51 protein-coding genes and 1 pseudogene are annotated in these 55,722 nt (G+C 35.3%); 40 read left to right on the top strand and 12 right to left on the bottom strand.

Annotated elements, in window-relative coordinates; all coding sequences use genetic code 11:
- The first annotated feature begins 39 nt into the window (after window positions 1-39).
- From ACZ2M0_RS08285 to ACZ2M0_RS08260, 6 genes are all read left to right on the top strand, one after another.
- Complete coding sequence (locus ACZ2M0_RS08285) at window positions 40-129, top strand: putative holin-like toxin (protein WP_084619607.1); 90 nt, start codon at window positions 40-42, stop codon at window positions 127-129.
- 212 nt (window positions 130-341) lie between these two features.
- Window positions 342-431, top strand: a complete 90-nt coding sequence (locus ACZ2M0_RS08280) for a putative holin-like toxin (RefSeq protein WP_081945396.1) — start codon at window positions 342-344, stop codon at window positions 429-431.
- A 443-nt stretch (window positions 432-874) separates the two neighbouring features.
- A complete protein-coding gene (locus ACZ2M0_RS08275) occupies window positions 875-1,381 on the top strand; it encodes a hypothetical protein (RefSeq protein WP_122052998.1) in 507 nt (168 codons plus the stop codon).
- A gap of 932 nt (window positions 1,382-2,313) precedes the next feature.
- The gene (locus ACZ2M0_RS08270; protein WP_490059128.1) at window positions 2,314-3,552 is read left to right on the top strand and encodes an FtsX-like permease family protein; all 1,239 of its coding nucleotides are present in this window, start codon (window positions 2,314-2,316) and stop codon (window positions 3,550-3,552) included.
- On the top strand, window positions 3,549-4,223 hold the full coding sequence (locus ACZ2M0_RS08265; protein WP_122052995.1) for an ABC transporter ATP-binding protein: 675 nt from the start codon (window positions 3,549-3,551) through the stop codon (window positions 4,221-4,223). Before ACZ2M0_RS08270 ends, ACZ2M0_RS08265 begins: the two co-directional genes overlap by 4 nt.
- A 391-nt stretch (window positions 4,224-4,614) precedes the next feature.
- A complete protein-coding gene (locus tag ACZ2M0_RS08260; RefSeq protein WP_490059127.1) occupies window positions 4,615-6,201 on the top strand; it encodes an ATP-binding cassette domain-containing protein in 1,587 nt (528 codons plus the stop codon).
- A 374-nt stretch (window positions 6,202-6,575) separates the two neighbouring features.
- Here ACZ2M0_RS08260 and ACZ2M0_RS08255 read toward each other — a convergent pair whose 3' ends face one another.
- The gene (locus ACZ2M0_RS08255; RefSeq protein ID WP_490059126.1) at window positions 6,576-7,928 is read right to left on the bottom strand and encodes an FAD-dependent oxidoreductase; all 1,353 of its coding nucleotides are present in this window, start codon (window positions 7,926-7,928) and stop codon (window positions 6,576-6,578) included.
- Window positions 7,929-8,659: 731 nt separating this feature from the next.
- On the opposite strand from ACZ2M0_RS08255, the gene ACZ2M0_RS08250 reads away from it, so the two are divergent.
- The 5 genes from ACZ2M0_RS08250 (at window position 8,660) to ACZ2M0_RS08230 (ending at window position 13,635) form a co-directional block, all read left to right on the top strand.
- A complete protein-coding gene (locus ACZ2M0_RS08250) occupies window positions 8,660-9,364 on the top strand; it encodes a lantibiotic protection ABC transporter ATP-binding subunit (protein WP_198179699.1) in 705 nt (234 codons plus the stop codon).
- Window positions 9,357-10,085 carry a lantibiotic immunity ABC transporter MutE/EpiE family permease subunit gene (locus ACZ2M0_RS08245; protein ID WP_490059125.1) on the top strand — a complete coding sequence of 243 codons (729 nt, stop codon included), beginning with the start codon at window positions 9,357-9,359 and terminating at the stop codon, window positions 10,083-10,085. Before ACZ2M0_RS08250 ends, ACZ2M0_RS08245 begins: the two co-directional genes overlap by 8 nt.
- Entirely contained in the window at window positions 10,078-10,809 is a 732-nt protein-coding gene (locus ACZ2M0_RS08240; RefSeq protein WP_490059124.1) for an ABC transporter permease, read from the top strand. Before ACZ2M0_RS08245 ends, ACZ2M0_RS08240 begins: the two co-directional genes overlap by 8 nt.
- Window positions 10,810-11,212: 403 nt before the next feature.
- Window positions 11,213-12,298, top strand: coding sequence for an SLAP domain-containing protein (locus ACZ2M0_RS08235; RefSeq protein WP_490059123.1), 1,086 nt, complete (start codon window positions 11,213-11,215; stop codon window positions 12,296-12,298).
- A gap of 227 nt (window positions 12,299-12,525) precedes the next feature.
- Window positions 12,526-13,635 carry an SLAP domain-containing protein gene (locus ACZ2M0_RS08230; protein ID WP_490059122.1) on the top strand — a complete coding sequence of 370 codons (1,110 nt, stop codon included), beginning with the start codon at window positions 12,526-12,528 and terminating at the stop codon, window positions 13,633-13,635.
- Between the two features lie 364 nt (window positions 13,636-13,999).
- Here ACZ2M0_RS08230 and ACZ2M0_RS08225 read toward each other — a convergent pair.
- Window positions 14,000-14,311: pseudogene (locus tag ACZ2M0_RS08225) on the bottom strand (MazG nucleotide pyrophosphohydrolase domain-containing protein).
- 127 nt (window positions 14,312-14,438) lie between these two features.
- Complete coding sequence (locus ACZ2M0_RS08220; RefSeq protein ID WP_109586801.1) at window positions 14,439-15,266, bottom strand: helix-turn-helix domain-containing protein; 828 nt, start codon at window positions 15,264-15,266, stop codon at window positions 14,439-14,441.
- Window positions 15,267-15,468: 202 nt separating this feature from the next.
- On the opposite strand from ACZ2M0_RS08220, the gene ACZ2M0_RS08215 reads away from it, so the two are divergent.
- The 4 genes from ACZ2M0_RS08215 to ACZ2M0_RS08200 all read left to right on the top strand — a co-directional run bounded on the left by ACZ2M0_RS08215 (window position 15,469) and on the right by ACZ2M0_RS08200 (window position 17,763).
- Complete coding sequence (locus tag ACZ2M0_RS08215) at window positions 15,469-15,732, top strand: hypothetical protein (protein ID WP_490059121.1); 264 nt, start codon at window positions 15,469-15,471, stop codon at window positions 15,730-15,732.
- A gap of 27 nt (window positions 15,733-15,759) precedes the next feature.
- Window positions 15,760-16,014 (top strand): hypothetical protein, encoded by a 255-nt coding sequence (locus ACZ2M0_RS08210; RefSeq protein ID WP_109586799.1) that lies wholly within the window; start codon window positions 15,760-15,762, stop codon window positions 16,012-16,014.
- Window positions 16,015-16,238: 224 nt separating this feature from the next.
- A complete protein-coding gene (locus tag ACZ2M0_RS08205) occupies window positions 16,239-17,228 on the top strand; it encodes an HNH endonuclease (protein WP_490059120.1) in 990 nt (329 codons plus the stop codon).
- Window positions 17,229-17,400: 172 nt separating this feature from the next.
- Window positions 17,401-17,763 carry a hypothetical protein gene (locus ACZ2M0_RS08200; RefSeq protein ID WP_462985313.1) on the top strand — a complete coding sequence of 121 codons (363 nt, stop codon included), beginning with the start codon at window positions 17,401-17,403 and terminating at the stop codon, window positions 17,761-17,763.
- A 59-nt stretch (window positions 17,764-17,822) separates the two neighbouring features.
- On the opposite strand, the gene ACZ2M0_RS08195 is transcribed toward ACZ2M0_RS08200, so the two are convergent.
- Window positions 17,823-18,101: a hypothetical protein gene (locus ACZ2M0_RS08195; protein ID WP_462985314.1), complete on the bottom strand. Its 279-nt coding sequence runs from the start codon at window positions 18,099-18,101 to the stop codon at window positions 17,823-17,825.
- A 215-nt stretch (window positions 18,102-18,316) separates the two neighbouring features.
- Here ACZ2M0_RS08195 and ACZ2M0_RS08190 point away from each other — a divergent pair, with 215 nt between their 5' ends.
- Window positions 18,317-19,699, top strand: coding sequence for an MFS transporter (locus ACZ2M0_RS08190; RefSeq protein ID WP_490059119.1), 1,383 nt, complete (start codon window positions 18,317-18,319; stop codon window positions 19,697-19,699).
- Window positions 19,700-19,831: 132 nt separating this feature from the next.
- Here the strand turns inward: ACZ2M0_RS08190 and ACZ2M0_RS08185 are convergent, their stop codons facing one another.
- Window positions 19,832-20,170: a hypothetical protein gene (locus ACZ2M0_RS08185; RefSeq protein ID WP_490059118.1), complete on the bottom strand. Its 339-nt coding sequence runs from the start codon at window positions 20,168-20,170 to the stop codon at window positions 19,832-19,834.
- A gap of 173 nt (window positions 20,171-20,343) precedes the next feature.
- Between ACZ2M0_RS08185 and ACZ2M0_RS08180 the strand changes: the two genes are divergently transcribed.
- Complete coding sequence (locus ACZ2M0_RS08180; protein ID WP_490059117.1) at window positions 20,344-21,009, top strand: type 1 glutamine amidotransferase; 666 nt, start codon at window positions 20,344-20,346, stop codon at window positions 21,007-21,009.
- A gap of 410 nt (window positions 21,010-21,419) precedes the next feature.
- The gene (locus ACZ2M0_RS08175; protein WP_081945322.1) at window positions 21,420-21,512 is read left to right on the top strand and encodes a putative holin-like toxin; all 93 of its coding nucleotides are present in this window, start codon (window positions 21,420-21,422) and stop codon (window positions 21,510-21,512) included.
- A gap of 375 nt (window positions 21,513-21,887) precedes the next feature.
- On the opposite strand, the gene ACZ2M0_RS08170 is transcribed toward ACZ2M0_RS08175, so the two are convergent.
- Together ACZ2M0_RS08170 and ACZ2M0_RS08165 are read right to left on the bottom strand one after the other, a co-directional pair.
- A complete protein-coding gene (locus ACZ2M0_RS08170) occupies window positions 21,888-22,364 on the bottom strand; it encodes a nucleoside 2-deoxyribosyltransferase (RefSeq protein ID WP_045928676.1) in 477 nt (158 codons plus the stop codon).
- A gap of 23 nt (window positions 22,365-22,387) precedes the next feature.
- Window positions 22,388-23,188, bottom strand: a complete 801-nt coding sequence (locus ACZ2M0_RS08165; protein ID WP_490059116.1) for a tyrosine-protein phosphatase — start codon at window positions 23,186-23,188, stop codon at window positions 22,388-22,390.
- Window positions 23,189-23,329: 141 nt separating this feature from the next.
- On the opposite strand from ACZ2M0_RS08165, the gene ACZ2M0_RS08160 reads away from it, so the two are divergent.
- From ACZ2M0_RS08160 to phnE (ACZ2M0_RS08135), 6 genes are all read left to right on the top strand, one after another.
- Window positions 23,330-23,821, top strand: a complete 492-nt coding sequence (locus ACZ2M0_RS08160; RefSeq protein ID WP_034978255.1) for a universal stress protein — start codon at window positions 23,330-23,332, stop codon at window positions 23,819-23,821.
- Window positions 23,822-24,337: 516 nt separating this feature from the next.
- Window positions 24,338-25,270: a phosphate/phosphite/phosphonate ABC transporter substrate-binding protein gene (locus tag ACZ2M0_RS08155; RefSeq protein WP_187154030.1), complete on the top strand. Its 933-nt coding sequence runs from the start codon at window positions 24,338-24,340 to the stop codon at window positions 25,268-25,270.
- Between the two features lie 325 nt (window positions 25,271-25,595).
- Window positions 25,596-26,522 (top strand): phosphate/phosphite/phosphonate ABC transporter substrate-binding protein, encoded by a 927-nt coding sequence (locus tag ACZ2M0_RS08150; RefSeq protein WP_490059115.1) that lies wholly within the window; start codon window positions 25,596-25,598, stop codon window positions 26,520-26,522.
- A 21-nt stretch (window positions 26,523-26,543) separates the two neighbouring features.
- A complete protein-coding gene (gene phnC / locus ACZ2M0_RS08145) occupies window positions 26,544-27,317 on the top strand; it encodes a phosphonate ABC transporter ATP-binding protein (RefSeq protein WP_462985320.1) in 774 nt (257 codons plus the stop codon).
- Window positions 27,310-28,113, top strand: coding sequence for a phosphonate ABC transporter, permease protein PhnE (gene phnE / locus ACZ2M0_RS08140; protein WP_109586790.1), 804 nt, complete (start codon window positions 27,310-27,312; stop codon window positions 28,111-28,113). Before phnC ends, phnE (ACZ2M0_RS08140) begins: the two co-directional genes overlap by 8 nt.
- The gene (phnE, locus tag ACZ2M0_RS08135) at window positions 28,113-28,925 is read left to right on the top strand and encodes a phosphonate ABC transporter, permease protein PhnE (protein ID WP_490059114.1); all 813 of its coding nucleotides are present in this window, start codon (window positions 28,113-28,115) and stop codon (window positions 28,923-28,925) included. Before phnE (ACZ2M0_RS08140) ends, phnE (ACZ2M0_RS08135) begins: the two co-directional genes overlap by 1 nt.
- Before the next feature lie 59 nt (window positions 28,926-28,984).
- On the opposite strand, the gene ACZ2M0_RS08130 is transcribed toward phnE (ACZ2M0_RS08135), so the two are convergent.
- Window positions 28,985-29,551: a DNA-3-methyladenine glycosylase I gene (locus tag ACZ2M0_RS08130; RefSeq protein WP_490059113.1), complete on the bottom strand. Its 567-nt coding sequence runs from the start codon at window positions 29,549-29,551 to the stop codon at window positions 28,985-28,987.
- A 201-nt stretch (window positions 29,552-29,752) separates the two neighbouring features.
- Here ACZ2M0_RS08130 and ACZ2M0_RS08125 point away from each other — a divergent pair, with 201 nt between their 5' ends.
- The 7 genes from ACZ2M0_RS08125 to ACZ2M0_RS08095 all read left to right on the top strand — a co-directional run bounded on the left by ACZ2M0_RS08125 (window position 29,753) and on the right by ACZ2M0_RS08095 (window position 39,866).
- Complete coding sequence (locus ACZ2M0_RS08125) at window positions 29,753-30,238, top strand: hypothetical protein (RefSeq protein WP_490059112.1); 486 nt, start codon at window positions 29,753-29,755, stop codon at window positions 30,236-30,238.
- A 52-nt stretch (window positions 30,239-30,290) separates the two neighbouring features.
- On the top strand, window positions 30,291-31,688 hold the full coding sequence (locus tag ACZ2M0_RS08120; RefSeq protein ID WP_490059111.1) for a metallophosphoesterase: 1,398 nt from the start codon (window positions 30,291-30,293) through the stop codon (window positions 31,686-31,688).
- Between the two features lie 107 nt (window positions 31,689-31,795).
- Complete coding sequence (asnB, locus tag ACZ2M0_RS08115) at window positions 31,796-33,745, top strand: asparagine synthase (glutamine-hydrolyzing) (RefSeq protein WP_490059110.1); 1,950 nt, start codon at window positions 31,796-31,798, stop codon at window positions 33,743-33,745.
- 19 nt (window positions 33,746-33,764) lie between these two features.
- Entirely contained in the window at window positions 33,765-35,021 is a 1,257-nt protein-coding gene (locus tag ACZ2M0_RS08110; RefSeq protein WP_223902969.1) for a carboxylate--amine ligase, read from the top strand.
- A gap of 188 nt (window positions 35,022-35,209) precedes the next feature.
- Window positions 35,210-36,430, top strand: a complete 1,221-nt coding sequence (locus tag ACZ2M0_RS08105) for an MDR family MFS transporter (protein ID WP_490059109.1) — start codon at window positions 35,210-35,212, stop codon at window positions 36,428-36,430.
- 94 nt (window positions 36,431-36,524) lie between these two features.
- Window positions 36,525-38,474 carry a M13 family metallopeptidase gene (locus tag ACZ2M0_RS08100; RefSeq protein WP_490059108.1) on the top strand — a complete coding sequence of 650 codons (1,950 nt, stop codon included), beginning with the start codon at window positions 36,525-36,527 and terminating at the stop codon, window positions 38,472-38,474.
- 144 nt (window positions 38,475-38,618) lie between these two features.
- Window positions 38,619-39,866, top strand: a complete 1,248-nt coding sequence (locus tag ACZ2M0_RS08095; RefSeq protein ID WP_490059107.1) for a CPBP family intramembrane glutamic endopeptidase — start codon at window positions 38,619-38,621, stop codon at window positions 39,864-39,866.
- A gap of 274 nt (window positions 39,867-40,140) precedes the next feature.
- On the opposite strand, the gene ACZ2M0_RS08090 is transcribed toward ACZ2M0_RS08095, so the two are convergent.
- The 4 genes from ACZ2M0_RS08090 to ACZ2M0_RS08075 form a co-directional block, all read right to left on the bottom strand.
- On the bottom strand, window positions 40,141-40,341 hold the full coding sequence (locus ACZ2M0_RS08090; RefSeq protein ID WP_223902808.1) for a hypothetical protein: 201 nt from the start codon (window positions 40,339-40,341) through the stop codon (window positions 40,141-40,143).
- Window positions 40,342-40,498: 157 nt separating this feature from the next.
- Window positions 40,499-42,529 carry a KUP/HAK/KT family potassium transporter gene (locus tag ACZ2M0_RS08085; RefSeq protein ID WP_223902809.1) on the bottom strand — a complete coding sequence of 677 codons (2,031 nt, stop codon included), beginning with the start codon at window positions 42,527-42,529 and terminating at the stop codon, window positions 40,499-40,501.
- 121 nt (window positions 42,530-42,650) lie between these two features.
- Entirely contained in the window at window positions 42,651-43,097 is a 447-nt protein-coding gene (locus ACZ2M0_RS08080) for a hypothetical protein (RefSeq protein WP_490059106.1), read from the bottom strand.
- A gap of 240 nt (window positions 43,098-43,337) precedes the next feature.
- Window positions 43,338-44,201 carry a hypothetical protein gene (locus ACZ2M0_RS08075; RefSeq protein WP_223902811.1) on the bottom strand — a complete coding sequence of 288 codons (864 nt, stop codon included), beginning with the start codon at window positions 44,199-44,201 and terminating at the stop codon, window positions 43,338-43,340.
- A 204-nt stretch (window positions 44,202-44,405) separates the two neighbouring features.
- Between ACZ2M0_RS08075 and ACZ2M0_RS08070 the strand changes: the two genes are divergently transcribed.
- From ACZ2M0_RS08070 to ACZ2M0_RS08030, 9 genes are all read left to right on the top strand, one after another.
- Window positions 44,406-44,624 carry a DUF1659 domain-containing protein gene (locus ACZ2M0_RS08070; RefSeq protein WP_223902812.1) on the top strand — a complete coding sequence of 73 codons (219 nt, stop codon included), beginning with the start codon at window positions 44,406-44,408 and terminating at the stop codon, window positions 44,622-44,624.
- 43 nt (window positions 44,625-44,667) lie between these two features.
- Window positions 44,668-44,916, top strand: coding sequence for a DUF2922 domain-containing protein (locus tag ACZ2M0_RS08065; protein ID WP_462985329.1), 249 nt, complete (start codon window positions 44,668-44,670; stop codon window positions 44,914-44,916).
- Window positions 44,917-45,434: 518 nt separating this feature from the next.
- On the top strand, window positions 45,435-47,222 hold the full coding sequence (locus tag ACZ2M0_RS08060) for an SLAP domain-containing protein (RefSeq protein WP_490059105.1): 1,788 nt from the start codon (window positions 45,435-45,437) through the stop codon (window positions 47,220-47,222).
- A 151-nt stretch (window positions 47,223-47,373) separates the two neighbouring features.
- Window positions 47,374-48,216: a hypothetical protein gene (locus ACZ2M0_RS08055; protein WP_490059104.1), complete on the top strand. Its 843-nt coding sequence runs from the start codon at window positions 47,374-47,376 to the stop codon at window positions 48,214-48,216.
- Between the two features lie 231 nt (window positions 48,217-48,447).
- Entirely contained in the window at window positions 48,448-48,939 is a 492-nt protein-coding gene (locus ACZ2M0_RS08050) for a sigma-70 RNA polymerase sigma factor region 4 domain-containing protein (protein WP_490059103.1), read from the top strand.
- A gap of 122 nt (window positions 48,940-49,061) precedes the next feature.
- Complete coding sequence (locus tag ACZ2M0_RS08045) at window positions 49,062-50,279, top strand: SLAP domain-containing protein (protein ID WP_490059102.1); 1,218 nt, start codon at window positions 49,062-49,064, stop codon at window positions 50,277-50,279.
- Between the two features lie 45 nt (window positions 50,280-50,324).
- Window positions 50,325-51,509: an SLAP domain-containing protein gene (locus ACZ2M0_RS08040; protein WP_490059101.1), complete on the top strand. Its 1,185-nt coding sequence runs from the start codon at window positions 50,325-50,327 to the stop codon at window positions 51,507-51,509.
- 163 nt (window positions 51,510-51,672) lie between these two features.
- Window positions 51,673-53,502 carry a cation:proton antiporter domain-containing protein gene (locus tag ACZ2M0_RS08035; RefSeq protein WP_490059100.1) on the top strand — a complete coding sequence of 610 codons (1,830 nt, stop codon included), beginning with the start codon at window positions 51,673-51,675 and terminating at the stop codon, window positions 53,500-53,502.
- An 844-nt stretch (window positions 53,503-54,346) separates the two neighbouring features.
- A partial coding sequence (locus tag ACZ2M0_RS08030) for an SLAP domain-containing protein (protein WP_490059099.1) occupies window positions 54,347-55,722 on the top strand: 1,376 nt, incomplete at its 3' end.

Below are 55,722 nucleotides of genomic sequence, written 5' to 3'. Positions count from 1 at the left end.
TAATGATTGGGCTAACATAGCTAGCAAGAGAAGCAGTCAATGAGCGTTTACCAGGCATTACAAATAATGTTGGCATTCGCAACGTTTATTATTGTGTTATTGAATTATATCAACAATCACAAGAAATAAAAAAGACCGTCCCAATCATACTTTAGCCAGTTAGGGATAGTCTTCTATTACCTAGACAGCTAACCGCCTTTAGAGCGGCTGCTTGTTTTCAAAGAGGTCTTGTTAGCGCAAGGCCTCTTTTCTTTACAATTACATTATATCATGACTGAGTTAATTTTGCACAACGGGCTGAATAATGATTGGGCTAACATAGCTAGCAAGAGAAGCAGTCAATGAGCGTTTACCAGGCATTACAAATAATGTTGGCATTCGCCACGTTTATTATTGTGTTGTTGGATTATATCAACAATCACAAGAAATAAAAAAGACCGTCCCAATAATACTTTAGCCAGTTAGGGATGGTCTTTATCTCTTACTCAGCTAACCGCCTTTAGAGCGGCTGCTTGTTTTCAAAGAGGTCTTGTTAACGCAAGACCCCTTTTCTTTACAATTACATTATATCATGACTGAATTAATTTTGCACAAGTGGACTGAGTCAGGGATTGCATGTTGCCATTTATAATCTTATTTTTAACAGTTACGAAAGCAGAGTAAAAAATTTCTCGAAGTTTTAGCGATCTTAGACTTTTTGTAATTATTTTATTTCAATGGGTATTTGTTATATCAATAAAAAATGATATGCTAAAACTTAAGGCAGTGTATAGTGTATGAAATAAAAAGTTTACAGTATTTAACCTTCTAAAATAATCAAAACATCGCAACCCTTTAAATATTTGCAAAATATAATAGACTAGGAGAGCTTTTTATGGATACTACGAATTACGATTTGATTTACGATTTGATTTACGAAATTATTATTTTAATATTCTTTACTATTGCATTTATAACATCGCTATATATGATTTATCTCAAGTCAAAAGCTTGGCATAAGCTTAATTTGGAATCACGAAAAGAAGTCGCAGCGTCTACAGTAGAATTTGTAGCAAAGCCTGGAATTGAGAGAGAAGTGGTAATGATAAAGGCCAGCCGGTTTATTGCGGCTATTGTTCTGTTATTAAGTTGGGCTTTTTTTACATCAGAAGTTGTTATTCTATTTATAGGAAATTTGATTTTCATTGTTGCCGTGTTAGCAGAAATATATATGAACGCAGATTTAACAAAAAAAGAAAGAGAGCATTATACAAGTATTCCCTATATTTATAATGCAAAACGGGCAAAATTAGTAAGGAGATTATATATTATTTGTCGTATTTCGTATATGATTGTCGCTGTTGCGTGTACTTTTTTGATTTATTCAGTATTTGGCTGGTAGTAGGCTAGAATTATGTTATTGACATCTCAGGATTAGCAAGAGAAAGAGTTAAAAGTATCTATAGGTAACCATGCATACTTAATGAATTGAAGTACTCGATGGCTATGCGAAAACAAATGATGTCAAGTTTGTTCATAGTATCAAATCAAAGCCAAGCAACACGAAAGCTGAAGTCGAGGCTCAAGCCCAAGGAGAGTCTGCTGCTAATAATTAAAGCAGGTGAAAATTAACCAAAATTTGAATAATTACTTGTTTTCAAAGAAGGCTTGCTTTACAAAGCTTCTTTTTTAGCTACAAAATAAAATGAAAAATTTCTGTAAAGCTTTTTATAATATCTAGGATATGTATTTACTTTTATGATATTCTATAATTGTATAATTTAAATAAAATTTATTAAAAATCTAATTAGATGCGGTCTTCTCTTTTTTAGGGTTATTTATAATATATGTAAGGTTTTGATTTATTAGTGACTAAAAATGTTCTTAAATTAACAGATTTTTGTTTTAGCTTTTTGATTGAATTACTGAATAACATTGTAATTGCAATATATGTTTTAAATAATCTTGTTCCAAAGGATATTCATGGTATTTTACAGTTAATTTTTGATAGCGATATCCTTGTTATATTCATCCCAATTTTTGTTAATGCCATTACTCTTCTTTATATATATCATTTAAATGAAAGTACGAAAGAAGAGAAATTTATACGAATAATAGTTGGATCTACAATATGGCGAATGAAATATCAAATTCCTTCATTGCTGTTAATCACTAATACTGTATCTGTGCTTTTTATATGTATAATAATGTCCTTTAATTATTTGTTTTTAAGTAAAGTCTGCCTAATGTTTATTGTGATTAGTATGCTCAGATTATGTATACTACTTGTTATTAGTTGTATTAAAGCTTGATTAATAGTAGGAGTTTAAAATAGTGTATAGGGAATTCATCAAAAATGTATTTTTAAAGCGTTTGGTTTTAGTGCTTCTGACTTTAGTTACTATGATATCTTTTAGCTTTATCTTTTATACCCTTATCCGTTCTAATTTGTATGTCTTACAAGGTAAGAATGATTTACAACAATTAATTAAAAAAGACGTATTTATGGGAAATAACCAGATGACTAGTAGTCAATTGCATTATGACTTCAATAAGAAAAATATTAAACAAACAAATCAAAGAGCACAAAAGTTATTTAATTATATAAATAACAACTATCATTATTCATCCAGATGGTCATTTAATACTGAAATTCCTAATGGTTCTGTATCCATAAATTTAGATACAATTAACAGTAATTTCTTTAAATTTTATCCTCTTAAAGTGCAAAAAGGCAGATTGTTTACAAATTCAGAATATGTTGCTGATACTAAAGAAATACCAGTGATTGTTGGTTCGGGTTTAAAAAATATAAAGCTCGGATACACTTTTAAAATTTTAAATCCAGCAAATGGGAAAAATGAAACTTATAAAGTTATCGGCATTTTGAAAGAAAATCTGAGGCTACCATCAGTTTATAATATGGATGGAGGTCGTTTACTTAATAAGACTGTATTTAGACCTTTGACTGATAAAGATAAAAGACAGGTTAATGCAACTCAACTAGTTTCAGCTTTTCAGGATTTATTGATTTATAATGCATCTAAAAATGAAGCTTTAAAATTATCTAAAACTATTAAAAAAGATCTTTTTGCTACAGTAAAATTTATTTCAGTAAAAGAAAATATTAACGACTTCTATGCAGAATATAAACCAAGAGTTTTATTGTTATTATTAGTATCTATAATTATGCTGATTATTTTTCTGGGCCTATTTTTATGGAATATTTGGAAAAGTTTGTCAGAATCGAGACAAGAAATTGCCATTAGAATTTCACTTGGATTAAGAAAAGACCAATTATATATTATAACGTTTTTATACCAACTATTACTTACAATAGTTTCATTTATACCAGTTACCATCTATGTGATGAGAAATGCCTATTTATTAGCTTCAAACCGAGCTGGTATAGATGCTCAGATTATTTTGTCAACTCCTCTTCCTAGAATTGAATCAATTAGTCTGATTTTAAGCTTTTTAGCATTATTAATAATTGGTACTATCTCATCAATGTTAATCATTTATAAATTCAATAAAATACCTTTAAATCTGAGGATGATGAATAAGTTATGAGTAAAGCTGTATATGTTAATCACTTAAGTAAAAACTTCGAGGAACAACCTATTTTAAAGGACATAGATTTTTCGTTAGAAAAAGGTTCAATGACAGCTTTAATAGGCGCTTCTGGCGAAGGTAAGACAACTTTCCTAAATTTGATTGGCTCACTTGACAATTCTTATAGTGGTCAAATTATTGTTGAAGGACAAGATCTATCACTCTGTAATGATAGGGAATTGTCGCAGTTGCGTAACACAAAAATTGGCTTTGTGCTGCAGGAACCAATTTTAATTCAAAGACTTTCTGTTGAACAAAACATCTTGCTACCAACAGTTTATTTGCCAAAAAAAGCAAGGAATGAAAAAGAAATTAAAAGCAGAATGCATAAATTGACCAAATATTTGAACATAGAATCTCTTTTAAAAAGGAAACCAAGTACACTATCAGGTGGGCAAAAGCAACGGGCCGTTGCAGTAAGGGCTTTAATTAACGATCCAGACATTGTATTGGCGGATGAACCTACTGGATCATTAGATGAAGAGAATGCCAAGACAATCATTGATTTATTTAAAAAGATAAAAGATGAAGGAAAAGCAATTTTGACAGTCACGCATGACAAAAAAATTGCGGCATTACATGATAATATTTATAAACTAAGTAGCAGAAAAATTACCAAGTTAAACTAAAAAAGAATTATAGGTCTTGATAATACACTCAAATTTAGAATAAATTTGAGTGTATTATTTTGCCTAAATTATCTTGGTAATTAGAATCAAGATTTTTAATATAATATTTAAATTTTAAAGGTAGAAACGTTAGTATTTTTGAACTAAACAATTCCTAATTGCTTCTGCTAGTTAAATTTATTTTTAATGGCGGAAGCTTTTTAGTAATAACCACTTAGTCTAAAAAACTACCTCTTAGAAAATAAATATATACTTTAAAACAAAATTATGATTAAATTAAAAGAACAAACAGTAACGGGAAAGATTTAAACAAGATAAATCATATTGCTTCTATGGAGTTAAGGCCATTTTAGCAAAATATGTTAAATATAAATGAAAGGTAAAAACAATTATGAAAAAATATTTTGATAACAAAAGCATAATTCTATGTTTCTTGCTAACCCTGATCGTGGGTCTTGATACTCCTTTTAATACGTGGTCTTATTCGCAAATCTTTGCCATGGTTGAAGCTGGTGATAAGAGACGAGTAGTTTTAGAAGTCTGTTTGATTGTACTGATTGTTTTCTTATTAACCGTTGCCCGCTACTTTTACGAGAGGGCGCTAAATCGGAACATCTACCTCTTCAATAAGAACGTGCGCAGTGATCTGCTATCTTCTGATTTTGTTAAACAACAAGGATCAGTTTCTGATAAGTTATCATTTGTTACCAATGATTTAGAGTTGGTAGAAAATAATTACGTCAAAGAAGTATTTAATTTAATCACTTCTATTGTTAACCTGCTGCTATGTTTGGCTATGGCAATAAATGCGAACTTTATCCTGACTCTTGTTTTTATGCTTTTTTCAGTTATTTCAGCAATTGCTCCAAAAATTATGGCCAAACGGGTTATGGAGAGTTCTAAAGCTTGGAGTGCTAGTGTTGGTAAGTACACGGGATTTATGTCGGATTACCTCAAGCACATTGACCTAATCTTGCATTATAATGCGATGCCTTTCTTTTTACTGAAAGGCAAGAAGGCAATTACTGAAACAGCTGAAGCGAAGCAGAAACGGGAAAATACGATTGCCATGAGCAATTTACTGGCTGGTATTTTGGCTTATACCTTCTCATTTCTGCCCATTGGGATTGGTATTTTATTTGTTTTAGACAAGCGCTTGCCTCTTTCTTCCTTTATTATGGTTCAGTATTCCAGTTCTTGGATCGTAAATTCTATCTTGGCCATCAACCGGTCAATGACAACGATTAACTCGGCTAAACCCTTATTAACAAAAGTGACTAATATCAAGGAATTACCGCAGTCTACTCTCAGTGACGAGATGACGACAATAGATTTCAAAGACTTGCAACTCAATGGTGTGACTTTTGGCTATCAGGGTAAGACTATTATTCAAAATGCCAGCTTGACGGTTAATCGTGGTGATAAAATTCTGCTGACTGGTCGCAGCGGACAGGGTAAAAGTACATTGCTCAGATTAATGGCAAATATTATCCAACCAAAAAAGGGAACAGTGGAATTAGTTGAACCGAATGGTAAGGCTGTTTCTCCTCAACCTGATTACTTTGGCGAAGTCAACCAGGATTCCAATATTTTTCATGATACCTTGCGCTTTAACCTGACTTTGGGGCGTGACTTTTCAGACCAAGAGATTGAGCATGCCATTCAAGAAGCAGGTTTAACGCCATTATTGCAAAAGATTGGCCTTGACGCCGTAATTCAAGAAGACGGCACTAACTTGTCAGGTGGGGAAAAGAAACGTATAGAAATTGCTCGTGCCTTTTTATATAATCGCAATTTTTTATTAATTGATGAAGGCACCGCATCATTAGACCCACAAACTGCTCATGAAATTCATGAAATGATTTTATCTTCCGACTTGACAGTGGTTGAGATTGATCACCATATTCCAGAGGACTTGCAAAGTAAGTTCACTCATGCTTACAAATTAGAAGATAAGCAGCTAATCCCAATTAGTTAAAAGTACAGGAATAAAATTATACCGGATTTTGATTGCTAATGCTGATAATTTAGTTATGGGAAAAAATAATTAAGTCACTATTTAAAAATAGAGGGTTGTATCAAAGCTTTTTTTACAAAAATATGTGATATGATAAATAGTCCAAGTTAAGAAAAAAAAGAAGAAAATCATTAAAATGAGTCCTGAGAGTTAGAAAACTTTCGGGACTCATTTCGTAGTTAAGGACAGTCTTTTATTTCTTCATCAACTAACCACACATCAAGTGGCTAATTATTTTTAAAGAGTTACAAAACTTCTTTTTTTATTAAATTTACTAAACATAGTAAGACACTAAAATGGGGTATTTCACAAGGTTTAGTACCTATTAAAATTAATTAAAACTTGTGTAAACCCAGCGCATGTTGTGCAGCTAAGTTTAAAATATTCCATTGCCGATCAAAACTTGGTGAGAAGAAGAAGTCTTGCTCAGCTAAATCTTCTAATGTTAATTTATGACCAATTGCTAAACTTAAGACATTGCCTTGAGCGGTGATATCATGCTTGGACATAACTGCACCTCCAAGAATCTGATGAGTGTCCTTATTATAAGTTAAGGAAATATATCCTAACGGATTATCATTTGCAGGAATAAAGTCTGGACGCAAATGATCGATGTAGATGCTAGTTGCAGCATTAATGCCGGCAAATTCAGCAGATTTTTGTGGGAGACCGCTAACTACTGCATGTACATCACCAAATTCTAGTAATTGTCCGCCAACTAAGCCTGGGAATGGCCGGCTTGGCTTTTTCTCAAACAAATGTTGTACTAAATAATTTGCTTCATGGCGAGCAGCAACTGCCGATGGAATCGGCATTCTTTTATTAGCCGGGATTGACAGTGGCCAAATAGCATCACCCAAAGCATAAACGTCTTTTTGATTAGTCCTCAAATATTCATCTGTTTCAATATAACCACGTTGGTTTAAATTAATAGTATCTTTAAGCCAGTCTGTATTAGCAACAATGCCTGCAGCAACAATGACTAAATCAGCTTTAATGTCACCATGATCAGTTTGGACTAAGTGATCATTGGTAAAACCAGTAACTTTTGTATCAAGCCTTAAATCGACACCCTTGTCTCGCATTTCTTGTTCAAAAACATCGGTAAAGTCTTTTGAAAAATAATTAGCCAAAATATGGTTGCTGGCATCAACCAAGGTCATGTTTTTATCAGCTAAAACACCTGCTTCAACGGCAGCAATTCCGTTACCAGCACCCACAACAACGATGTTTTTAATTTCATCATTATGAAGAGCTTCATTGATCTTTTTAGCCCAACTGTAGCCCCTCATTAAATAAACGTAGTCTAAATCTGCCCCTGGAACAGGTAATTGGAGTGGATCAACTCCTGGTGACAAGATTAATTTGTCATAATTAACTTCTTCAGTCTGACCAGTTTGGGTATTTTTAATTGTAACTTGCTTGTTTGTCGGATTTAAGGCAACTGCTTGCGAATTATTGACGACCTTACCACCTAATTTTTCCAAATCAGCAGGTGAAAAGTTACGTACATTGTCCTGACCGGTAGTTTTTTCTTCTAAAAAGAGCTTCATTCCACAAGACATAAATGAAACAAAATCACTTGCTTCATAAATAGTGACATCAAGATCTTGATATCTGTCTAATAATTCGATGGCTGCTTCATGACCTGGATGAGAAGCACCAACGATGACTACTTTTTGATTCATTGAGAAAATCCCCTTTTTATCAATATCTGAAAGCGCTTGTAGCACTTTCGTTGTATTCTATGGTAACACAAGAAATGGATTAGTTATACAAAGATGCACTAGTATAGCTAATTCGTTTATATATTAAAACTTATAAAACAACAAAAAAATTATGACCGTATAAATTGACTTTGCAAATTTCACTAAATATCAAATTTGCTGATAATTTATGAGTAAAATACGGCCAAGTAAATCATTTAAAAAGAACTTAAGAAGTATAAGTGGTACTCAAATAATAGTACAAATAGAATATCATTTGAGAAAGGAAAGTGTTCATTTAAGTATGTGAGATCAAAATGAAATTGCAACTTTTGCTATTGCTTTAAAATCCGAAAGAAAAGGCAAAAACAGTTCTTTGTCAAATTTTGTTTATAAAGAGTAAATGAAAATAATCAAGTATATAATATACTGATTATTTATTTTCTTTGTTTTCTTCCAATCTGATCCTCATCAGAAAATTTTTGAAATTGGTGTAGCCAAAAGATGTGTGCTCAATTTGTTTGTTTAGAGCAAACTCCTTTTTGATATCTACTATTACAAAATATATTGATCTGCTTTTTTATATATAATATAATCATCTTTATTAAGTTATACGAGTTGATTTTAATATTGTTAAATTGTTTGTATAAAGTTTAGCATTTAAAACTATTTGAGTATATTTTAGCAACAAAAATTATTATAAAAGAGGAAAAATGTCTGATTTAATAGTAACAAATAAACTAACAAAAAAGTTTAAAGATCAAGTTGTACTCAATCAAATAAGCTTACATGTCCCAGAAAATCAGGTCTATTGTCTATTAGGCCCTAATGGCGCAGGTAAGACTACCTTAATGAAGATTTTAACGGGAATCATACCCGCTACTAGCGGTACTATTACGTTTGCTGGTCACGATTGGTCTAGAGCGGATTTATCTGCTATTGGTTCCCTGATTGAAAATGCACCTCTTTATGGAAATTTAACGGCTGCTGAAAATCTCCAGGTAGTTTGTCGTTTAAGAGGGGTCGAAGAAAACGAAATACAACCAATTCTGGAAAAAGTAGGCATTAGCGATACGGGGAAAAAGTTAACTAAAAATTTTTCTTTGGGAATGAAAGAGAGGCTTGGAATTGGATTAGCTCTAGTTGGTCAACCCAAGTTGTTAATTTTGGATGAACCGACAAATGGACTTGATCCACTGGGCATTCAGCAATTGCGGAATTTGATTTCTAGTTTTAAAAAAGAAGGCATTACTATTATCATTTCTAGTCATATGCTTTCTGAAGTTGAGCGTTTAGCTGATAAAATTGGTATTATCGGTAAAGGCCAGCTTTTGCTTGAAAAAACTATAGATCATACAGAAAATCTGGAACAATTATTTAATGATACTTTAATGAATGCTGGTGTAACGAATGCTTAACTCATTGTCTATTGAAGTGATAAAAACAAAAAGAACACTTGTCAGGCAGTTATTGTGGCTTTATCCTCTTTTAATAATAATTGTAGTGACAGTGCTTTTTGCCACTACTGGTTATGCTATTCAAAGTGTCATTAATCAGTGGAGTACCATTTGGTTTCCCTTATTTCTTGCTTTGATTGTTGGACTGATTGACCGACACGAGAAGAATAGCACAAATTATAAGTTGATTTTGAGCTCACCTTACAATTTATTTGATTATGAATTAGGTAGAATTTTACACGTTGCACTTTTAACATTAGTTTCTTCTTTATTCTTAGCTCTTTTTGTAAGTTTGCTTTATTTTATTTCTGAAATTAGTGTCTCGTTAATTTCATGTTTTTTGGCAATCTTAGGTATTTGGTTAGTTAATCTTTGGCAAATTCCATTATATATTTGGCTTAGTCGCCTTACTAATATATATGTAACTATTGTATTGGCCTTTGCCGGAATTTTTAGCGGCATAGAAGTAAATAGTTATTTCCTTGGCAAAATTTGGCCATTTACCTGGTCTGAACTTTTCCCAGTACCGCTAATAAAAATGAATATTAACGGATTACCTCTAAGTCATAATGTGGCAGGTTCAAATAATTATTGGATTATAGCAGCAGCTATTCTGCTTTTCATTTTGCTCAGTTATCTCGCTGCCAGATCATTTAAGAAGCAGGTAATTAAAAATGCTTAAAAATATTTTTCGGTCAGAAAACGTTAAACTTAAGCGGAGTTTTTTATTATATTTACATTTGTTAACTTTAATTGTTTATCCATTATTAATGGGATTTTATTATGGTACAAGAAAAAACATTGTAAACTCATCGGTTATGATAATAACTTTTTACGAATTGCTGGCGCTTATTTCTCCGCTAGTTACTAGCATTGTTATCGGTCTGGTTTTTGATCGCGAAGAAAAAGCTGGTCATTGTAAAAATTGGTTGGCTAATCCCGGCAAAAAAGGCTTAACTATTGGGCTGCAGCTATTTTATTATTGGTTATTATATTTCTTTGAAATTATCGGAATGAGTTTAATTTATTTCTTTATTTTAAGATTTGCTTTTCAGATAAATAATATATCCTTTATTAAAATTTTACTAACTAGTTTTATTTTTGCACTTTTCGGTCTTATTCAATACGAACTAGCACAATGGATAGTATTAAAGTTTAATGTTGGTGGTGCCATGATTCTGGGCTTTTTTGGTGTTGTAATCTCAGGCTTAAGCATTACCAGTCTTTTTGATTTTATCTGGCCCGTGATTCCTTGGGCATGGCAAATAAGATTAATCACTTTTTGGGAAGCTACGATTAGCAGTCAAGTACAAACTCTGACGGCTTGGGAAATGATTATTCCGTTAATTTTAACTATGGTTATAACTTTGTTAATTATAAAAGTGTTCGACAACTGGCAAAATTAAAACTGTCAATTAAATAAATACGAGTTCTTTGTCAAACATCTTGTTGATAAAGAGTAAATGAAAAGAACCAAGCAGCGAACAAACTGTTTGGTTTTTTTCATTGTTTTATCCCAATCTGATCCAGCTATGGAGGCAGATACTTATGAGTTTGCGGGATGCTCAAATGATTTAAAGCCATCAAGTATCTCTTTTTATTAGAAAAGCTGTAGATTAATTATCATCCTGTTGTATTAAGATATTTGCCTAATTAAGCCCACCATTTTTTACCTTCATTAATCCCTAAGAAAGGTTCAGAATGAATTATAGCCAGTATGTTTGCGCTATCATTTGTTTTGCATTTTTATGAAATAAGAGCGATGCAGTAACAACAGTGCCTGTCTTAAGAGAAAGGAGTAAAAATTATATGACTAAAAAGCCTTTTCGTTATTTAGCAGTTGCTATATTGGGCATTTCTGCAAGTCTGGTGCTTAACCAACAAACTAATACTGTAGAAGCTAAAAGTATTGTTAAAACCGTAATGCACGATGCCCAGGCTTATGATTTATACGGTGATAAAGTAAAAGGAAAATATGCAGCTTACACTCAGGTTAAGTTAGATGATCAACCAATTCCATTTTCTTTTAAGCCGTTTGCACCCGCATATCAAATTAAAGGTAAAAAGCAATATATCAAGGCAAGTAACATTGACGGTGTTAAACGCAAGGTCAAACGAAACTCTTATGTTTACGCTACAAGCTCTCGGAGGGCTGACTCCCGTTTGCTTAAAAAGAGCAAGACAATAACAACTTATGGCAATTCCTTCAAATTTAAGAACGGGCAACGTTACTACCGCATTGGTGGACCAAAAAAGCAATATGTGAAAGCCAGCAACTTAAGTAAGATTATTAGTTCTAATACAGAAGAAACAACTGTAAAAGTAACTGCAAAAGAAGGAGCTGGACTTTATGATTTTATTAAAGACGATACTTATTCCAAGAAAGCCAAAAGGGGTACAAAATTTACGGTAGACTATGCTGAAAATAATGGAGGGGATGAAGATGATCCCCAAATATTTACTTATCATATTAAGGGTACAAAATATTGGTTACTGAGCAGTGAAGTTAAAGCCAAAAAGAAAATGCCTGTACATTACTATGATTCTGAACATTATTCTTACATTAAGTTTTATAAAAATACAGATGTTTACAATGCAGACGGTACTATGCAAGATCATCACGGACAAAAGATCAGAAAACAAGGTGGGTTTTTAAAAGTAAATAAATTGCTTTATATTTGGGTACCAGCTGAAAAGAAAGCGGAATTATTTTACCACTTGAATGGCCATGAATTTTACGCCTCTGCCTCACGAGAAGGAGGAACCTCTGTAATAGATGTTGGTGATGGCTATGTTAAGCAAAAAGATGTTAGATTTATTGATGGCGTAAAACTAAGCCCGATCAATACAGCTGAAGAAGCACAGCAAAACGCCAAGCAAAAAACTGTCAAATAAATAATTTTTTAGAAATTAAATTTACAATAAAATGCACCTAATAGTAAAAGCCAGCTATTGGATGCATTTTTTATTAAGATATTTGCCTAATTTAATTCACCATTTTTTACCTTCATTAATCCCTAAGAAAGGTACAGAATGAAATTATATAATTTCTTGTTTTGATTGCAGAAATTAGAGAATCAAAAATAGAGATAGCATTTTTTTGAGAAGAGAGGTTAAAACATATGAATAAGAAACTTACTCATTATTTAGCAGCTGGTTTTTTAGGACTTACTGCAATTTGGACATTTAATCATCAAGCCCATACTGTTCAGGCAAAGATTCCCAGCACTATAAGAACCGTTATGTATACATCACAAGCATACGATGAGGATGGACAAAAGGTAGACGCTAAATATCCAGCTTTTCGCCGGATTGAAGTTGATAAAAAGCCATTAATCCTAACTTTCAAGCCCTATGCCCCATACTATAAAATTAGCGGTAAAAAGCAATATATCAAGGCTAATAACATCGATGGCGTTAAACGTGAAGTTAAACATAATTCCTATGTTTATGCTACCAGTTCACGCAGGGCTGACTATCGTTTAATTAGAAAAGGAACCTCAATTACAACTTATGGTGGCACCGTCAAGTTTAAGAATGGTTTGCGCTACTACCGTATTGGTGGTCCCGCAAAGCAATATGTGAGAGCCAGCAACTTGGGCAAAATCACTGCTTCAAACACTGAAGAAACTATTGCAACAGTGACAAAAGACGGTGGGACTCCAATTTATGAGATCAATAATGGTCTCAAAACTACTAAAAAGGCTAAAAAAGGTACTACTTTTATAGTCGACCGAGCTCAAGAAGAAGGATATGCCGACGATATAACCAATATGGCTATACCAAATGCAGTTATTTATCGTATTAAAGGGACGAATAATTGGCTCAATTGCCTAGACGTTAAAGTTAAAAAAGAGCTTCCACATCATTTTTATAACTCTGAGCATTATTCTTATATTAGATTTTATCAAGATACAGACGTCTATAATGCCGATGGCACCAAGAAAGATATTAATGGACAAAGAATTAGGAAACAAGGCGGTAATATAAAGGTAGATAAATTGCTTTATATTTGGGTGCCAGCCGAAAATAAAGCCGAACTGTTTTATCATATGAAGGGTCATTGGTTTTATGCCACTAATAAGCCAGACGGAAGTGGCGGTAGTGAAGTAGATTTTGGCGATAGCTATGTCAAAGCAAGTGATGTTAGATTTATTGACGGCGTAAAACTAAGCCCGATCAACACAGCTGAAGAAGCAAGTCAAGCTGCTAAGCAAAAAACTGTCAAATAAATAATTTTTTAGAAATTAAATTTACAATAAAATGCACCTAATAGTAAAAGTCAACTATTGGGTGCATTTTTGTATTATAAAAAGGTTCCGAAATTGAGAAAATTTAGGACCTTTATCAAGTCAAGATTGTATTTTTCCAAAATAGCTATTTTTGAGTATTTCATTCGGTAAATATAAGAATACCAGACCAGCTTCCAGAGAAATAAGATCTAAACCGTTTTTAGGCTAATATATAAGTTCCATTAAAGTCATAAAAAGCATAACAAAACCTATTCAAAAATATCTGCCTATTCCTAAACTTTTGCAAGAATTGAATAAATAGCTGATAGTTTGACCATGCTGTTATTAAGCCAAAGCTATCGGTCTATTTATCTGTATTAGCAGGACCAAGTTTAACGCCATTTTTGTATATTCTTTTTTCGTTTATTTTCCTTTTATTAACAATGTCTTCGCCCAAATCACTGTCAAGCATTTCCGCAATGCCTAATAAGAATATTCCCACATCCGCTAATTCTTCATTGATGTTTTGTTTATCATTTTTGCGCTAGGCTTCAAATAGCTCGTTAGCTTCTCCATGTAATCGCAATAATTCAAACTCAATATCTGTGGTATTGAAACCGTGTTTTTTCTTATTTTCCATGACTGCTTTTTGCAGTTTCTTAGTGTCTATGATCAATTTGGACTCCTAAATAATGATTTTATTCTATTTTATATTTAATTTGTAAATAGGTACAATATCAATATCTGGTCAAGTTATAAAACTTTTATTGTGTATTTTTGATAACTTTAATTAAAAATAATTATTATTTAAAAAATTCTGCGATTTCCTGTTTTAAATGCCTTGCTAAATTATCAGCACCAATTTTTTCTAATAAACTAATCTGTTCTAGTGCTTCTAATTTGTGCTTTTGACAAATTGCAATTCGAGCATTAACAACAAGTAATTTCTCATACTGTCTTAGACTCTTTAATAAAGGTTTTAAACTATTTAAAGTAGTGACAGCTAACTTAAATTTGTGATGCGTCATTTGTATTATTGCCTGATTAATTAGCGTATTGGTTTTCAGAGTTTTCATAAACGGATAATGACTGTCTATATTTGCAATAATCTTGGCAATAATTTCGTTTGCTGTTCGATAATCAAAAGCAAATAAGATGGAATTAAGGATTGTAATATCTGTAACTGTGAAAACTTGGAGATCACTAAGGGAGTCGAACCAGATTGGTTGAACAAGTTCTTGTGCATGAGTAAATCCCTTTGGTTTATCAACTAATAATAGAGATTTAAGGATAATGGCAATACGTTTAATATCATTATCGTTTTTGACCCAAAGGCAATCCTCTAGCAAAGTTTTTATTTCGTCTTGATCAATGCTGCCGTCAAGGTTTAAAAAACGATGCAATAGCTGATTTTTGGTACTAATATGATAACCATTACTAATATATTCAAACTCATTAGGGTTTAGACCCAGTCGTTCTATTAATTTAAGTTCATTTTCGTAAGTCGTTGATAATTCAGCATTTTCAATTTTAGAAATTGTGCTGCGGTCAAACAAATCCTGTGCTAATTCTTGCTGGGTCATTTTACGTGTAGTTCTAAGTTTATGAATTGTTTTGCCAAAATTACTCATGGTTGCACTCTTTTTAAGTTTAATTACTCTTAAAACAATGTGCTGATTTTGCACATTATTAATAATGATTTAATGTTATTCTTAGTTTAGAAATAAATCAATAATTATATCTGGTTTATTTCGCTGATTAAAAGTCGTTATCTTACATATAACGACGTAAGAATATGTCTTTTATACATTTATTTGGAAAGGAGGATAATACATGACTGAAATTATAGCAACTACAGCTTTGATCATTTCATGTTGGTGTTTGGGTAAAATTTATGAAGATAAACCAATAATCAAATTTCTTAGAACTAATCGCGGAATGGTGTTGATATTAACCTCCGTTGCCTTATTAGCCTATGACTTAGTAATACATAATTTTCAATTTGGCCAAATTATACCGTCTTTTTATTCTCTAATAGTTTTGCTTATTCTGTTAGGCTTCTTTTATATGTTTAAAGATCGTCGATCAAAAAAGTAAATGATAAAGTATTTATGAGGTAAAAAAATGTTGTGGATTATGGTTTTACTTCTTGTATTATTTGCTGGAATGGAATATACAGGAAGAGAGCAACTGCAAGCTCTTAACAAAATTTTTGCGGGTGTAGCGGTTGCAATTATTGTTATACCCCCAGTTGTATCTTACTTGCTATTTAAGAATTTCACTGCTTTAAACAGTGTCAGCATTCTTCTTGGAGTAGTTCAGGTATGTGCACTAGCAGCAATATATTTTATATTCAGAAAAGTTGCTTTGAACGATTAGTTATTAAAAGCATAAAATAATTTGTAATAAGAATTTTAACGTTAAAGTGCTTCTATTAATAGATTAGTAATCTAGTTAATAAGAAGCATTTTTTCTATGATAAAAATAAAGCTATTTAACTTTGATAAAAAATCAAAATAAGCGTTTTGAATACATGTATAGTAATAATATGCTATTATAAAAGTGACAAAATAATAATCCAAATTTAAGAACAGGTGATAGCCATGATTCAGTGCAATAAAAAAATTAATTTACTACACAAATTAAGGAATATGTCTTTTTCGAGTTTACCTTGTAGCAAGATTAAAGAAATTAATGACATTGACTTAACAAAATTTAATGCAATTGGCTATATGGGGAGGAATTCTTCTTATTTATATTCCACTCATAATGGCGAAATATTATGCACGAAATCCAGTAAAAGTCAAACTGCATCTCATGTAAAGCAAGTATTTGAAGATATTCAAGACTTTTCTACCAAAGCAGATTGTAAGCTTCTTATTGTTGTTGAAGAGGATTACGTCTTAAAAGATATGCAAAAAGCAGACTTTGAAAATCAAAATACGATTCTCAATAGAATGAAAGAAAATGGCTGCAAAATTATTGGGGCAGCAGAATATCACAGCAGGTTTGGTTTTAAAGTTCCTAATAATACCCCGCCTTTAAATGAACAAGAAAAAAGAATTGTTTATTACTTATATGACGGAAAATGTGCTTATTGTGGTAAAGATCTTTGTTTTACTGATAGTCAAATAGATCATATTGTTCCTAAAAAAGAGGGCGGCAATGATTATTATAAAAACTGGGCATTAGTTTGTGAGCCTTGCAACGAAAAAAAGTCTAATAGGATTTTTGGCGATCCTGAGGAATGTATCGGGGAGAAAGGAAAAAACTACATAAGAAGGTTAAGTGAGTGTTACCACTTTTATAAAGCAAAAATAGATAATGACGAAAGATATATCTTAGTTAGAGAACAAAAAAATTTTGGCTTTAGAAAATACTTTACCATGTATAAAAAAGTAGATAATAAATATATAAATAGGGATAATAAAAACGGTGGTTATCAGTTCATTATAAATACAGTTAACAAAGATAATCTTGAGAAAATAAAAGAAAATGGGAACGAAATATCTGGAAAAGAAATAGAAAACGCGCTGGATCCTAAGGGAACGGATATGTGTGGAACATCTAAGATAGATAATTGGCTGAGTTAAATTTGAAATTAATAAAATTTAAAGGAAATTTTTTCTACTAATTAGTATAGCTTATCAATATATAGTTAAGGACTGGTTATCATTATGCAAATGATAGCCAGTCATTTTTATATGTTGCTTTTTTAATAAAATGAATTATTATTTGTTCAACATTATAAATGAGGGACCGCCTATGACTAGAAAAGTAAAATTGGTTATATTTACATGTATTGTTGCCGTTTGTCTTTTTTTATTTTACTATTGGTCATCAAATGACTATGTACCTGACGTAGCACAGTACCAGGTTAATCACATAATAAGGAATCAAGATACACGAGAAATTAACCAGGTAGCAACTAATAGAAAAACAGCGAACTTTTTACATTCTCTTAAAACTAGTGACCGCTGCCATAAAATTAGCGATTTTCAAGGTGGAACTAAAGAACGGGGCTATTATGTTGCAAGTATCAAAAATAAACCTGTTGGGATTTATATGCAAAAAAAATCCAATTCTTTTTGGAATTGGAAAATAAAAAGTATTGCATGTTTTGATTAAGCCAACCCTATAAAAATGTAGGCTACTTCATATATCTATAAATAACAGGTTGCGAATTATTAAGATTTAGGCAACATTTTTACCAGATCATTTAAATCCAATCCGTAGTTTCTAATACAAATTTGAAACTCTAATTCAGGCTCAGGTAAATACGAGGTACTAAAAAAGGCACCTATTGCTCCAAGTAGTCCTAAAGCCCTGCGGAAATCCTCTTTCGTAAAAACTGATAAGTAAATGTTATCATCATAATCATCTACTCTAGCAGTGTATTCTGTTTCTAAATTTTTTAGAGTGCTTTTGAAAAGCTTCATTAAATTTTCTTGTTTTGTTTTTTCCATGATAATTTGTAACTCCAATTTATGGTTATTGATCTGGCTAAAGTATAATTAAAAAATTATTCCTTGCTTTTTATGCTAGTTGACAAAATTTTGTATTATAAAATAATGTTCTATTCAATTACTTTTTCTTAACCAATACAACATATTAAGGTAGTATATTTATATTCGCTATATGTTGTATGCAAAAATAAAGACAAAAGAAATCGAGGATTTTAATGGTTAAAAATGGCAGACTCATCAAATCAATATTGGCAGTTGGAATACTTAGTTTTTTAGGGATTGTGATTGAAACGGCACTCAATATCGCATTCCCCCAGTTAATGATAGATTTTAATATGTCTGCCAGAACGATTCAATGGCTAACAACAGGTTATATGTTAGTATCTACAATTATTATTCCTTTTGGATCATATTTACAAAAGAGATTTAAAACTATTTCATTGTTTAGGATGGCCGTTTCATGCTTTTTACTAGGAACAATTTTGGCAGGAATTTCAGTAAATTTTAGTCTGTTATTGATTGGACGTCTTTTACAAGGAGTTGCTGCTGGCATTGGTTTACCGCTAATGTTCACGATCATATTAGAACAGTCACCTAAAGAACAGGTAGGCATGTATATGGGACTTGGCACTTTGGTTATTGCCTTTGCTCCTGCAGTTGGTCCGGTATATGGTGGAATAGTTTTAAAATTATTTCAATGGAAGACTTTATTTCTACTCATCATTCCAGTAATTATTTTGACCTGGATATTAGGTGAACATAGTATTAGCCAAACTAGTAAAACTCAAAAAATTCCTTTCGATTTTCAGGGTGGGCTACTTTTAATTGTATTTCTAATGTCAGCTTTATTTTTGCTTTTAGGCTTTACAAGTGGCAACAACATTTATGTACAACTAATACTAACACTGATCACTATTGTTACCGGATTGTTCTTTATTTTTGTTGAAAAGCACAGGCAGCATGCAGTTTTAAAAGTAGGCTTATTTAAAAACTGGCTGTTTAACATCTTTTTGCTGGCATTCTTTCTGTTGCAATTAATGTCACTTAGCATGTCATTTTTGATACCCAACGTCTTACAAACTGCTTTTGAACAAACAACGGCTACAGCTGGGTTACTGGTTTTGCCGGCTGCCATTATAGATGCTCTTGTCTCTGCGTTTGCTGGAATAATTTATGATAAGGTTAATCAAAAATTACCAATAATATTTGGAGTAGCAATAATTCTTCTTACCTTTATAATTGCTAATTTTTTGAATCCAAGTACTGCCAACATGGCCTTTATTTATATCAGCTTTATGTTTGGTTTGGGACTTAGCTATAGTAATATCATGACTTTCTGTTTATCTAATATCACTACTGATTTAAAAAATGATGGGAATGTCATTTTTATGACTGCCCAATCATATTCCGGAGCGATAGGTACGGCATTAACCGCTTCGTTACTAACATTAGCGCAAACAGGTCTAAAAAATAAGAAGTTAGCAGCCTTGAAAGGTCTAAAATTAAATTATGATGTGTTACTGGCTCTTTCTTTCATCGTAATTGTTTGCATTTTAGTATGCTTTATTTTTACTAGATTAAAAAATAAAGCATACTAAAATTTGTTTTAATTTTTAGAAACTTTTTTAATTCAGCACAATAATTACAATTATCGTTCAGTATATGCCTTCCAATATTAAAAATGAACATTGAACTACTTTTTATTTACTACTTTTCCTGGAACCAATAGGTTAAAATAGGATAAAAAATAAGTATGCATCAATCTGTGGAATATACGAAGTTAGATTATTCCTATCAAAAATTAATACTAGAAGCGAAAATGCCAAAGTTGCTAAAAATAAGCACTTGAAAAACTTTTCTCCGCCATCCAGATTAGCTTTTTGAATAATTTTTACAGGGTGGGTGGTTTTAATGAAAATAGCGCCTAGCACTAATATTACACCAAAGAAAAAGTAAGTATATGTAGCTATTTTACCTTTGTCATAATAAATAAAAAGAATACCAATTAAAAATTGTAAAATGCCCATTAAGAATAAGGCGATTTTCGGATTAAGTTTATACTTCAGCATGATTTGAAACCTTTCAAATTAAATTTAATAAGGCTACGCAATAAAAAAATTAATCTTTTTACTGTATAGACTTAAATTTTATTTTATCATTAAATTATAATAATATTAAAACATTATTATAATATTTTATTAAAAACATTATGATGCTAAATTATTTTAAAAGGAGCAAAATAATGAGAATTAATGTATTACAACACACGCCAAACGAAGGCCCTGGTTCAATTCACGAATGGTCTGACCTGCATAACCATGACTTTTATGTATATCATCCCTACCAATTTGGCATTTTGCCTACTGCTGCCACAACAGATTTACTAGTTATTTTAGGCGGTCCTATGAGTCCAAATGATGATTTGCCATGGATTGAGCAGGAACGTCAGTTAATTAAGCAGCTATTTCAAGAAAAAAAACCTGTTTTAGGAGTATGCTTTGGCGCACAACAAATTGTTAAAACTTTAGGCTATCAGGTTAAAAAGGCCCCAGTTAAAGAAGTGGGCTGGGGTCCGGTCAAGTTGCAGTCCAAATTAATTAGCGGTTTGCCTGAAAGTTTAGAAGTATTACATTGGCATGAAGAGATGTTTGAAATACCAGAAGAAGCTGAGGTCTTATTTGCCAATGATAATTTACAAAATCAGGGTTTTGTCTTAGGCGATCAAGCTGTTGGTTTGCAGTTTCACTTAGAACCAGAAACAGATAATATCAAAGAAATTGTGGTTAACGACGCGCAATATCTATCCGGTTCGGTGTTTAAACAAACAACTAAGCAAATTATTGAGCATCCTGTTCCCAAGGAAAATAAAAGGGCAATGTTTCGCATTTTAGATTATTTGACAGAATAAATAATTTAGATATAGAAAATTTGTTTTAAAGAGTGTTGCTTTATTTGTTCCCATAACTTTAATTGCTATACTACGAGAAACGAACTATCTGCTGGGGCAGACCTTACTTCAAAATTATAAACGGCAGATACCATGGCAGAGGCATGATTAGCATTTGGGGCGTACATTAATTAGGTATTGTAACTACTGAAATAACCTTCAAAATAAAAACCAAGCCATTTTAATGGCGTGGTGTATATGATTATAGGTAATTTTCCTAAAATCCGGTTAATATTTGAGATTGGTTTGTTATAATTTAATTAGCGTAGAAAAGTTAAAAGGACGGTAGCTGCCGCTTTCATGAAGGAAGTGAGGCCTATGAACAATTTTTATTCATACTTCAGTCTCCCAAAAGAAGGGAGCAGCAGTTGATGAGCACTGCCGAAGCGTTAAGTTTAATGCTTAACTTTGGTATGTTTATCTTGACCTTGTTAATGTTTATTGACAAGCATCATGATAAATGAGCAAATCAAAAACCGTCCTAGATACTAGCTGGGCGGTTTATAAATTTAAAAAATTATAACTATAAGCGCAGTTACCGTCCTTTGTGGCGGCTCTACGTGAGGAAGACTTATTGGCGTAAGTCTTCCTTTTTCTTACACCTGTATTTTAGCATGAATGCTTTTATGGTGCAATTAAGTATTATAGAGCAGAATTCATAGCGCTAAAGTATATAAGGAATTTTTAAATTGCAAAGCTAGCGCTAAATTAACAATATGGAGTTAATTTTACGCACTAGGCTAAACCGCCCTGAAGAATCATAACTTGCTCACACAAAAACCGTCTCAATGGAAACGGTTTTTTGTCATATTTAGTTTTGCTTCGACAAAATGTTATTTTTAATAAACAGCACCATCATAAAAGCCAAAGCGAGGCTTATTAAAATCAAAATCTTTTAATTCACTCACCTTAAGGGCAATGTCGCAAACGCCCCAGCTCATTAGATTAATTGGTTTGCCATAGTCTTCATCAGGGATGACCAACACGATGTATTTTCCTTGTGACAAAGCATAGCCCAGTTCCATGCCGAGACCAACATCTTCTTCATCAGGTAGATATACTCCGATCATAATATCACTAGCTTTAATACCTGTTAGATCCCCGCGGTAAGTTGCGGTTTCCCATTCACGATCACGCAAATATTCAGGATTTTCCTCAACGCTAATATTTTTATATTGATGATCCAAAGGAACATAACTGTTTTCCAGGTCAATGGTTGGGTTTTCTTCTAAAGCTTTCATTGCCTTTTTGTAAGCATCGTTTTGCTTATCGTTAAACCAACCGGCACCAAAATAAACAGTTTTTGTTTTAGTCATAAAATTTCTCCTTACCATTTAACCTAATTTAAATAAATTTCACGCAACTTACTGATTTCATCATCAGTTAATCTCATAATATCACGTAAGTAGTTTTCAACGCTACCATAATTTTTATTTATAGTTGTAAGTACAAAGTCAATGTATTCAGAATGCACGGTTTGCAAGTCTTTTAAGATGTTTAGGGTTGCGTCATTTGCTCCTTCATCTTTAGCCTTTTGTAAAAAATTATGAACAAAGTTTTTGGTGGCAACATTTGTTAACAGATAATCTTTTTTGATTGTTTCAAATGGTACGCCAAGAGCCGATAAAATTAATAATGCCGCAAAACCAGTCCGGTCTTTGCCGGCAGTACAATGAAAAATTATACTTTGGTTTTCCTGGTCATTAGCCAGCAACACGTCAAAAAAGTGGCGGTAAGCTCTTTGGGCAGACTCACTTTTAATCATGTCATCATAGGCTAAAAACATGTGGTCAAATCCAGCTTTAGGATCTTGATGCTTTTCGCTAAGAATTTCGTCGATTCCCTTTGAGGATTCGGTCAAATCTTCGCTAAATACCGGATCAAAGCTATAAATAGCACCCTCAGGTACACGATCAGGTTCTCGGTCAACTTCGTCCTTGCTTCTAAAGTCAACAACGTATTTTACGCCGTAGTCTTGTAAAAACTTCAGGTCAGTCTTATCAAGGGTTGCCAAATTAGCGGTTCTAAGCAATTTGTGCATTTTGACGGTTTTGCCATCTCTAGTTTGATAGCCACCAAGCTCGCGAAAATTACGGCCACTTTTTACGCCAATTAATTGATTTTTTAGTTTTTGGGTCATGATACCTCCACCTTTGCGTTTGACAATTACACCTAATTTTAGCAATAAACAAGTATATAAACAATTATAAAAAAAGCCAAGAGTATATCGAAATTATGGTAAAATAAACAAAAGAACAATATATTTCAAAAGGGTGAGAACATGGAAACGAAAAAAGCTAGTATTTTAGTTCCAGTCGACGGTTCAGAGTCGGCAGAAAGATCCTTTGATAAAGCAGTTAAAATTGCAATGACGGAAAATGCTCACATTGATGTCTTAAGCGTAATTGATACCAGACAGTTTTTAGGTGAGATGCAAGATACGCTGATTACAGGCGACACCGTTTATCAGATGACGCAAGATTCAGAAAAATATCTCAAGAGTTTGAAGGAATGGGCTCATGATAATTTGGGTTTTGATGATATTGATTACCACATTCGGTATGGCAGCCCGAAAGCAATTATTTCCTATGACTTTATTAAAGACCATCATAATGATTTGATTATCATGGGTGCAACTGGTTTAAATGCAGTAGAAAGAATGTTGATGGGTTCTGTTACAGAATATGTTAATCAACATGCTTTGGCTGATGTGTTAATAGTTAGAACAGATATTGACAATAATCCAATTAAGCCAGAACGTAAAAACAAGTAGATTTCTAAAATAAAAGACATACGATAAATAATTCGTGTGTCTTTTTTGTGCAAAATAAGGAACCTTAAAAAATTTTGTATTACTGATGTTCGTAAAATTTACTTTCATAATACAAAAACAAAATAAAATTCGATATTTTATTGCGTTTTTGCGAATATTTATGGTATCATTTTCAATGAATGAACGTAATTATACTGTTTGGAAGGTTGAGGGCAATGAAAGTAAATGGAAAAATTTTTAATATGTTTTCCTATTTGTATACTTTTCAACTAGCTTCGTTAACCGTTCGTTTTTCTTTCAAAATATCTTCAAGGGCATGATATGACATAGTCATATTTTGCCTTTTTATTTGCTCAATTTTAGGAGGGTGCAATGAAAAATAGCAGCAGAAGTTAATTCAGGTCAATTTTATTTAAATATCTACATAAATGTAGTGCCATTAATGTGACAACTAAGTTTATGCTCAAAAAGCAAGAAATATCGTTAGTGTATATTGATTAGGAGTATAAAAAACAAATGACCAAAATTAAAAAGTTTCTGATAGCATGTTTTGCCTTGTTACTAACAGTCGGTGTGACAGCATGTTCCAATTCAAGTAAGAAATCTAGTTCAAGCAGTGACGCGCCAAAGTCACTTAACGTCCAGTTTGTGCCCAGTGTAGCTGCCAATAAGTTGGAAGCACGGGCTAAGCCGATGGAAAAACTATTGTCTAAGCGCCTTGGCATCCCAGTCCATGTTTCAATGTCAACTGACTACAATGGCTTAGTTGAAGCTATGAAGTCAAAGAAAGTTGATGTTGGTTTCTTGCCTTCAGACGCTTACATTATGGCTCACAAGCAAAAAGCAGCTGACCTGCTTTTACAATCAGTTCGTTATGGCATTAAACAGCCAAATGGCGTTCAAACCAAAGAATTAGTTAATTCATATCGTGGCGAAATCCTGGTTAAGAAGGGTTCTTCAATTAAGAGCTGGAAGGACTTAAAAGGCAAGTCAATTTCAGTTCAAGATATTACTTCCGACTCTGGCTATGTTTTCCCAGTTGCTGAATTAAAGCAAAAGGGTTTAGATGTAACCAAGAGTTGCAAGACTGTATCTGTTAAAGGTGCTGATCAAGGCGTCTTAAATGTTTTAAACGGTGATACTGATGCAGCTTTCGTATTTGAGGACGCACGTAATAATGTTAAGAATGATGATCCGAAGATTATGAGCAAGGTAGTACCAATCTACTTCACCAAGCGTATTCCTAACGATACCATTTCAGTTATCCCAAGTTTGCCAAAATCCTTCCAGAAGAAACTGGCTAAAGCATTTATTGCTATTGGCAAGTCTAAAGAAGGTAAGAAGATTATTGAAAATGTTTATAACCAAGAAGGCTATACTTACGCAAAAGACAGCGACTACGACATTATTCGTCAATATAATAAAGTAATTGCTTCTACTAAGAAATAGTTTCCCCAATATTTTAAAAATCTAAAAAGGCTACATAATAGGAATTAAATAAACTTTCTTAAACAAAATAAGATTTCTAGTCAATTCTCTTTTCTAAATAAAACATTTCTGCTATTATTTGATAGAATAAATACAGTATGTCGAAAGGAGGGTGAAGGTAATGCAAAAACGGCGCTTGGCGTTCATTGAAGTTTTTGCAAAAAAGCCTTTTCGTTCCTTTCAAAATGGTATTGTTCGCTTTTTAGTAAAAGTGTTATTGAAAGACTTAGTTTAATTCACATTCGTGTTTTTAGCTAAAGTCTTTTTTTATGTCTGGGAGGGCATGATGAGAAAATTTAGAAAAATATTGGCTTGTGCTGCTGTTTTTTTAGTAGCATTCATGATGGCTGCCTGCTCAAACAAGGAAAAGAGCAAAGATACTGGCACGCCTAAGTCTTTGAACGTCCAATTCGTTCCTAGTCAGGCTGCCACTAAACTGGAATCTCGTGCAAAACCACTGGAAAAAATGCTGTCAGACCGTTTAGGCATTCCAGTTCACGTTTCAATGTCTACTGATTACAACACAGTGGTCGAAGCCATGAAGTCTAAGAAAGTTGATGTAGGTTTTTTGCCGCCAAATGGGTATATTTTAGCTCACAAGCAAGGTGCGGCAGATGTATTGCTTCAAGCACAAAGATATGGAGTTAAACAACCAAACGGACGTCCAACAAAGGAACTCGTTAACTTCTATCGTGCTGAGATTGTAGCTAAGAAAAATTCTAAAATCAAGAGTTGGAAAGACTTAAAAGGCAAGTCAATTTCTATTCAAAGTCCTACATCTTCAGCCGGCTACGTTTTCCCGATTGCTGAATTGAAGGAAAAGGGTCTTGATGTACGCAAGAGTTGCAAGTTAGTCACTGTGACTGGTCAAGATCAAGCTGTACTAAATGTGCTCAATGGTGACACAGACGCCGCATTTGTGTTTGAAGATGCGCGGACAATTGTGAAAGACGACAATCCTAAAATCATGAGTCAAGTAGTACCAATTTACTTTACCAAGCCTATTCCCAACGATACGATTTCCGTTGTTCCCAGCATGTCTGACTCATTCAGAAAGAAGCTGGCTAAGGCATTTATCGATATTGGCAAGTCTAAGAAGGGTAAAAAAGTCATCGAGAGTATTTACACTCATGAAGGATACGTTCACACTAAAGACAGTGACTTTAACGTTGTGCGTAAGTATGAAAAAATTATCGAATCGACCAAAAAATAAGGAATACAAAGGAAGTTTATAATGGCAGATTCTGCAGTTAAGCCAATAATCGAATTAAAAAACGTTAAAAAAGTTTATGGCAAAGATGTTGTTGGTTTAAAAGACGTCAATTTAACTATCAATAAAGGTGAATTTGTCGTTATTGTTGGTCTATCTGGCGCCGGCAAATCAACGCTTTTGCGGTCGATTAACCGTTTAATTGATATTACCGAGGGTGATATTTTAATTAATGGTGAATCTATTACTAAGGCCAAAGGTAAAAAGTTAAGAACTTTGCGTCGTCATATTGGGATGATTTTCCAAAGCTTTAACTTGGTAAAGCGCTCAAGTGTGATGCGTAACGTTTTAACTGGCAGAGTGGGATATTATCCCACTTGGAAATCCACTCTAAACCTTTTTACTAAAGAAGATAAACAACGCGCGTATGACGCCTTGCAACAAGTTGATCTTGAAGACAAAGTTTACTCTCGGGCTGATGAATTGTCCGGTGGGCAGCAGCAACGGGTAGCGATTGCGCGTGTCTTGACCCAAAACCCGGATATTATTCTGGCAGACGAGCCAACAGCTTCGCTTGACCCGCAGACTTCACGCCGGGTGATGAAAGACTTGCAGATGCTTAATGAAAAGCATGGCATGACAGTTGTCATTAACCTGCACAGCGTGCAACTGGCACAGGAATTTGGCAAGCGGGTCGTTGGCGTTCGTGCTGGTGAAATTATCTATGACGGCAAGATGTCTGATACCCCGGCAACAACGTTTGATCAGATCTATTCCGGTGGTGATGAAGATGAGTAGCACAGAGCAAGAAAAGCTGAAGGCTTTGCCTAAGAAAAAGTTTAAAATCTTAAATTTGCTTTGGGTACTGCTCTTTATTGCTGGATTATTCATTTCTACTAATGAAACCAAAACTGACTTAGGTGCCTTGTTTGCCAACTTTGGGCAATTTGCCGACATTTTCCTGCAAATGCTGCATCCTGACTGGTCTTATCTGGGCACAGTAGTGCCCCTTTTGCTGGAAACTATTAAGATGGCGATCTTGGGTACAGCAATCGGTTCTGTAATTGCTTTTATTTATTCTTTGCTTATTGCCCGCAATATTGTGAAAAATAAAGCACTCACTGGGATATTGAGAATCATTATGAATATCATTAGAACCGTTCCCGACCTGCTTTTAGGTGCTATCTTCGTAGCTATTGTTGGTATAGGGCCAGTAGCCGGTGTTTTAGCCTTGGCTATCTGTACGTTCGGGATTGTGGTCAAACTGTTTTACGAAGCAATTGAAACTATTGATCCGGGTCCAATTGAAGCCTTAACCGCGGTTGGTGCTAATAAGCTGCAAATCATCGTCTTTGCGGTTTTGCCTCAGGTTATGACCTATTTTATTTCCTATTGTTTGTATGCATTTGAAATTAACGTGCGTGCTTCAACTGTTTTAGGTTATATCGGTGCCGGTGGTATTGGTTTGTATCTGCAACAGACGCTGCAAATCTTTGATTATCCTAAGACAGGTACAATTATTATCGTGATCATCATAGTAGTGGTACTAATTGATTATGTTTCATCTAAATCACGGGAGGCGTTGATGCAATAATGGATACGAGTATGAAAAAATTGCCTCCTAGGCCTATAGATGTCAAAAAGCGTGTTTTGCACTGGCTCATAGCAATTGTTACAGCAGTCTTAATTATTTGGTCATGCACAGGAATCGATTTTGGCGGAATCAAAGAAACGGCCGGGCAGATTGCCGGTGCGATCTTTTCTGGCATTTTTCATCCTGATTGGTCTTATGTCTATAACGGCTCAGGTGAAGACCTGCTGTCGCAATTATGGGAAACTGTCTGCATTGCCTTTTTAGGAACATTCATTTCTGCCATTATTTCACTGCCCTTTGCTTTTTGGGCCGCAAATACTAAGCACAAGCACTGGTATGTCTCACGGTCGGGCAAGATTGTGCTGGCAATAATCAGATCATTTCCTGAAATTGTTTTAGCCTTAATGTTTATTAAAGCTGTCGGACCTGGTTCTGCTGCCGGTGTTTTAGCACTTGGCTTTCACTCGGTGGGGATGCTCGCCAAGCTCTTTTCTGAAGCAATTGAGAACTTGGAGGATGGTCCCAACGAAGCAGTTACTGCTGTTGGAGGCTCAAAAACAAATATTATCATGTTTTCTACTTTGCCTAATTTAATGCCGGCGTTAATTTCAAACACTTTATACCGGTTTGATGTTTCGATTCGGTCAGCTTCTATCTTGGGCTTGGTTGGAGCCGGAGGTATCGGCTACCCGTTAATTATCGCACTGCAATACCGTCAATGGAATCGTGTTGGTATCATTTTACTGGGTATCATCATTATGGTTGTGATCATTGACTGGATTTCGGGCTGGATCCGTAAAAAATTAGTCTAAAAACGAAAATATTTCAAAATAGTGAATCAAGCATGTAGATATCAGCTTGATTTATTTTTTTAGCCGTGATATTTAAAGGGGCAATTTTCTAAATGATCATTGATTAAACCAACGCCCTGCAGGAAAGAGTATAGAATTACTGGCCCCACAAAAGTAAAACCGTCTTTTTTCATCTGCTTTGCTAATTTTTGGGCAATCTTGTTTGTCGTTGGTACTTCATCACTTGTCTGAGGATGATGAATAATAGGAGTGGGAATAAATTTTTGTAAATAATGGGCAAAATTGCCGTATTTGGCATCAATAATTAATAGTGCGCGTGCGTTGGTAATTGCAGCGGCAATTTTTCTTTGATTGCGAATGATTCCTTTGTCTTGCAATAAGCGCGCCTTATCCTGTTCGGTCATTTGCGCAACTTCTTCGGGAACAAAATTGCAAAAAGCCTGGCGAAAATTTTGCCGCTTATGCAAAACTGTAGACCAACTGAGACCCGACTGAAACAGTTCCAGTACCAGCATTTCAAATAAATAGCGTTCATCTAAGTTTAATTTACCCCATTCGTGATCATGGTAATCTTTAATTAAGAAATCATCATGGTCACTCCAAGGGCAACGAGTAATATCATTCATTTTTATTCTCCTTAAATATATATTAACGTTCATAAATAAATACGCCAAAAGATTTTTATTCTTTTAAAAACAATTTTTTCCCAGTTATTGTGCTGAAATTTTTAATTATTTTCTTTTTGCTTAAATATCAGAAACTTTTCCTTCAAAAAGTGCAATAGTTGTTTTTTTGGTATAATATATAATGAACTTTAGGAGGAAACCATGGAGAAGTTAGAAATAATAACTTTGGCCGATGACTTGGCCGCAAATCAAGAAAGTATTTTAAATAAAGAAACAGATTTTGATGCCGAGGCAGTTTATCGTGTAATTGATAATTTGCACGTTTTGCATAAGCCAATAAAAGAATACTTCGGCATGACTCAAGAACAGTATTACGACACTGAAAGTGATCATAAACTGACTTTAATTAAGTTGTCAGAGCAATTAACCGATTTGCAGGATCGGATTTTAACTAATCACGTTGATGGTTTTGTTGATAAAAACGAAATTAATTTAACTTATAATCATGAAAATCCCTATGAAGATGGGTTTTATAATGACTTGGTAGATTTTCATGTCGTTAGTTACAGTTTAAAAGTAATTGGAGCCGTTGAAGAAGTAGCGCCAAAAACATTACAAGGAGTTTTGTCTAAAGATGCACTTCTGTCAATTGGTTTAGCGGCACACGCTTTAGAAAAAAATTTATAATTTTAGAGCTGAATGTGTGTTCAGCTCTTTTTCTTTCTGCTTGAGGCAAAATATGGGTGTTTTAAAGTATACTAAAGGACTAGCTGATAAGATAAACGGGGCTAGGTTACGTTCTTTATTTAAGAAAAAAGATGCACAGCTTGATCCTATGCAAAATTATTTAACGGTAGGAGAGTATCACGTTGATAGTGAACAGGGTACACCTAACGATCAGCCGTATACTCTGACAGTTTACCAGGATGAAGAAAAAATTTTGCATCAAGCTCTTAGCCTGGAAAGTACAGATAAATTAGAACCTGAATATGTGCGCAGATTCAGTCCCGAACTGCAGCGCTACCGTGCTTTTGTCAACCGCAAAACTGGCAGACGATACGTTGTTGAAGAATACTTGGATCGCTTTGTTGAAAGAGTCAAAGGCCACATTCGCACAGGAAAAAATTCTGTTAATGTCAGTGTTATTACTGATACTCATTATAAAGATCGTAATAGTATGGACTTTTATGGCTGGAACGGCTTAACTCACGTTAACGAATTTTCTTATCTTGATGACTCAGGATTGTTAAGTTTAAAAGTTCATTTGGGTGACTGGATTGATGGTTCCGATACCGGCTTTTTGGGCGAAAGTGAATTAACCAAGTTGCGTGATTCATTTATTTCCGATAAAGTGCCTTATATGCTGATTAAAGGCAATCATGATGAAAATGATAAATTTGATGAACACCATGATTTAAGTGCTTCTTTTCCTGAAAATGAGTTTGAAGGGATTATGTGGCCTGCTTTGTATAAGCAAAAGGGTGTCCATTATATTTCGCGTCAACACGGGGTTTGTTACTATGATGTGGATGACTTGCGCTTTATTTCCGTTAATACTTCTGATTTGCCTTACTATTTGGATGCCCAAGGCAGAAAAAAGTATGATGTGAAACTTACTTTGGCTGTGAGGGAAGATCAAATTGAAGAAATAATTGAAATACTGGAGCAGTCATCAAATAAGCAAATTATCTTTATGAGCCATGCCAATCCGATTAATCGCAAGGGTTCAAATGCGTTAAAGTATAACGGCCGTTCTCTGCACGAGCTGCTAGTTGCTTTTAATCAGGGTGAAAAAGGACAGATGCATTCCAGCTACGGGATTCCACCAGAATTTCGTTTAGCTAATGACTTTGATTTTACTAATGTGAAAAATGCGCGTATTATTGCCTACTTTTGTGGTCACAGACATAACGAAGACCAATACCGCATTAACGGAATTCAGTATATCTTATTTAACTGTTCGGCACTGATGGGTCCTAACCATGCTTTAACCACTAAGTATAACAAGAATTGGAAGCGGCAAATTGATCATCAAACAGAATTTGCGGGTTATATTGTCAATATTGACATACAGAGGCATTATATTCAGGCCTTTGGTTATGGCGCTGCCAGCAAACGCAGAATTTTTTATATTTAGTAAAATCGCGACGGGCAATTTGGAAATTGCCCGGCTTTTAGCATATAATAGAAAAGTTAAAATAAAGACAAAAATATACAAAGTAACAAATTAAGGGAAGATAAGCAATGTGCGGAATTGTTGCATTTTATAATCCAGAAATAAATGATAAACAAGCCGCTATCGGTAAAATGATGGCAGCAATTATGCATCGTGGTCCTGATTCAGATGGTTATTATACCAACGATAAAGTTGCTTTAGGGTTTAGAAGATTATCAATCATTGATTTACGTGGCGGCAGTCAACCAATTTACAACGAAGACAAAACAAAGGCGATTATCTTTAATGGTGAAATTTACAACTTCCAACCTTTAAGAAAAGAACTGCTTGCGGCAGGTCATACTTTTACCACTAAGTCTGATACGGAAGTGCTGTTGCATGGCTTTGAAGAATGGGGCATGGATGGTCTGCTTAAGAGAGTTCGCGGCATGTTTGCTTTTGCGATTTGGGATGACAATACCCAGACCTTGTACGGTGCGCGTGATTTCTTTGGCATTAAGCCGCTCTACTATAGTGATGAGAATGGACATTTAACTATCGGCTCAGAAATCAAAAGTTTTTTGGAAATGCCTGGTTTTAAAAAACGTTTGAATATTGAAGCAGTCAAACCATATTTGATGAATCAGTATAATGATTTGCATGAAACTTTTTTCAAGGGAATTTATAGATTTCCTGCCGGTCACTGGTTTGAGTATAAAGATGGTAAAATGAAAACCCATCAGTACTGGGATGCAGAATACAAGGCTAATACTTTAAGTTTTGAAGAAACTGTCAATAAAATTGACGAAGATTTACACGAGTCAGTTAAATTGCACCATATTGCAGATGTTCCGGTTGGCGCCTTTTTATCAGAAGGCGTGGATTCAAGTTATATTACCAGCATTTTAAATCCGGATGATGTATTCTCAATTTCTTTTGATGATGCAACTTATGATGAAGCTTCAAAGGCCAGGGCTTTAGCTGATATGAAGGGCTGGCATTTCTTTTCTGATAAGGTTAAGGCAGATGAGGCAATGCATGACTTCCCGGAAATGCAATACCATATGGATGAGCCGGATGCTAACCCGTCAATAATTCCATTATGGTATTTATGCAAGATGGCACGTAAACATGTGACAGTTGCTTTGTCCGGCGAAGGTGCGGATGAATTATTTGCCGGTTACGTTAATTACGGGATGCACACGCACAACAGCATTATTAAAGTGTTTACTTCCCAATGCAAAAAGTTACCGAAGAAGACCAGAGTTAAATTAGCACATAAAATTAAAAAGATGCCTAATTTCCCAGGAAAAGTTCATTTGTACACCAATTTGGCTGAACCGAGTGAATTTTACGTTGGTCAATCAGTTATCTACGACATGGATTATCCGACTATCTTTACCTCTGAGGATGCTAACAGTGTTTTAAAGCCAACTTATCGGAATAAATTAACTGTCAACGGGATTTACCAAAGTGACTTCAAAAAAGTAAAAGATCTCGATAATGTCCGCCAGATGCAGTACATTGATCTGCACCACTTTATGCTAAATGATATTGAGCAAAAGGCGGATAAAATTTCTATGGCCCATTCCTTGGAATTACGGGTGCCATATCTTGATAAAAAGGTTGCAGAAAGAGCCAATTCAATTCCAACTGATTATTTAGTGAACAAGCATGATACTAAATATGCTTTGCGCAAGGCTTCAGAAAAGGTTTTGCCAGATGAATGGGCTAAACGGCCAAAATTAGGCTTTCCCACCCCAATTAAAGAATGGCTGCAAGAACCCCGTTTTTATAAGCAAGTGCGCGAATTATTCAGTGAAGATTTTGTACAAGACGTTTTCGAGCAGAATAAAATTTTGGCTCTGCTCGATGAAAACTACAAGGGTGACGGTTCCCATCGTCGACAAATTTGGACTATTTATACATTCTTAGTATGGTATAAATTATTCTTTGTTGATTATGACGGCACAGTTGCCAAATACCAGCATGTTCAACCAGAAGTTGCCAGCTTGATTAAGCAGGGCAAGCTGGTTTAATGAGGAGCACAATTTATTAATGAAACGAAACTTTACGCCAATTTTACTTGGCAGTGACATTAATGTTTACGGCATGGCCCGATCGTTTAACGAGGCATACGGTATTAGCGTAAAGGCGCTGGCTGACAGTCAGCTGGCGGCAACACGTTATTCTAAAATTGTCAGGGTGGAATTACATCATGGCTTCAGCGAAGATCCAACTTTTATTGAGGTTATGCGTGAACAAATGAAAATTTACCAGGACCATGAAGAACCGGTAATTCTAATTTCATGCGGAGACGGCTATTCTGAATTGCTTGCAAAGCATAAGGCAGAATTACAACAAGTTTTTGTAGTTCCCTATGTTGACTACGATTTATTACAAAAACTAATTTCAAAAGAAAACTTTTACCAGATCGCTGAAGAATGTGGTCTGCCATACCCTAAAACCAAGATTGTGACGATGGCTGATTACAAGGCAGAAAATTATTTGGAACTGCCTTTTGGCTATCCACTGGAGCTTAAGCCGGAAGATCCTGTTTCCTGGCTTGATGTGCAGTTTGAGGGGCGTAAAAAGGCTTTTACCATTCATAATGAAACTGAATTGCGTGATATTGTCACTAAAATCTATGAGAATGGCTACAAAGAAGACTTGATTCTGCAGGACTTCATTCCCGGTGATGATTCCAACATGCGGGTGTTAAACGCCTATGTTGATAAGGAACATCATATCAAGATGATGTGTATGGGTCACCCATTGCTGGAAGATCCGACACCGCAATCAATTGGCAATTATATGGCAATTTTACCTGATTATGATGAAAAGCTGTACGAACAGGTTGAATCATTTTTGGAAAAAATCAATTACACGGGGATGGCCAACTTTGACATCAAATATGACACGCGAGATGGCAAATATAAATTCTTTGAAATTAATTTGCGCCAAGGTCGTTCAAGTTTTTATGTGACTCTTAATGGTTATAATTTAGCCAAATGGTACGTAGACGATTATGTTTATGACAGCTTAAACGATAAGGAACCGGTTTACGGTAATAAATTAAAGTCAAAACATAAACTGTGGTTAGGCATCCCTGTCAATGTGTTTAAGCAATATGCCGTTGATAATGAAGCTAAAAGAATGGCTGAAGAGCTAATCCATGAAGGACGTTATGGTACAACAGTCTTTTATGATCAGGATCGCAATTTTAAGCGGTGGCTGCTTTTGAAATATATGTTTCATAATTATAAAGGACGCTATCAAAAGTATTATCAAGAAAATAAAGGTCAATTCTTTTAGACTCTGCATTAATTAAATAGCAATAAAGATGATTGCAGCAAATTACTGGTGATCATCTTTTTTCTCTAAGAATAAAATTATTATTTTGTATGTAAAATACCGGTTCAGCTATTTTAAATAGGGGTGTTCTTTTTTAATACTTCTTGCTAAACTGGTAAATGGAAACTAAAAAAGAAAGGACTGAATAAATGAAACTTAAACATGGATCTCATGAAGAAACAGAAATTAAGTTGCGCTGGCTATTACTGGGGGAGCTGGCCACGTGGATCGGGTCGAGTTTTGTTTGGCCCTTGACTTCGGTTTATTTAAACAAGCAATTGCACATCAGCCTTTCTGTAATAGGGGTTGTTTTATTTTGCAATTGTGCCAGCAACGTATTGGGCTCGCTTTTAGCTGGACGCTTATATGACCGCCTGAACCCATACCCCTTAATTGTTACTGGTCTAGGACTGGATGCACTAGTTCTGTTCCTGATGGCATTCTTTCACGGCTGGCCAGAATATTGGTTTTGGCTGATTATGACGGGTTGCATCAGTGGCTGGAACGGTACCTTAATTAATTCAATTGCGACTAGTTTGCGTAAATACTCAGGACGCTATGTTTTTAATCTGATTTATTTTGCGCAAAATGTCGGCACAGTCACAGGGACGCTGTTAGTAGGATATCTTTACGACTTTTCAATTGAATTCTTATTTATTTTAGCAGCCTCACTATTTGCCATCGCCTGCGTTAATGCAGCCATTCATTATCGTCCAATTAATACTTTTCACCAAAATCGTAAAAAGAACGGTACTAAAAAAGGCAAGAAACAAAAAGTTGATCCTATGCCCAAATATAATGTGATGTTAATGGTAGGATTCTTAGTTTCTTTAGCCGTGACATGGCTAATGTACATGAACTGGGAATCCAATTTGTCAGTTTACATGGTTTCACTGGGAATACCTTTCCACCTTTATAGCTTGTTATGGACTTTAAATGGTGCTGTAATAGTCATTATTCAAGTGATTTTGGCACGCTATCCTAATTTGTTTAAGAGCTTGTTCCAGCAAATTATTTTTGGCACGCTTATGTTTGCAATTTCTTTTGCCACTTTGATTTTTGCTAAAGATTTTGCCCACTTTGCACTATCAATGTTTATTCTGACCATGGGTGAAGCAACTGCTTTTCCAGCGGTTCCGGCTTACATTAACGATTTGTCTCCGGCAAACAGCAAGGGCAAATATCAAGGTGAAATTAACGTTGCCCGCGGCATTGGTCAGGCCTTTGGCCCCTTATTTGGCGGTATGATAATTGATCGTGCGGGTTACATTCCGTTCTTTATTATTGCTGCCTGTGGTATTTTTCTGATGGTACTGCTCTTATTGCCATTGCATGCAAAATTGCACAAGCATATCACGCTCTATAAGTAATTTTGTAAAGTTTTTTTAATGTTAAGGGTATAATTAAAATGATAAGATTAATTTAGTCTATTTTTAATTTAGATAAAAAGGGAGGACTCTCTGAATGAATAAAAACTTCGCAGTTCGAGGCGGTAGTGGTAATATCATCGAGCCTGAGCTTGATGCACGCCCACAGGACAACTTATACTTGGCTGTTAACTCAGAATGGATTGAAAAAACCAAGATTCCGGAAGACCGGTCACGAATGGCTTCGTTTGACGGCATCGATGTTGATGTTGAAAAGCACTTGATGCAGGATTTTGCTGATTTTGCTTCTGGAAAAAAAGAATTACCAAATGTACCTAATTTTGATGAAGCCGTTAAGTTATACAAATTAGCTAGAGATTTCGCTAAAAGAAACGCTGATGGAGCTGCACCAATTAAGTCAGACTTGGAACTTCTTGATGGCATTAAGGACTTTTCTGACTACAACTTAAATGCGCCTGACTTAGCAACTTTTGCCATACTTCCATTTAGCTTTGGCGTTTCGCCTGATATGAAGAATACCAAAGTTAATGCTTTGTATTTTGCTGGTCCTGGGACTTTCTTGCCTGACACTACAACTTATCAAACTTCTGATGCACCAAAACTATTAGACATTTTACAAAAGCAATCGGTTAAGCTTTTAACCATGGCTGGTATTGAGCAAGCTAAAGCAGAAAAATATGCAGAAGATGCTATTAAATTTGATGCTAAGCTATCTAAGATCGTTAAGTCTACAGAAGAGTGGGCAGATTATCCTGCTACTTACAATCCAATGAAGATTGCTGACTTTGAAGCTAAGTTTGATCAATTTAAGATTGCTTACTACTTGAAAGAAGCAATTGGCGAAGAACCAGAACGAATTATTGTTGAAGAACCACGCTACTTGGATCACATTAACGAAATTATCAATGAAGAAAACTTTGATGAAATCAAAGGCTGGATGTTGGTTAACTTTATTAACGCAGCTGCTGACTCCTTGTCACAAGAATTTCGTGAAGCAACGTTTCCATTTAGTCAGGCTCTTAGTGGTCAACCTCAATTGACAAGTGGCGAGAAACAGGCTTACTACATTGCAAATGATTCATTTAGCGAAGTAGTTGGCGTTTATTATGGTCAAACCTACTTTGGTAAAGAAGCCAAAGAAGACGTTGAGGACATGATTCACCGTATGCTTGAGGTTTACAAGGAACGTTTGCAGAATAACGATTGGCTTTCTGAACAAACTAAGAAACGTGCAATTATTAAACTTGATGCTTTGGTATTAAAGATTGGTTATCCAGATAAAATCGAAGAAATTTACAATCGTTTGAAGGTAATTCCAGCTAATGAGGGTGGCAGCCTCTATTCGAATGAACGTGCATTTACCATTGTGGAGCAAAAGTACAACATTGAGCAACTTCACAAGGAAGTTGACCGGACAGTATGGGCAATGCCTGGTAATTTAGTTAACGCCTGTTATGACCCTCAAAGAAACGATTTGACTTTCCCTGCAGCAATTTTGCAGAAGCCATTTTATGATTTGAAACAAGACAGAGCGGCCAACTTTGGCGGAATCGGTTCCGTAATCGCTCATGAAGTTTCTCATGCGTTTGACAACAATGGTGCACAATTTGATGAATTGGGCAACATGACTAATTGGTGGACTGATGAGGATTACGCCGAATTCAAGAAGCGGACACAAGCTGAAATTGATTTGTTTGACGGTATAGAATATGGACCAGTTAAACTTAATGGTAAGCAAATAGTTTCAGAAAATATTGCTGACCAAGGTGGTTTGACTGCTGCTGTTGAAGCCGCCAAGAACGAAAATGATGATTTGAAGAAACTGTTTGAAAACTTTGCACGCATTTGGGCTAATAAGCAGTTAACAGAATCAATTAAGAGTCAAACTGCTGTTGACGTTCACGCACCTGGTCCATTACGTGCCAACGTTCAAAGTCAATGCCAAGATGACTTTTACAAAGTCTTCGATGTTAAACCAGAAGACGGCATGTGGCTCGACCCAGAGAAACGAGTACATATTTGGTAATTATTAGTAGTAAATCAAAAACCATTGTTCTAATCATTTAGAACAATGGCTTTTTTTGTAAAGGTAAATAATAATTTTACTTATTTTAAAAAAGGATTAAAGATATATTGAAACACATTTTATATTTACTATAATGTAGTTACCATGAAGAATTTCAATCAAAACGCTGTATCAGCACGTACATCAGAAACAAATCGGATAATAAAAATTTTTCATTTAGCACAAACTGTGGGACAAATATTGATCTTACTAATTTGCGCTACTCTGGGTTTTGTTAATAGAAATCTTTTTAATCAAAGTCAAAGGCTTGCCATTTCACTCTCTCTTATTTTTGTTTGTTTACAATTTTCTTTATTACAGACTGAAAGTGAACAGCCGAAAAGATGGCAATTGATTAACCATTACATTGAAACTATAGCAATTTGTTACACTTTGCCAATTAGTTTGTCTTTGCTAACAAAATTACTGAATTACTATCATTTGATCAATGGCACTTTCTGGATGCTTTTGGTTACTTTATATTCCCTTATCATGTATATTCCAATGGCTAAATTAGCCTTAAGTCGGGTGAACAATAATTGGGGCAGAATTTTGCTATTGATGTTTGTTGTCTATGACGTCCGTGTTGTAAGCAAGATTGCCGGAACTTTACGGTACAACAAGGTATTGCACCAGATAAATAATTCGGGTTTGTCTGGAATTCCTGTTTTAATCATCATTACTGTTTTGGTAATGACCAGTTGGAAAATACAAAAACCACACTTTCTATATAGTCGGAATGACTCAATTCTGTTTTCTAGCTTAATAACTTTGCTTTTAGCGGGAGTTTTACTTTTAATTGCTTTATCCCCCTTAGCCAAAGTTGATAACATTGCCGATACTTTGAGTTACTATTTTGATCAAATTAATCTTGGTATTATCGGGTCAGCTATACGAACAGGGATTGCTGAAGAATGGCTAATGCGTTTTTTAGTTATTGCTCTTCTTGCTCAAATTTTTCAAAGCAGTAAGTATCGTATATACTTAATTGTGTTATTTGATGGTCTACTTTTTGGGTTTTGGCATATCACCAACATTGCCTATCAAACGCCATTAACTACTTTGCGCCAAATGTTTGAGGTAAGTGGCGCGGGGTTGGTACTTGCTGCTATTTACCTTTACACACATTCGCTACTGTTAAATATGACCTATCATGGCTTATATGATTTTATTCTATTTCTTCAAGCTGGTATCGGCGAATATGGCAATCCAGTTAAGTCTGCGGTGCAACCTACTATGATGGATTGGCAGGGAACCATTTTGAGAGTGACTATTTATGCAGCTATAGCTTTAGTTATTATTTGGACCAAACGGAGACAAGAAGTAATCGCAAAAAACTTGGCGCAAATGTAATATTTTAAATTGCAGTTTAGGAAGTCATCAAGATTTTACGCAAGATGGAGAAATTAGAAAGAATCTGTTTGACAGTGAAATTCTAAGAAAATTTTTTCCGAAGCAACAGGATTAATTACCATTGATTTTGATTCCATAATTGACAAAGTAATTAAGAAACGCATAAGCTAGACTTTAGCTTGTGCGTTTTTGGTTTGAATAGTTTTCATATAACTAGTTTAGACATATGATTAATAAAAGAGATTTGGTTTATGGGGTTAATTAGTTTTAAAAACTAAAGAGCCACAAAATCTACCAACTTTTCATTAATTAAAATTTGATAAGCATAATATTCAGGTCCAATGTGTTGCACAATGGAGTCGCTTACTTCAAGCTTATCAATATATTTATTCATAATTCGCTGGGCTTGGTCTTCACTTATACCTTTACTCACAGCAAAGGCGACCATTTGCTTAAGGAAAATATCTCTATCCATTGTACTCACACCTCACTATCCTAACTCGATCAACTGCTATCTGTTTGACTAGACTTTTACTACTTGGTCATGATTTCTTCATATCACTTATTATAAACGCTTTTTGCTTAAAATAAAGCCGCCCCGACTCTAACAAGTCGTGGACGGCTATTTTATATTATTCAAATTCTTTGTTCTTTAGATTGGAATAGTCGCGCGGTGCAACTCTCTTAATATGCAGGTTATGTCTTGGTTTACCTAAAATGAGTGGAACTTCCTCGACCACAGTGTCTGTGTATTCCAACCCAAACCATGAAGCTGGATTAGAAGAGAGGTTTTGTAACCAAACCCGTGCTTTTAACATAACTTTTTCAAAACCTTTAAGTCGAGTTAAAGGACTGACAACTTCATTAACAATTACAAATGAGAAGTCACCTACTTTACGACCGGGAGTTGTAGTATACTCCTGAGGCTGTGCTTCGATAGTACCATCTTTAATTAAGTCATGGACTATTTGGCGCAGGTAAACATTAACACTGGTTTGTTTCTTGAACCCAAGATATAGCTGAACGTTAATAACATTCTTAGTACCAAAAGTATTAACAGCATATCTAGCTGTGAAAGGTTCGTTCGTGATGTTAACTGTCACAAACCAATAGGCCTGAGCACGTTTAGGTCTTTTATCCAAGATGGAGTACATGATTTCACGTTTGACAAACTTATTATATTTAACTTTAGCCATGTAGACCAAGTTAGTCGCATAAGTAGGGTAATCGTCATCATGACTTAGGTCTGTTAACATATCAGTGTATTCGTCCAAACGGACATAGGTATGAGCACCTTCATGCTTGTCGCGAACTTTATTGCCAAAGTACCAGATGAACATAATGACACCAATAAAGCCGGCAATTAAAACGGTGACGTAACCACCATGCATAAATTTGGTCAAACTGGAGATCAAGAACATGCCCTCAATAAAGCCAAAGGCGATTAAAAAGCAAAGGCGCAATATCAATGGGTGATGCTTTGAACCCAAGTATTCAAAGAGCAGCAATGTAGTCATTAACATTGTGACCGTGATTGACAGACCGTAGGCCGCTTCCATGTGTTCTGAAGTTCGGAAGAAAATTACGATAGCGATAGTTGCCACGCAAATCATTTTGTTAACGGAAGGAATGTAAATTTGACCATGCTTAGTAGTAGGGTAATTAATATTCATTCGTGGTAAAAATTTTAGACCACTTGCTTCAGATACTAATGTAAATGAACCGGTAATCAAAGCCTGGGATGCAATAATTGCGGCTACTGTAGCCAAAATGATGGCAAAAAGTCGTAAATTTGCTGGTACAGCTTCAAAGAACGGATTAAGTTCACCGCCGTTTGTTTGGTAATGTGGATTTTGCAGAATCCAAACTCCCTGACCAAGATAATTTAAAGACAGGCAGAGAAAAACATAAGGCCAGGATCCGCGAATATTTTCTTTACCAACATGACCGACATCAGAATATAGCGCCTCTGCACCGGTAGTGGCCAGAAAGATTGAACCTAAAATGAAGATGCCGGCTTTATTAGAGGGACTAAAAAGAACTTTAATAGCCCAAACGGGATTCAGTGCTTCTAAAATTGACCAGTCATTAGCCATATTATAGAGACCGATAACGCCTAAAAATGTAAACCAGACAAACATTATAGGACCAAATGCTTTACCAATGCTGCTGGTGCCTAGCATTTGAATTGAAAATAGTACCAGCAGGATAGCGATCGTAATAATGATGACGGCATTCTGATTAGGAACGGGAACGTGGGAACCGAAGTGCATGTTCTTCAGTCCTTCAATCGAAGTGGTGACCGTCACAGCTGGAGTCAATGTCCCATCAGCTAAGAGGGCTGCTCCACCAATCAGTGCCGGCATGACCAGCCATTTGGCTCGTTTACGTACCAAAGCATATAATGCAAAAATGCCACCTTCACCACGGTTGGTAGCTCTGAGCGCAATCATGACGTATTTAACGGTGGTAAGTAGTGTGACTGTCCAGAAAATGAGCGAAATTGATCCTAAAATCAGTTCACGATCAACATTGGCAATGCCACCGTTACCCGTAACGATTGACTTCATTACATAGAGCGGACTAGTTCCGATATCACCATAAACGATACCGATGGTAATTAATAGACCGGCAGCCGAAATCCGCTTTTTCTTTTTATCCATAGTAATTATGTACTCCCATAGACAATATTGAAATATTCATTTTTAAGTAAAAAAGAATGTCAGTGTGGCATTCTCATTCAAGTATCTATTTTGTTCTTTTTTTTGCTTTAGTACAAGTAAATTATGATAAAGAAGTTGAAATTTTACTGCGACGCTCTTCGTACCAGTTATTCCAGTCTTTATATGATGTCATTTTTTCTGCATCAACACCATCTTTAGCAGCAATTTCGTCAATTATGCTTTGGAAATTCTGAGCATGGTATTGCAAAACATGTTTAACCAATTCTTTGCGAGTGAATTGAATGTTGTTAAGCAGATAGTGGTTAATGTCAACCATGTTGGAATTGGTATCATATAAGTTCATGATTTCCAAATCGCGCTGGTTAAACTGAGCAATGTAAAAGTCAGCGAAAACTTTAAGATAATCCGGTTGCTCTATAAACTCTTCTTCTGGCATAGTGGTCCATTTAGCGTCAGGCATCACAACCTTGATTTCTTCTTCTTTATCCTTTTTTTCTTGTCCTTTTTCGTTATCTTTTTCTTTGCTATTATTTTCTTTTTCAGTCAAAGCAGACACTCCTTTAATAAAAATAGGAAACGTGAAAGTCAATAGTCATTTTACAGAGTTTAGGCTATAAAAGCAACTATTGGAGCAGTTTAACCTCTATATATGATAGTTTTTAATAATATTAATAAAATTATAGCATTTTGCACAACTGCAATAAAATAGATAAACCGGCTAAATAAAAACCGTCCCATGTAGTGATCGGGACGGTTCAGCATATTGAGTTTAGCCTATTATTGTTTGCTACGGCTTAAGATAGTTTTGAATATCTTGTTTGGTAATTTTGCTTGGTTTAGTTCGACCAGACTTTCTGTAAAGATCGATCAGATCTTGCGGACTCCAAGACATTGAATCATAGCCAAACTTGCCTACACGTTTACGCAGTTGCGCTATTTGCTTGTTAGTAACTGTTTTACCATGTACCTTGTGGTTGCCCATTGAACCTTCACCGGTTTTACCGGCATTGCCAGTATCTGGTCCTTTGCCTGAAATTGAATTGTAGCTTTGACTTGAAGAACCATTATTATTTTCTTTAGCAGCTTTTTGATTATTTGCTAATCCCTTTTCTGCCTTCTTCTTGTACTGACTGTAATATTGTTCATCAATATAAGGCAGATCTAGTACTTTTTGATATTGGTCAGCTGCTTTAAGGTATTGCTTAGCTAATTCCGCTTGGGATGCAGCGAGGAAGATTGGTTGAATTTCATGTTCATAATTATCTTGAACGTCTTCGATAGTAGTCTTTAATTTTTTACCTTGTTTTACTAAAACTGCATAGCCGTTTTTTCTTTGAATTACATTGCTAGTTTCGTTTAACGCATCATTATATTTGCCTTTTTTAGTTGCGTTAATTGCGGAAATCATATAGTCTGACTGGTTTTGATAAGCTTTAGCCTGGTCAGTCTTTTTGATACTGAAAGCCTTGGCAAATGCTGAGCTTGCTTCTGAATAGTCCTTATCAGCAACCGCATTTTTACCAGTAGTCATTGCACTATTATAGGAAGCTTCAACTTTATCATTATTGGATTTTTGTGTTGCGTAAAAAACGCCACCTCCAATAGCGATAATTATTACTGCTACAATCGTGCCAATTGTCGTTTTTTTCATAATAGGAATTTATCCTCCTTACTAATACTTAGTTTAATTATAGATGGTTTAAGCAGATTTGACTACTCAATGGTGTTTTTTCACCTTTACGGGACCATTTTTTAAGAAAAAATGTTACATTTTGCCGCCCATTTTCGTTAGTAATAGTGTAAGACATCTGGCGCGCGGGTCGATTACACTATTTAGAAAAGGAAGAAAAATAATATGAATTTTGCATTATTAGAACAATCAGTCCAATACACATTTTTAAATTCCAAATACAGCAAAGACGGTACTAAATCACGAATTTTAAAGAACGTTAAAGAAGGAGCAACAGCTGGCGGTTTGGCTAAAGTGGGCGCAGCTTTAGCACAGCTGCAGGGTGATGATCTGGGAGCAGCAACTTTAATTCAAAAACAGGGTATCCCTATTGGTGATGAATAATCAAGTCGCAAAAATAAAAATGATTAAGACAGGAGCAAATAATATGGTAACTAAGACCAAAACTTTACAACTAGTATTTCTAAACGGGGCCAACAAAAAGGTTAATTTGTCTTTACCAGATGCTGCCGCTAATTTGGCAGGAACAGAGGTAAAAAATGCAATGGAAACAATAGCAAATGCAAAAGCATTTGCACACGAAGGGGTGGATCTGTATAAAACTCCACAATCTGCTTCATATGTTGAACGAACTGTTACTAGTTTGTTCGATAATACTCAGGGTCAGTCAATGTAACCTGCAGTTTTTGGAGACCATTAAAGAAACGATAGTTAAAATCAAACAATTTTTACGGTAAAAATAATTAGTAAAGATAGGAAATCACGTCAAGGCAAGTTTGGCGTGATTTTTACTTTATTCCAAATTATTTTGTTATTATTTTGTAAAATTCAATAAAAATAAAATAACTTTATTAGCGCAGAAAAACATTGAATGTATTACTGTTAAGGGTTTTATTAATTCTTGAAAAATAAAAAATGAACAAAAAAGCTGTAAGCGTTTATTACAAAAGTATGTTAAATAACTACATGTCTTGCAATTTAAGCAAAAGGTAGGTACAATAAGAAATGTGGTAAGTAATAGCTATGCTTCAGGTTCGAAGCCTGTACGCATGCGCGTTCTTCAGCTCGAAAGCTACCTCATAAGAGTTATAAACTTATGAATTCGGCTTGAAGGGTGTTGTAACAATGTAGGCTCATTACGACTGAACCTATAGCCTATTACTATTTTGTATATACACAAGGAGGAAAGACCACATGAAGAAAAATTTAAGAATTGTTAGTGCTGCTGCAGCTGCTTTATTAGCTGTTGCTCCAGTCGCTGCAGCCGGTGTATCAACAGTATTTGCTGATACCACTATTCCAGTTGTTGGCGGAACTACAACTGATGGCGTTACTACTGCTAAATTGGAATTAAATGTAACTAACGCTGCCAGTTTAGTAGATGGCGATGTAGCATCCAAAGTTGCTGCTTCACTTGCTACCCCAACTTTACCAACAGGTGCAAATGTAATTCCTGGTAAAGCTTCTATTTATGAAGCTACAGCAAATGCTGATGGCACTGGTACAGTAGCTGCTAATACAAAAGCTGCTGATAAGCTTGAAAAAGGCAAGTCTTATGTAGCTAAAGTTCCAGTTACTATTAGCGGTTTGAAAGCTAATACAGACTATACTGTTAATGGTAAAAAGGAGACTTCAGATGGTACTGGTGTAATTTCAGGCGTTCAAGTTCAAAGTAAAGTATTTAGCGTTGCTAATACAGCTTTGAAGGGTGCTCCATATGTTACATTTACACAAGACAGCAAAGAAGTAATTGCTGACTCTGGTTCTGTAGATCTTGATGCAAATAGTTACACAGTTTCTGCTGTAGCTGACAAGATTGACGCTTCAAGAGGTAAGAGTGGTAAGTACACAGTTAAAACTACTGCTGGTAACGATCCTCAAGCCGCTAAAGCTAGTTTCTTAAATCTTGAGCAAGATATTAGAGATGGACTTAAGGCTGCTGGTGTTACTGTAAAGGCTGATGGCAGTTTTGACAAACCAGCTGCTCCATTTACATTTACTGCGCACTTATATGCTACTAATGGCAAAACCGCTACATTTAATGTACGTGTTAACTCAACAGCAACTGATGGTGATGATTCATTCCCTCAAATGTACTTTAATGGACAAAAAGATGCGTTGAGGGGTACAACTACTCTTGACTCAGTTGGTGATGTTAACTTCAACTATGTTCCAGTTAATGGTGTAGTTGATACTAAGGCTATCCAAAATGCCTTTAAGACCCAAGTAAGCAAGACTGATGGAACTGTTATGATTCCTACTGTTGATGCAAGCAAGGTTAACACTAAGGTTGCTGGTAAGTACCCAGTTACTGTAACTGCAACTAATGCAGATGGTAAGACTACTAAGGTTACTTTCTACTTAACTGTTGGTGTTAAGGGTGCTACATACAAGACTGTTCAATCTGATGGTGACGTTACAGTTTACAAGATTGACGGTAACACTGTAACTGATTCTAAGACTACTGTTAAGAACGGTGATCAAATTGCTATCTTTGGTGACCCAATCAAGGTTGGCGAGAAGACTTACTCTCGTATTAACAGTGCTGACTCAGACCTTTACGTAGAGAGTAAATTTGTTGACGGTTCATTCAAACCTGCAGACAAGGTTAAGAAGACTGTTATGCACAACGCATACATCTACGACAAGGATCACAAGCGTGTTGGTACTAACATGTTACGTGCTTACTCCACTGTTGAAGTAATCGGTGCAGCTACTAAGCTTGCTGACGGCAGCTTGGTTTACAGCATTGGTGACAACCAATACGTAATGGCTGACAACATTGATGGTACTTCACGTACATTGAGCCACAACGCTTATGTATACAAGACCAGCAAGAAGCGTGCTAACAGAAAAGTATTGAAGGCTGGCTCACAAGTTACTACTTTTGGTTCACCTTACACATTCAAGAATGGTAAGGCTTACTACAGAATTGGTGGACCTGCTAAGCAATACGTTAAGGTTGCAAACTTTGCTAAATAATTAGTCTTATAGCTAATTAAGAAACAGGAGCGATTATATCGCTTCTGTTTTTTTGTGCTTTTGAATTAGTTTACGCGTGATTGATCTATGCAAGCGATAACATTTCCAGTATAATAGTATTCGTCTACTTTAATTAAAGGAGAGGAATGAATTGTTAAAAAAAGAAAGTGATATCTGGAACCTGCCTAGTGGACATAAATATCGCTTTTGGTCGCAAAAGCTTTTACGCCAAAGAATTGGCATAGATCAGGAAATAGATAAATACTTAATTGAGGATGAACTTTATTGTGTAAATCCCGGAACTATTGCTTTATACCAGTTTCAGAAACAACCACTTTTAGGCAAATACAAAAGTGTGATTTTTGACTGTAATCAGGGTATTGTTTTAAGCTGTCGCAGCACTCAGGCGCATTTGACTTCTTTTGCTCAGAATTGTCTATTGGCAGGGCTGGAATTTCAAAGGGAATTTGCACGCAAGATTAATCTAGTTGGGCACAACGTGATTGCCACAGGTCGCTTAGCTTATTTTTCATTGCGTAGTTATAATACAGGTAATATTGACTGGATTGCTTTGCATAATATGGCAAATTTTGAGTCGCTTCGAAATAATGTAACTGCTTTTGAATCCGTGACAACAAATCGCTTCAGTTATATTTTTACGTATGATAATTGCAGCCGTCACATTCCCCGCAAAGTAAGCGATAGCTTGTTTTTTAATCACGCGCTTTATCTCTTAGGTACACTACATTTAAAAAGTAATTTGGGCTGGCGGGTTAAAAGGTCTGTCGGAGATTCTCTTATCGATCAATCTTCTTACTTTCATCCACACCAATCCCTGGAAGAATTATCTTTAAAAAAAGTAATGAGTGAATTACTGGATAAAAAGCATGCGCGATATGGCAATTATTTGGCTGATTACTACGAACTGCCATTAATTTCTGATGCTCATAAGTCTGCTTATTCAAACAGCAAGCGACCAGATACTCTATTTTAAGAAAAAACACGATCTTTAAGAATTTCGTGTTTTTTTTACTCTTTTTTAACCCGTAGATTTATTGTAATTATAATATATGAGGCAAGCTTTAAGAAACTAAAAGAAAAATTTAAATGTTTGTTAATTTAGCAGTTAAGAACTTAATATTATGTTTTTTAAATTTTAAGCAAGATTGCTAATCTATAAGAGCACAAGCGCTTGTGACATATTTGAAACAGAGGAATGTCACAAATGAAGATTAAGAAAAAAGCATTTATCACTGCATGGCAGAATCAGAAATTAGTCAGAGGCGCATTGAAGTCTGCCCACGTCAGAATGGACTATACTAATTACGAAGACTTTTTGCAGGAAGGTATAATAATTTACGCAGAAATGTTAACGAGGTTAGCAAATAGAGCAAGAACTGAAGTTGATCGGCTTAGTTTTCGCAAAATTATCTGGCATACTTTAGATTTATTGCGTAAGCAAAAGCGAATAACTGAGCAAGAAATTGTTTTTGACTCTACAGAGCAGGTTGGCTTGCTGGATAACTGGAATAATCATTTAGCACTCGAACAAGAACTGCCACAATTGACGCAGGTAGAACGTATGTTGTTTTTTGATCATTTGCTTGGTGGTCAAACAATCAGTGCTTTAGCTCAGAAGACAGGGATCAATCGAGTGCAGCTGCAAAGATTAAAACGAGATCTTTTGTATCATTTACGAGAAGTCTTAGACAATTAAATTACTATTTGTAATATTAAAATCGGCAATATTACTTTTTGACTACAATTAAGCGGATTCTATTGTTAATACTTTAATTGCCCGATACAATAAAGATGTCGGTTAAGGAGGAAATTTTATTTATGAAAAAAAGACTAATCACTGGTTTTTCGGCGGCTATGCTTAGTACAGCGCTCTTGATGCCAGTTACCAACAACTTAATTGCCAATTCTCCAGCAAAGGCTGAGACAGTATCTGCAGCTAGCGCAGATGAAACAACATTTTTAAATACTGCTGTTAAGCAAGCACAAAAAGTTTCTAAAAAATATGGCTTATACCCTTCAGTTATGATCGCACAAGCAATTGTGGAATCTAACTGGGGCAAATCCGGTCTAGCTGTTAATGCCAATAATTTATTTGGGATGAAAGCTGATGACAGTTGGCAGGGAGCCACATATTCTTCTAAAACACGTGAAGAAGACAAAAACGGCAAGAGCTATTACGTAACAGCTAAGTTTAGAAAGTACAATACCTATCAGGACTCATTTGCTGATAATGGTAAAAAACTTCGTTTAGGTGTTACTTGGCAGCCAGAGCGCTACAAGGGAGCATGGCTCGAAAATGCTGCTTCTTATGCAGATGCCACCAAGGCTTTAACTGGTACATACGCTACCGCCAATAATTACAACACTATCTTAAATACCAGAATAACAACTTCGAACTTAACGCAATATGATCCTAAGATTTCGAACACCAGCAAATCTTATGTTGTTAAAAAAGCAGGTGCCACTTATGCCTGGCCAACTGACCACTCAGTATCTGCCAAAACCGATTCAGTTGCTAAAGGCGATGCAGTTACTGTAACTAAGACCATTACTTTTTATAACGGTAAAAAGCGCTTGTACATTGCTGGTAAAGGCTGGGTTAACGATACTATTTTAAATATGGGCAGTGCTCTTCCACCAGCTTCTCAGGCTCCAAAGGGTGAGAAGAAGGTTAACAAGACTTTGATGCATAATGCGTATGTTTATAATTCCAAAGGCAAACGCGTAAAAAAGTCCAAGGCAATTAAAGTAGGCAATACCGGTAAGGTGATTGCTACTTATGGCACTAAAACTATTAACGGCAAAAAGTATTATCGGGTTGGTGAAAATCAGTACATTGCCAGTGGTAATATTGACGGCACTATGAGGCTTCTTAAGAAAAATGCTTTTGTTTACAACGATTATGGCAATCGTGACAATAAAAAGGTGTTAAAGAAGGATCAATCTGTCGCAACCTACGGTGGAGCAATTTCAATATACGGACTTAAGTATTACCGAGTAGGTATTCACCAGTATATTAAGAAAGGCAATTTCTAGACAAAGTTAATTTCTCACAAACAAAATAAGGAATGAAAAAATTAGATGAAGATAAAGAAACTAATAACTACTGTTGCTCTCGGAGTAGGTTTAGTTGCACCTATTTTTAACGTCAATCAATCTCAGGTAGTAGAAGCTGCCTCTATCAACTCAATTGCTAAGCAAAACAGCTATGTTGGCGTTACTTTCTTACATAAAATGCTCCAAACGCAGAACATTAAGTATAACAAGTTTTACGCTCATGGTAATAAAATTAAGTACAGAAAAGGGAAGCCGGAAGGTATTGTAATTCATGAAACTGCAACTCCTGGTGCTTCCGCATACAATGAGGCTATTTACTTTAATCGTGAATGGAAACATATGTACTCTTATGTTCACGCTTTTGTTGATCACAAGGAGGTTATTCAGATGATGACTCCTAACTATGGCGTTTGGGGTGCTGGGGCAGTAGCCAATAACCGCTTTATTCAAATTGAACTTTGTCAAGAAACTACCAGAAAAAAATTTGCTAAAAGTGTGAATAACGATGCCATTTATGCGGCTAAGCTGTTGCACAGATATAACATCAAGCCTTCTAATGCGTCTCATACTGGTAAAGGAACAATTTGGTCCCATCATGCCGTATCGCGCTTTTTAGGAGGTACTAATCATACCGACCCTGATGGCTACTTCAAAAAATGGGGTTATTCCATGAATGACTTTTACTCACTTTTGAAGCACTATTACGATTTACAGGCAGCAGAAACCGTTACTTCTACCGTTCCTGATGACAGCACGGTAACTGATGATTCATCAAATACAGCAGATTCAACTGAACCAACTGATTCAGCGAATACACCTACAACTGATACCGACTCTGTTTCTCAAGCACCGACTGGTAAGAAAACTTTGATGCATGATGCTTATACATATGATGCTCAAGGTAAACGTACTAGTGCGACATTAAAAACCGCTGGGACAGTGGTAACCGTGGCACAAGAAAAGGTGATAAATGGTAAAAAATATTTGCAAATTGGTGAGAACGAGTATGTTGTAGCCAGCAATATCGTTGGTTCCAAGCGTGTTTTGACCCATAATGCCTATATTTACGATACTACCGGAATTCGTATAGGCACCAGCAAGCTTTTAAAGGGCAAATCCGTTCGGACATACGGTGGTCGTGTTAATATTAATGGCAATAAGTACTATTCAATTGATACTAATCGCTTTGTTAAAGCAGATAATTTTTAAAGAAAGAGACAAGTCATGACAATTGGCATGACTTGTTTTTTATGTGCAACAGAATTTTAATTGATTGCTTTTTGGAAGCTATGAATACTTGCCACCCTTTTTATTTTCTCTGCTCGTCAATATTTTGTATAATCGACTAAGAATAAATGAGGAGGTAATCCTGGTGGCACAGTTGTCTTTATTCCTAGTTGTTTTGTTTGCTTTAATTGTTCCTATTTTAATGGCCCGATTAAAGGTAAATGCTGTTCCTACGGCCGTTGCAGAAATTATCATTGGTATTATTCTAGGTGCCAGTGGCTTTAACATTGTACAGCTAACGCATGACCTAGCGTTTTTATCAAATTTGGGCGTCATTTTGTTATTGTTTTTGTCGGGGATGGAAATTAATTTTGATTTACTGAAACCAAAGCATAAGCAAGAAAAAAAGCCAGGTCAGGTATCTCCCTTTAAAATTGCTTTAGAAGCATTTTTTGGTGTAGCCCTTTTATCTGTCTGCCTCGCATTAGTTTTAAAATGGCTTGGCTTATTTGGCGATACGATGCTTGCAACCATTATTTTCATGACCATTGCACTAGGAGTGGTAATTGCGACCTTAAAAGAAAAAGATATATTAAATAGGCCGATAGGTCAGACGATTTTATTGACTGCAGTTTTAGGAGAAGTAATTCCCTTAATGCTGCTGACGGTTTATGCTGCGATTAATGGTGGCAATACCAGACAATTGTGGCTCATTATTTTGCTATTTGGAGTGGCTATTTTGCTGTTGTGGCGCTTTAAGCAGCCTTATTTGTGGTTTGTTAAAGTGACCAAGTCAACTACGCAGCTAGATGTGCGGTTAGCCTTTTTCTTGATTTTTGCTCTGGTAACAGTAGCTGAAAGAGTTGGAGTAGAAAATATTTTGGGAGCATTTTTAGCCGGTATTGTCATGAAGTTGCTGGAGCCTAGTCAGGAAACTGCTGATAAGTTAACTTCAATTGGCTATGGTTTTTTTATTCCCATTTTCTTCATTATGACGGGAGTTAAACTCAATTTAAGGTCACTTTTGGCCCACCCAAAATCACTGATTTTATTACCAATATTAATCTTGTTTCTGTTCTTGGCTAAAGTACCTGTTGCTTTGGTTTACGCGCAAAAATTCGGTAGCAGAAATGGTATTGCCGGTGGTTTTTTAACTGCAACTACGATTACTATCGTTTTACCAACTCTAGCAGTAGCACGTAAATTAAATGTTATTACACGGCTGCAATCTGATGTTTTTATCCTGGCTGCTGTGATCGTCTGCATTCTGTGCCCAATTTTATTTAACGCCATTTTTAAATTGAAAGCAGAAGATCGGATTAAGGAAAAGGTCGTGATTTTGGGTACGAATGCCTTGACTGTCCCCGTAATGCTTGACCTGCATGATAACTGGTATTCAGTTAAGATGTTTACTACCAGTAACGAACACTATCATATTTATAAAAGCCGCGTGCCACAGCTAAAATTATTATCCCAATTGGATAGTGAGAGCTTGACACAATCTGGTGCTTTTACTGGTAATATTTTTGTTGCGGCCATGAGGTCTGACGAAACTAATTTACGACTGGGGCAATTGGCAAAAACTAAGGGTAATTTCAAACGCATTATTATTTGTCAAAAACGTGCAGACATTGCCAAGGTTGAGCAATTGCGCAGCAACGGCATGGAGGTTTTTGACTTAAGTAATGTTACTTCTTCGTTGTTGCGAGCACTGATAGAATCGCCCGCTGTTTATAATGTGCTGAGCGATACCAAAAATGCTGTCTATTCTGTTGTTGTCCGCAATAGGCAGTATTCAGGCCGTCAATTAATGGATTGGGATCTAGCAAGTGACATCACTGTCAGCCGTATTCGCCGAGGACAAGAGTGGCTGGTCCCACATGGTCATACGGTTATTGAAATGGGAGACGAATTGATATTTACTGCCAAGTATCAGGTTGCTGACCGTATTCGCAGAGTTATAGGCAATAAGTAATTTAACTAATTAAAAAGCAGTTTGCTATCGAGCTGCCAAGTTTGAAATCTAACTAAGGACTAACTTCCGGATGCAACGAGAGTTAGTCCCTTTTGCATGTTTCATTCTTTATCCAAATATTGTTACAAAAACTAAAAGGTGACTGGTTTTAGTTTTAACTTATCAACAAAAAATATCTATGTATAGTTTTAAATTAATAGTAAAAAGCCCAGGTACGGGTAAAAAAATTGTTAAAAAATTGTTTCTTTCTTTAAAATTGCACCAACTATAATTAATGTAGCTACAAGAGAATGAAAAAGCAATAAAATCAAGGTAACTGGGGCAAACTTTTGGGTATAGTGTCTTGATAGTTTGTATGGTGCAAATGGAATAGCGAAAAAACATATTATGAACAAATTTTTTAAAATTTCTCGGTTACCTTAAAATAACAGTAAGTACCATGATTTATGGAAATAATATATTATGTTTTGCTAATTTAAATATTAGATAAATAAAGTTTGATGAATTACTTTTATTAATAAATGTGATTTATTACATTTTCTGCTATATAAGGAAAAACATAAAGATTGAACATTCTCTATTATTTTAATTCAAGTTGTTTTTTATTCGAAATAACAAAAAAGTTTGAGTATTTAGCATATACAACAGCAAATCTAATAAAATAACAATAATATATCTTGATTTTTGATTTAAACTTAGAAATTACTTTATTTATTAAAATTATACCCTTTTTTTTGAGTGTTTATGGTGATAGAATGAGATCTAGGTAGCTTAAATATAGTTATATTGTTCTTGTTTTTAAATTGAGAACGTTGAAATTTAGTACTAAAAGGAAGTTTCAAAAATGAGTAAAAATAGTTTTTACAAGAAAATGATAGTATCAGTAGCTGGTGCTGCATTATTAGCTGTTGGTGCTAATCAAACACCAAACAACTCTTTAAGTAATGCGCCAACTGAAGTTAGCGCAGCGAAGAAATCTGCAAAGACTAAGAAAGTTCATGCAAATTCTGCTGTTTACAAGAAAAAAGGCAAGAAATTAGTTAAAACTAAGAAACTTGTTAAAGCAGGTAAAAAGGTAAAAGTTCTTGGTAAAAAGACTATTAAAGGAAAAGTTTACTATAAGATTGGCAAGAACCAATACATTAAAGCAGTCAATGTTACTGGTAAAGGTGCTAAAGTAGCTAAGAATACAACTTTAGTTACAAGAAGTGGTAAAGCTATAAAGAACGGTAAAGTTCTTAAAGGCAAAAAGATCAAGATCTATGGTAAAGCTGTCAAAATCAAGGGCAAGAAGTACTACTTAACCTCAGCTGGTTACATCAAAGCTAGTGCTTTAGCTAAGAAGAAGGCTACACCAAAGCCAAGTTCAAACCCTTCAACTAGTTCAAATGGTTCTAATGGTTCAACCGGTTCAAATGGTAGCAACTCTTCAACAACCTCAAACGGTTCAAACGCTTCAAATAGCTCAAACAGTTCAACTCCTACAACAGGTTCAAATAACACTGGTTCAAGTAATACAGGTTCAACCCCATCAGGTTCAACTCCATCAAACAGTTCAAATGGTTCAGGCAGCTCAAACGCATCAAACAGTTCAACTGGCTCTGAAGGTTCAACTGGCTCAACAGGTTCAACGAGTTCCACTGGCTCTGAAGGTTCAACGAGTTCCACTGGCTCTGAAGGTTCAACCGGTTCAACTGGCTCAACCGGATCAGAAGGTTCAACTGGTTCAACCGGATCAGAAGGTTCAACTGGCTCAACCGGTTCAACAGGTTCAACTGGCTCAACCGGATCAGAAGGTTCAACTGGTTCAACCGGATCAACAGGTTCCACTGGCTCTGAAGGTTCAACCGGTTCAGAAGGTTCAACTGGTTCAACCGGTTCAACAGGTTCAGAAGGTTCAACCGGTTCAACAGGTTCAGAAGGTTCAACTGGCTCAGAAGGCTCAAATGGCTCAGACAACACATCCGGTAGCTCAAATGGCTCAGATAACAACTCCGGTAGCTCAAATGGCTCAGACAACACATCCGGTAGCTCAAATGGCTCAGACAACACATCCGGTAGCTCAAATGGCTCAGATAACACATCCGGTAGCTCAAATGGCTCAGATAACACATCCGGTAGCTCAAATGGCTCAGATAACAACTCCGGTAGCTCAAATGGCTCAGATAACAACTCCGGTAGCTCAAATGGCTCAGACAACACATCCGGTAGCTCAAATGG

It is taken from the genome of Lactobacillus sp. VURO6/B1 (VP7) (assembly GCF_058139575.1).
This window is presented reverse-complemented; position numbering and strand designations above follow the sequence as displayed.

What these genes read in the sequence shown, in the direction of transcription:
- ACZ2M0_RS08285 (WP_084619607.1), top strand. Translation starts at nt 40, where the DNA reads ATGAGCGTTTACCAGGCATTACAAATAATGTTGGCATTCGCAACGTTT.
- ACZ2M0_RS08280 (WP_081945396.1), top strand. Translation starts at nt 342, where the DNA reads ATGAGCGTTTACCAGGCATTACAAATAATGTTGGCATTCGCCACGTTT.
- ACZ2M0_RS08275 (WP_122052998.1), top strand. Translation starts at nt 875, where the DNA reads ATGGATACTACGAATTACGATTTGATTTACGATTTGATTTACGAAATT.
- ACZ2M0_RS08265 (WP_122052995.1), top strand. Translation starts at nt 3,549, where the DNA reads ATGAGTAAAGCTGTATATGTTAATCACTTAAGTAAAAACTTCGAGGAA.
- ACZ2M0_RS08260 (WP_490059127.1), top strand. Translation starts at nt 4,615, where the DNA reads ATGAAAAAATATTTTGATAACAAAAGCATAATTCTATGTTTCTTGCTA.
- ACZ2M0_RS08255 (WP_490059126.1), bottom strand. Translation starts at nt 7,928, where the DNA reads ATGAATCAAAAAGTAGTCATCGTTGGTGCTTCTCATCCAGGTCATGAA.
- ACZ2M0_RS08250 (WP_198179699.1), top strand. Translation starts at nt 8,660, where the DNA reads ATGTCTGATTTAATAGTAACAAATAAACTAACAAAAAAGTTTAAAGAT.
- ACZ2M0_RS08245 (WP_490059125.1), top strand. Translation starts at nt 9,357, where the DNA reads ATGCTTAACTCATTGTCTATTGAAGTGATAAAAACAAAAAGAACACTT.
- ACZ2M0_RS08240 (WP_490059124.1), top strand. Translation starts at nt 10,078, where the DNA reads ATGCTTAAAAATATTTTTCGGTCAGAAAACGTTAAACTTAAGCGGAGT.
- ACZ2M0_RS08235 (WP_490059123.1), top strand. Translation starts at nt 11,213, where the DNA reads ATGACTAAAAAGCCTTTTCGTTATTTAGCAGTTGCTATATTGGGCATT.
- ACZ2M0_RS08230 (WP_490059122.1), top strand. Translation starts at nt 12,526, where the DNA reads ATGAATAAGAAACTTACTCATTATTTAGCAGCTGGTTTTTTAGGACTT.
- ACZ2M0_RS08220 (WP_109586801.1), bottom strand. Translation starts at nt 15,266, where the DNA reads ATGAGTAATTTTGGCAAAACAATTCATAAACTTAGAACTACACGTAAA.
- ACZ2M0_RS08215 (WP_490059121.1), top strand. Translation starts at nt 15,469, where the DNA reads ATGACTGAAATTATAGCAACTACAGCTTTGATCATTTCATGTTGGTGT.
- ACZ2M0_RS08210 (WP_109586799.1), top strand. Translation starts at nt 15,760, where the DNA reads ATGTTGTGGATTATGGTTTTACTTCTTGTATTATTTGCTGGAATGGAA.
- ACZ2M0_RS08205 (WP_490059120.1), top strand. Translation starts at nt 16,239, where the DNA reads ATGATTCAGTGCAATAAAAAAATTAATTTACTACACAAATTAAGGAAT.
- ACZ2M0_RS08200 (WP_462985313.1), top strand. Translation starts at nt 17,401, where the DNA reads ATGACTAGAAAAGTAAAATTGGTTATATTTACATGTATTGTTGCCGTT.
- ACZ2M0_RS08195 (WP_462985314.1), bottom strand. Translation starts at nt 18,101, where the DNA reads ATGGAAAAAACAAAACAAGAAAATTTAATGAAGCTTTTCAAAAGCACT.
- ACZ2M0_RS08190 (WP_490059119.1), top strand. Translation starts at nt 18,317, where the DNA reads ATGGTTAAAAATGGCAGACTCATCAAATCAATATTGGCAGTTGGAATA.
- ACZ2M0_RS08185 (WP_490059118.1), bottom strand. Translation starts at nt 20,170, where the DNA reads ATGCTGAAGTATAAACTTAATCCGAAAATCGCCTTATTCTTAATGGGC.
- ACZ2M0_RS08180 (WP_490059117.1), top strand. Translation starts at nt 20,344, where the DNA reads ATGAGAATTAATGTATTACAACACACGCCAAACGAAGGCCCTGGTTCA.
- ACZ2M0_RS08175 (WP_081945322.1), top strand. Translation starts at nt 21,420, where the DNA reads ATGAGCACTGCCGAAGCGTTAAGTTTAATGCTTAACTTTGGTATGTTT.
- ACZ2M0_RS08170 (WP_045928676.1), bottom strand. Translation starts at nt 22,364, where the DNA reads ATGACTAAAACAAAAACTGTTTATTTTGGTGCCGGTTGGTTTAACGAT.
- ACZ2M0_RS08165 (WP_490059116.1), bottom strand. Translation starts at nt 23,188, where the DNA reads ATGACCCAAAAACTAAAAAATCAATTAATTGGCGTAAAAAGTGGCCGT.
- ACZ2M0_RS08160 (WP_034978255.1), top strand. Translation starts at nt 23,330, where the DNA reads ATGGAAACGAAAAAAGCTAGTATTTTAGTTCCAGTCGACGGTTCAGAG.
- ACZ2M0_RS08155 (WP_187154030.1), top strand. Translation starts at nt 24,338, where the DNA reads ATGACCAAAATTAAAAAGTTTCTGATAGCATGTTTTGCCTTGTTACTA.
- ACZ2M0_RS08150 (WP_490059115.1), top strand. Translation starts at nt 25,596, where the DNA reads ATGAGAAAATTTAGAAAAATATTGGCTTGTGCTGCTGTTTTTTTAGTA.
- phnC (WP_462985320.1), top strand. Translation starts at nt 26,544, where the DNA reads ATGGCAGATTCTGCAGTTAAGCCAATAATCGAATTAAAAAACGTTAAA.
- phnE (WP_109586790.1), top strand. Translation starts at nt 27,310, where the DNA reads ATGAGTAGCACAGAGCAAGAAAAGCTGAAGGCTTTGCCTAAGAAAAAG.
- phnE (WP_490059114.1), top strand. Translation starts at nt 28,113, where the DNA reads ATGGATACGAGTATGAAAAAATTGCCTCCTAGGCCTATAGATGTCAAA.
- ACZ2M0_RS08130 (WP_490059113.1), bottom strand. Translation starts at nt 29,551, where the DNA reads ATGAATGATATTACTCGTTGCCCTTGGAGTGACCATGATGATTTCTTA.
- ACZ2M0_RS08125 (WP_490059112.1), top strand. Translation starts at nt 29,753, where the DNA reads ATGGAGAAGTTAGAAATAATAACTTTGGCCGATGACTTGGCCGCAAAT.
- ACZ2M0_RS08120 (WP_490059111.1), top strand. Translation starts at nt 30,291, where the DNA reads ATGGGTGTTTTAAAGTATACTAAAGGACTAGCTGATAAGATAAACGGG.
- asnB (WP_490059110.1), top strand. Translation starts at nt 31,796, where the DNA reads ATGTGCGGAATTGTTGCATTTTATAATCCAGAAATAAATGATAAACAA.
- ACZ2M0_RS08110 (WP_223902969.1), top strand. Translation starts at nt 33,765, where the DNA reads ATGAAACGAAACTTTACGCCAATTTTACTTGGCAGTGACATTAATGTT.
- ACZ2M0_RS08105 (WP_490059109.1), top strand. Translation starts at nt 35,210, where the DNA reads ATGAAACTTAAACATGGATCTCATGAAGAAACAGAAATTAAGTTGCGC.
- ACZ2M0_RS08100 (WP_490059108.1), top strand. Translation starts at nt 36,525, where the DNA reads ATGAATAAAAACTTCGCAGTTCGAGGCGGTAGTGGTAATATCATCGAG.
- ACZ2M0_RS08095 (WP_490059107.1), top strand. Translation starts at nt 38,619, where the DNA reads ATGAAGAATTTCAATCAAAACGCTGTATCAGCACGTACATCAGAAACA.
- ACZ2M0_RS08090 (WP_223902808.1), bottom strand. Translation starts at nt 40,341, where the DNA reads ATGGATAGAGATATTTTCCTTAAGCAAATGGTCGCCTTTGCTGTGAGT.
- ACZ2M0_RS08085 (WP_223902809.1), bottom strand. Translation starts at nt 42,529, where the DNA reads ATGGATAAAAAGAAAAAGCGGATTTCGGCTGCCGGTCTATTAATTACC.
- ACZ2M0_RS08075 (WP_223902811.1), bottom strand. Translation starts at nt 44,201, where the DNA reads ATGAAAAAAACGACAATTGGCACGATTGTAGCAGTAATAATTATCGCT.
- ACZ2M0_RS08070 (WP_223902812.1), top strand. Translation starts at nt 44,406, where the DNA reads ATGAATTTTGCATTATTAGAACAATCAGTCCAATACACATTTTTAAAT.
- ACZ2M0_RS08065 (WP_462985329.1), top strand. Translation starts at nt 44,668, where the DNA reads ATGGTAACTAAGACCAAAACTTTACAACTAGTATTTCTAAACGGGGCC.
- ACZ2M0_RS08060 (WP_490059105.1), top strand. Translation starts at nt 45,435, where the DNA reads ATGAAGAAAAATTTAAGAATTGTTAGTGCTGCTGCAGCTGCTTTATTA.
- ACZ2M0_RS08050 (WP_490059103.1), top strand. Translation starts at nt 48,448, where the DNA reads ATGAAGATTAAGAAAAAAGCATTTATCACTGCATGGCAGAATCAGAAA.
- ACZ2M0_RS08045 (WP_490059102.1), top strand. Translation starts at nt 49,062, where the DNA reads ATGAAAAAAAGACTAATCACTGGTTTTTCGGCGGCTATGCTTAGTACA.
- ACZ2M0_RS08040 (WP_490059101.1), top strand. Translation starts at nt 50,325, where the DNA reads ATGAAGATAAAGAAACTAATAACTACTGTTGCTCTCGGAGTAGGTTTA.